General features: G+C 69.7%; 39 protein-coding genes, 2 rRNA genes and 1 other RNA gene (2 of these 42 only partly in view). 18 read left to right on the forward strand and 24 right to left on the reverse strand.

The features are described from left to right. On the forward strand, positions 1 to 171 hold the end of the coding sequence (locus ACTWOL_RS14570) for an MFS transporter (protein WP_474297119.1). It extends 1,047 nt beyond the left edge of the window; 171 of the gene's 1,218 nt are visible here — the last part of the coding sequence; its start codon lies off the left edge, out of view; its stop codon occupies positions 169 to 171. Between the two features lie 62 nt (positions 172 to 233). Here the strand turns inward: ACTWOL_RS14570 and ssrA are convergent. The 5 genes from ssrA to ftsE form a co-directional block, all read right to left on the reverse strand. Further along, positions 234 to 603, reverse strand: a transfer-messenger RNA (tmRNA) gene (gene ssrA / locus ACTWOL_RS14575). 132 nt (positions 604 to 735) lie between these two features. Further along, on the reverse strand, positions 736 to 1,215 hold the full coding sequence (gene smpB / locus ACTWOL_RS14580) for an SsrA-binding protein SmpB (RefSeq protein ID WP_474297120.1): 480 nt from the start codon (positions 1,213 to 1,215) through the stop codon (positions 736 to 738). Positions 1,216 to 1,233: 18 nt separating this feature from the next. Beyond that, positions 1,234 to 2,409 (reverse strand): S41 family peptidase, encoded by a 1,176-nt coding sequence (locus ACTWOL_RS14585; protein WP_474297121.1) that lies wholly within the window; start codon positions 2,407 to 2,409, stop codon positions 1,234 to 1,236. A 67-nt stretch (positions 2,410 to 2,476) separates the two neighbouring features. Continuing rightward, a complete protein-coding gene (gene ftsX / locus ACTWOL_RS14590; protein WP_474297122.1) occupies positions 2,477 to 3,394 on the reverse strand; it encodes a permease-like cell division protein FtsX in 918 nt (305 codons plus the stop codon). Positions 3,395 to 3,412: 18 nt separating this feature from the next. Continuing rightward, positions 3,413 to 4,102, reverse strand: coding sequence for a cell division ATP-binding protein FtsE (ftsE, locus tag ACTWOL_RS14595; protein WP_474297123.1), 690 nt, complete (start codon positions 4,100 to 4,102; stop codon positions 3,413 to 3,415). A gap of 293 nt (positions 4,103 to 4,395) precedes the next feature. Between ftsE and ACTWOL_RS14600 the strand changes: the two genes are divergently transcribed. Beyond that, positions 4,396 to 4,587 carry a hypothetical protein gene (locus tag ACTWOL_RS14600; protein WP_474297124.1) on the forward strand — a complete coding sequence of 64 codons (192 nt, stop codon included), beginning with the start codon at positions 4,396 to 4,398 and terminating at the stop codon, positions 4,585 to 4,587. A gap of 146 nt (positions 4,588 to 4,733) precedes the next feature. On the opposite strand, the gene ACTWOL_RS14605 is transcribed toward ACTWOL_RS14600, so the two are convergent. The 4 genes from ACTWOL_RS14605 to ACTWOL_RS14620 all read right to left on the reverse strand — a co-directional run bounded on the left by ACTWOL_RS14605 (position 4,734) and on the right by ACTWOL_RS14620 (position 10,343). Then, on the reverse strand, positions 4,734 to 5,603 hold the full coding sequence (locus ACTWOL_RS14605; protein WP_474297125.1) for a hypothetical protein: 870 nt from the start codon (positions 5,601 to 5,603) through the stop codon (positions 4,734 to 4,736). Between the two features lie 443 nt (positions 5,604 to 6,046). Further along, the gene (gene prfB, locus ACTWOL_RS14610; protein ID WP_474297126.1) at positions 6,047 to 7,153 is read right to left on the reverse strand and encodes a peptide chain release factor 2; all 1,107 of its coding nucleotides are present in this window, start codon (positions 7,151 to 7,153) and stop codon (positions 6,047 to 6,049) included. A 134-nt stretch (positions 7,154 to 7,287) separates the two neighbouring features. Then, a complete protein-coding gene (locus tag ACTWOL_RS14615) occupies positions 7,288 to 8,523 on the reverse strand; it encodes a serine/threonine-protein kinase (protein ID WP_474297127.1) in 1,236 nt (411 codons plus the stop codon). A gap of 179 nt (positions 8,524 to 8,702) precedes the next feature. Next, on the reverse strand, positions 8,703 to 10,343 hold the full coding sequence (locus ACTWOL_RS14620; protein ID WP_474297128.1) for a serine/threonine-protein kinase: 1,641 nt from the start codon (positions 10,341 to 10,343) through the stop codon (positions 8,703 to 8,705). A 527-nt stretch (positions 10,344 to 10,870) separates the two neighbouring features. Between ACTWOL_RS14620 and ACTWOL_RS14625 the strand changes: the two genes are divergently transcribed. The 4 genes from ACTWOL_RS14625 to ACTWOL_RS14640 all read left to right on the forward strand — a co-directional run bounded on the left by ACTWOL_RS14625 (position 10,871) and on the right by ACTWOL_RS14640 (position 18,354). Then, entirely contained in the window at positions 10,871 to 14,278 is a 3,408-nt protein-coding gene (locus ACTWOL_RS14625) for an FHA domain-containing protein (protein WP_474297129.1), read from the forward strand. 473 nt (positions 14,279 to 14,751) lie between these two features. Then, the gene (locus ACTWOL_RS14630; protein ID WP_474297130.1) at positions 14,752 to 16,053 is read left to right on the forward strand and encodes an ABC transporter substrate-binding protein; all 1,302 of its coding nucleotides are present in this window, start codon (positions 14,752 to 14,754) and stop codon (positions 16,051 to 16,053) included. A 103-nt stretch (positions 16,054 to 16,156) separates the two neighbouring features. Beyond that, positions 16,157 to 17,440 (forward strand): carbohydrate ABC transporter permease, encoded by a 1,284-nt coding sequence (locus ACTWOL_RS14635; RefSeq protein ID WP_474297131.1) that lies wholly within the window; start codon positions 16,157 to 16,159, stop codon positions 17,438 to 17,440. Next, positions 17,437 to 18,354 (forward strand): carbohydrate ABC transporter permease, encoded by a 918-nt coding sequence (locus ACTWOL_RS14640; protein ID WP_474297132.1) that lies wholly within the window; start codon positions 17,437 to 17,439, stop codon positions 18,352 to 18,354. The genes ACTWOL_RS14635 and ACTWOL_RS14640 overlap by 4 nt, the downstream gene beginning before the upstream one ends. 47 nt (positions 18,355 to 18,401) lie before the next feature. Here ACTWOL_RS14640 and ACTWOL_RS14645 read toward each other — a convergent pair whose 3' ends face one another. Both ACTWOL_RS14645 and ACTWOL_RS14650 read right to left on the reverse strand, forming a co-directional pair. Continuing rightward, the gene (locus ACTWOL_RS14645) at positions 18,402 to 20,042 is read right to left on the reverse strand and encodes a glycosyltransferase family 2 protein (RefSeq protein WP_474297133.1); all 1,641 of its coding nucleotides are present in this window, start codon (positions 20,040 to 20,042) and stop codon (positions 18,402 to 18,404) included. A 165-nt stretch (positions 20,043 to 20,207) separates the two neighbouring features. Continuing rightward, positions 20,208 to 20,816 carry a TetR/AcrR family transcriptional regulator gene (locus ACTWOL_RS14650; protein WP_474297134.1) on the reverse strand — a complete coding sequence of 203 codons (609 nt, stop codon included), beginning with the start codon at positions 20,814 to 20,816 and terminating at the stop codon, positions 20,208 to 20,210. 157 nt (positions 20,817 to 20,973) lie between these two features. Between ACTWOL_RS14650 and ACTWOL_RS14655 the strand changes: the two genes are divergently transcribed. The 3 genes from ACTWOL_RS14655 to ACTWOL_RS14665 all read left to right on the forward strand — a co-directional run bounded on the left by ACTWOL_RS14655 (position 20,974) and on the right by ACTWOL_RS14665 (position 25,708). Further along, a complete protein-coding gene (locus ACTWOL_RS14655; RefSeq protein ID WP_474301162.1) occupies positions 20,974 to 21,873 on the forward strand; it encodes an ABC transporter permease in 900 nt (299 codons plus the stop codon). Between the two features lie 19 nt (positions 21,874 to 21,892). Further along, on the forward strand, positions 21,893 to 22,660 hold the full coding sequence (locus ACTWOL_RS14660; RefSeq protein WP_474301163.1) for an ABC transporter ATP-binding protein: 768 nt from the start codon (positions 21,893 to 21,895) through the stop codon (positions 22,658 to 22,660). 363 nt (positions 22,661 to 23,023) lie between these two features. Next, positions 23,024 to 25,708, forward strand: coding sequence for a GH92 family glycosyl hydrolase (locus tag ACTWOL_RS14665; RefSeq protein ID WP_474297135.1), 2,685 nt, complete (start codon positions 23,024 to 23,026; stop codon positions 25,706 to 25,708). 185 nt (positions 25,709 to 25,893) lie between these two features. Here the strand turns inward: ACTWOL_RS14665 and ACTWOL_RS14670 are convergent, their stop codons facing one another. Continuing rightward, positions 25,894 to 30,837, reverse strand: a complete 4,944-nt coding sequence (locus ACTWOL_RS14670; protein WP_474297136.1) for an NAD-glutamate dehydrogenase — start codon at positions 30,835 to 30,837, stop codon at positions 25,894 to 25,896. A 503-nt stretch (positions 30,838 to 31,340) separates the two neighbouring features. Between ACTWOL_RS14670 and ACTWOL_RS14675 the strand changes: the two genes are divergently transcribed. Continuing rightward, on the forward strand, positions 31,341 to 31,907 hold the full coding sequence (locus ACTWOL_RS14675) for a DJ-1/PfpI family protein (RefSeq protein WP_474297137.1): 567 nt from the start codon (positions 31,341 to 31,343) through the stop codon (positions 31,905 to 31,907). Positions 31,908 to 32,049: 142 nt separating this feature from the next. On the opposite strand, the gene ACTWOL_RS14680 is transcribed toward ACTWOL_RS14675, so the two are convergent. Together ACTWOL_RS14680 and ACTWOL_RS14685 are read right to left on the reverse strand one after the other, a co-directional pair. After that, the gene (locus ACTWOL_RS14680) at positions 32,050 to 32,712 is read right to left on the reverse strand and encodes an HAD family hydrolase (protein ID WP_474297138.1); all 663 of its coding nucleotides are present in this window, start codon (positions 32,710 to 32,712) and stop codon (positions 32,050 to 32,052) included. Positions 32,713 to 32,770: 58 nt separating this feature from the next. Next, on the reverse strand, positions 32,771 to 33,277 hold the full coding sequence (locus ACTWOL_RS14685) for a DUF6912 family protein (RefSeq protein ID WP_474297139.1): 507 nt from the start codon (positions 33,275 to 33,277) through the stop codon (positions 32,771 to 32,773). Positions 33,278 to 33,539: 262 nt separating this feature from the next. Here ACTWOL_RS14685 and ACTWOL_RS14690 point away from each other — a divergent pair, with 262 nt between their 5' ends. Next, positions 33,540 to 33,983: an Rv3235 family protein gene (locus ACTWOL_RS14690; RefSeq protein WP_474297140.1), complete on the forward strand. Its 444-nt coding sequence runs from the start codon at positions 33,540 to 33,542 to the stop codon at positions 33,981 to 33,983. A 224-nt stretch (positions 33,984 to 34,207) separates the two neighbouring features. Here the strand turns inward: ACTWOL_RS14690 and secA are convergent, their stop codons facing one another. Further along, complete coding sequence (secA, locus tag ACTWOL_RS14695; protein WP_474297141.1) at positions 34,208 to 37,030, reverse strand: preprotein translocase subunit SecA; 2,823 nt, start codon at positions 37,028 to 37,030, stop codon at positions 34,208 to 34,210. Between the two features lie 264 nt (positions 37,031 to 37,294). Here secA and ACTWOL_RS14700 point away from each other — a divergent pair, with 264 nt between their 5' ends. Together ACTWOL_RS14700 and ACTWOL_RS14705 are read left to right on the forward strand one after the other, a co-directional pair. Beyond that, complete coding sequence (locus ACTWOL_RS14700) at positions 37,295 to 37,948, forward strand: GNAT family N-acetyltransferase (RefSeq protein WP_474297142.1); 654 nt, start codon at positions 37,295 to 37,297, stop codon at positions 37,946 to 37,948. Between the two features lie 129 nt (positions 37,949 to 38,077). After that, positions 38,078 to 39,241, forward strand: coding sequence for a winged helix-turn-helix domain-containing protein (locus tag ACTWOL_RS14705; protein ID WP_474297143.1), 1,164 nt, complete (start codon positions 38,078 to 38,080; stop codon positions 39,239 to 39,241). Between the two features lie 90 nt (positions 39,242 to 39,331). Here the strand turns inward: ACTWOL_RS14705 and ACTWOL_RS14710 are convergent, their stop codons facing one another. From ACTWOL_RS14710 to mtnA, 7 genes are all read right to left on the reverse strand, one after another. Then, positions 39,332 to 40,072, reverse strand: a complete 741-nt coding sequence (locus ACTWOL_RS14710) for a response regulator (RefSeq protein ID WP_474297144.1) — start codon at positions 40,070 to 40,072, stop codon at positions 39,332 to 39,334. 183 nt (positions 40,073 to 40,255) lie between these two features. Further along, entirely contained in the window at positions 40,256 to 40,945 is a 690-nt protein-coding gene (gene hpf / locus ACTWOL_RS14715) for a ribosome hibernation-promoting factor, HPF/YfiA family (protein ID WP_474301164.1), read from the reverse strand. Positions 40,946 to 41,229: 284 nt separating this feature from the next. Beyond that, positions 41,230 to 42,006 carry a ComF family protein gene (locus ACTWOL_RS14720; protein WP_474297145.1) on the reverse strand — a complete coding sequence of 259 codons (777 nt, stop codon included), beginning with the start codon at positions 42,004 to 42,006 and terminating at the stop codon, positions 41,230 to 41,232. 129 nt (positions 42,007 to 42,135) lie between these two features. Next, positions 42,136 to 43,974: an LpqB family beta-propeller domain-containing protein gene (locus tag ACTWOL_RS14725; protein WP_474297146.1), complete on the reverse strand. Its 1,839-nt coding sequence runs from the start codon at positions 43,972 to 43,974 to the stop codon at positions 42,136 to 42,138. Beyond that, positions 43,964 to 45,874 carry an MtrAB system histidine kinase MtrB gene (gene mtrB / locus ACTWOL_RS14730; protein WP_474297147.1) on the reverse strand — a complete coding sequence of 637 codons (1,911 nt, stop codon included), beginning with the start codon at positions 45,872 to 45,874 and terminating at the stop codon, positions 43,964 to 43,966. Before mtrB ends, ACTWOL_RS14725 begins: the two co-directional genes overlap by 11 nt. Before the next feature lie 97 nt (positions 45,875 to 45,971). Further along, positions 45,972 to 46,661 carry a two-component system response regulator MtrA gene (gene mtrA, locus ACTWOL_RS14735; protein ID WP_219852863.1) on the reverse strand — a complete coding sequence of 230 codons (690 nt, stop codon included), beginning with the start codon at positions 46,659 to 46,661 and terminating at the stop codon, positions 45,972 to 45,974. Between the two features lie 4 nt (positions 46,662 to 46,665). Next, complete coding sequence (gene mtnA, locus ACTWOL_RS14740; RefSeq protein ID WP_474297148.1) at positions 46,666 to 47,820, reverse strand: S-methyl-5-thioribose-1-phosphate isomerase; 1,155 nt, start codon at positions 47,818 to 47,820, stop codon at positions 46,666 to 46,668. Positions 47,821 to 48,002: 182 nt separating this feature from the next. Here mtnA and ACTWOL_RS14745 point away from each other — a divergent pair, with 182 nt between their 5' ends. From ACTWOL_RS14745 to ACTWOL_RS14765, 5 genes are all read left to right on the forward strand, one after another. Then, complete coding sequence (locus tag ACTWOL_RS14745) at positions 48,003 to 49,202, forward strand: DUF7847 domain-containing protein (protein WP_474297149.1); 1,200 nt, start codon at positions 48,003 to 48,005, stop codon at positions 49,200 to 49,202. Positions 49,203 to 49,206: 4 nt separating this feature from the next. Beyond that, complete coding sequence (locus ACTWOL_RS14750) at positions 49,207 to 49,902, forward strand: DUF4129 domain-containing protein (protein ID WP_474297151.1); 696 nt, start codon at positions 49,207 to 49,209, stop codon at positions 49,900 to 49,902. Beyond that, positions 49,899 to 51,110: a DUF4350 domain-containing protein gene (locus ACTWOL_RS14755; RefSeq protein WP_474297152.1), complete on the forward strand. Its 1,212-nt coding sequence runs from the start codon at positions 49,899 to 49,901 to the stop codon at positions 51,108 to 51,110. The genes ACTWOL_RS14750 and ACTWOL_RS14755 overlap by 4 nt, the downstream gene beginning before the upstream one ends. Then, positions 51,107 to 52,090: an AAA family ATPase gene (locus tag ACTWOL_RS14760; RefSeq protein WP_474297153.1), complete on the forward strand. Its 984-nt coding sequence runs from the start codon at positions 51,107 to 51,109 to the stop codon at positions 52,088 to 52,090. Before ACTWOL_RS14755 ends, ACTWOL_RS14760 begins: the two co-directional genes overlap by 4 nt. Before the next feature lie 470 nt (positions 52,091 to 52,560). Next, the gene (locus ACTWOL_RS14765; protein WP_474297154.1) at positions 52,561 to 53,412 is read left to right on the forward strand and encodes a DUF58 domain-containing protein; all 852 of its coding nucleotides are present in this window, start codon (positions 52,561 to 52,563) and stop codon (positions 53,410 to 53,412) included. Between the two features lie 166 nt (positions 53,413 to 53,578). Here ACTWOL_RS14765 and rrf read toward each other — a convergent pair. Then, positions 53,579 to 53,695: ribosomal RNA gene (gene rrf, locus ACTWOL_RS14770) — 5S ribosomal RNA — on the reverse strand. Positions 53,696 to 53,778: 83 nt separating this feature from the next. Continuing rightward, positions 53,779 to 56,647, reverse strand: a 23S ribosomal RNA gene (locus ACTWOL_RS14775) (it continues 253 nt past the right edge of the window).

Here is a 56,647-nt window from a genome sequence, read left to right on the forward strand (position 1 = left end):
AACGAGGGCATGACCATCGCCGTGACCGCGCTGCTCGGCGGTATCGCGGTGGGCTCGGCGGCGGGCGGCTGGGCGGTGGAGCACGCGAGTGCCGCGTACGGCTACGCCGTACCGCTCGCCGCGGCGGGCCTGGCTCTGGCGCTGGCGCACATGACGAAGGCCCGGCTGTGACAGCCGGGCCTTCGCCCACATGGGGCACGGGGAGCCGGGGGGTGTCCCCCGGATTCCCTCGGTGGTGGAGATGGCGGGAATCGAACCCGCGTCCAACGGTGCGGAATCAGGGCTTCTCCGTGTGCAGTCCGCTGCGCTTTTCTCAGCCCCGGAGATCACGCGGACAAGTCTCCGACGGGCTCAGTCACTGTGTGGTTTCCCTCTACACCCCGTGACCGGGCCTAGAGGTTGAGTTCCCTAGCTGATGCCAGGATCCGGGTCGGGAACAGCCCCGGGCTGACACTTCGCAAGTCGCTACTTAGGCAGCGAGGGCGAAGGAATCGCGCTTGGTGTTGGCGATTATTGGTTTCGGCGCGTGGTTTACGAGATCATTGCCGCTTCCTCGACACGCTTCCCCTGCTTCGACATCCGCTGTCGAAACCGATCATCCCCATGTTCATTTTTCAAGAGCTGCCCCCGCGGGGAGGGCAGGTGCCATCGTACGTGACCAACGCACGAGGGTGCCAGCGTATTCCGCCGTACGGGCGGAGCCGGGCCGGTGACGGCTCGGGCCGTGCGCTCGGGTCAGGCCCGCTGGCGGCGCCGCGCCGCCGACACCGCACGGTCAGTCTCACGGCGGTCCTGCTTCTCCCGCAGGGTCTGCCGCTTGTCGTACTCCTTCTTGCCCTTGGCGAGCGCGATCTCGACCTTGGCCCGCCCGTCCTTGAAGTACAGGGCGAGGGGCACGATGGTGTGACCCGTCTCCTGGGACTTGGCCTCCAGCTTGTCGATCTCGGCCCGGTGCATCAGCAGCTTCCGCTTGCGCCGGGCGCTGTGGTTGGTCCAGGTTCCCTGGCTGTACTCCGGCACATGGACGTTGTGCAGCCACGCCTCGTGGCCGTCGATCTGGATGAACCCGTCCGCCAGCGAGGCCCGCCCCTGGCGCAGCGACTTCACCTCGGTACCCATCAGCACGAGACCGCACTCGTAGGTATCGAGGATGTGGTAGTCGTGCCGCGCCTTCTTGTTCTGCGCGATCAGCTTGCGCCCTTTTTCCTTTGCCATAGTGCGGTCATTTTCGCACTACGAGCCGGTACCGAGGCCACTCAATACCGTGCGGGCCCGCCGAAGTGCGCCGTCTCCGGCGTCGGTGAGGTCCGGGGTGATCCCCTTGCCGTCGAGATCGCGTCCGGCGGGGGTGCGGTAGTGGCCGACGGTGAGCTCGGCGACCGAGCCGTCCGGCAGCGTCTCCGGCATCTGCACCGAGCCCTTCCCGAAGGTGCGCGTACCCACCGTGATCGCCCGGCCACGGTCCTGGAGGGCTCCCGCGACCAGCTCGGCGGCGCTCATCGTCCCTCCGTCGACCAGAGCGACGACGGGTCTGTCCGTGTCACCGCCGGGACGGGCGTACATCGCCTTCTGCTCTCCGTGCACGTCGTACGTGGCGACCAGTCCGCCGTCCAGGAAGGCCGAGGCGGCCGTGACGGCCTCGGCCACCAGACCGCCGCCGTTGCCCCGTAGGTCGAGCAACACACCGGCATGGGCCGGGGCCCGTCTGACAGCTTCGCGCACCCGCTCGCCCGAGCCCCTGGTGAAGGCCGCCACCTTGATCATCACGGTATTGCCGTCGAGCTTGTGGACCGTGACCGCCTGGGTGGCCAGTCGGGCCCTGCGCAAGGTCTCGCTCCACAGACGCTCGCCGCGCTGGAGACCGAGGACGACGGCCGAGCCGGCCGCCGCTCCCTTGCCGTCGCCGCGCAGCAGGGCGACGACCTCGCTGACGGGACGGCCGTCTATCGATGCTCCGTCGATGGTGCGCAGCTGGTCGCCGGTCCGGATCCCGGACCGTTCGGCCGGGCCGCCGCGCTGCACCCGGGCCACTTCGACCCGGCCGTCGGGGCCGCGTCTGGCCCAGAGCCCGACGCCCGTGTACGCACCGTCCAGGGCCTGCGCGAACTCCTCGTACTCGATCTTGTCGTACACCGCACCCCAGCGGTCGCCGCTGCGGCTGACGACCTCCTCGGCCGCCTCCGCCCCGGACTTGCCGTCCGCCATGGCCTCGGCGGCGGCGCGGGCCACCTCGTCGCGGTCGACCGTGGCGGCGGCGGCGCGGGCGACGGGCAGCGGGGCCGTCTTCACCTCTCCCCGGGGCAGCAGGTCCGTGGCCGACGCGGTGGCGAGGACCCCTGCGAACACCAAGGTCAGGGCCGCCCCGCGGCGTAGCCCACGGGGCATCGAGGAGGAATCAGGGCCCAACATGGCGCCCACTCTAGGACAAGCGAACGGCGCCGTACGGTGGTTGACCGTACGGCGCCGGGGGCGCTTGTCACACCTTGAGGTACTTGCGCAATGCGATGAAAGCGGCAAGAGCGGGCATCAGCAGACCGATCGCGAGCACCAGTGGGAGCTTGGTGATCACGGCGTCCCAGCCGATGAAGTTGACCAGTTGCATCTTCTCGGAGAGCGCCAGGCCGTTGTCGATCAGGAAGTACCGGCCGACCAGCAGCAGCGCACAAGCGACCAGGCCACCGAGCAGCCCCGCGAAGGCCGCTTCCATGATGAACGGCATCTGGATGTAGAAGCTGGACGCACCCACGAGCCGCATGATCCCGGTCTCACGCCGACGGCTGAACGCCGAGACACGCACCGTGTTGACGATCAGCATCAGCGCAATGATCAGCATCAGTCCCATGACGAACAGTGCGGCGATGTTCATGCCGTTCATCAGGTCGAACAGGTTCTGCAGGATGTTGCGCTGGTCCTGGACCGACTGAACGCCGTCCCGTCCGGCGAAGGCGGTGGCCACCACCTGGTACTTCTCCGGGTCCTTCAGCTTGACCCGGAAGGACTCCTGCATCTGGTCCGGGGTGATCGTCGCGGCGATCGGGGTGTCGCCGTACTGCTCCCGATAGTGCTTGTACGCGTCGTCGGCCGACTCCCGGTGGATGGTCTCGACGACGTCCATCTTCTTGAGGTCGGCCTCGATCTGCTCCTTCTGCTCGGCGGTCACCGCGCCCTTGGAGCACTTCTCGTCACTCTCCGCGTCGTTCTTGTTGCAGAGGAAGATGGAGACGTTGACCTTGTCGTACCAGAAGTCCTTCATGGTGCTGACCTGCTCACGCATGAGCAGCGCACCACCGAAGAGCGCGAGCGACAGGGCGACGGAGACGATGACCGCGAAGGTCATCGTGAGATTGCGGCGGAGACCGACGCCGATCTCCGACAGTACGAACTGGGCGCGCATGGCGAGTCGTTCAGCCTTTCAGTGCTGGTAGCCGTAGACGCCGCGCGCCTGGTCACGTACGAGCCGGCCCTGTTCGAGCTCGATGACGCGCTTGCGCATCTGGTCGACGATGTTCTGGTCGTGGGTCGCCATCACCACTGTGGTGCCGGTCCTGTTGATCCGGTCCAGCAGCTTCATGATGCCGACGGAGGTCTGCGGGTCCAGGTTGCCGGTCGGCTCGTCCGCGATCAGCAGCATGGGACGGTTGACGAAGGCCCGGGCGATGGCGACGCGCTGCTGCTCACCGCCGGAGAGTTCACCGGGCATCCGGTCTTCCTTGCCGCCGAGCCCGACGAGGTCGAGGACCTGGGGCACGGACTTGCGGATCTCGCCGCGGGACTTGCCGATGACCTCCTGCGCGAACGCCACGTTCTCCGCGACGGTCTTGTTGGGCAGCAGGCGGAAGTCCTGGAAGACCGTGCCGAGCTGGCGGCGCATGTGCGGCACCTTCCAGTTCGACAGGCGCGCGAGGTCCTTGCCCAGGACGTGCACCTGGCCGTGACTGGTTCTCTCTTCGCGCAGGATGAGCCGCAGGAAAGTCGACTTGCCGGAACCGGACGAGCCCACGAGGAAGACGAACTCCCCCTTCTCGATCTCGAGGGAGACGTCACGCAGGGCGGGGCGGTTCTGCTTGGGGTAGCTCTTGGAGACGTTGTCGAATCGGATCACGGGTGCACCACGGTAGGCCGGGGGTAGGTGTGCGTGACCTTACGCGAATGGCGAAGGCCCGTGCAGTCGCCGCCCGGCGTTGCGGCATTTGTCCCGTTATGGCAACGGGAAGAGGACCCCGCTCGTCCGACGGGGCGCGCCGAAACGCGCGCGAGCTGGCACAGTGGGAGGGGGAACGGACGCGTTTCCGTGAACGTTGTGCGGAGAAGAACGCTGAGAAACGCTGAGAAGTGCCGGGAAACCCCGGGAGAACGGCTCGGCCGGCGACTCCGCCGCGCGGGAGAGGAGAGCGCATGACCTACGACCGACTGGTGTGCGCGAACTGCGCGGCACCTGTCAGCGAGGGCCGCTGCCCCGTTTGCCGTGCGAGCCGTGAGCGGCTGCAGCAGGACGGCCCGCTGGCAGGCCTGAGCCCGGCGGCTCTGCTCGCGCTTCTGGCGGTCCTGGTGGCCGCTGTGGCGCTGCTGGCCCACCAGACCGCGTAAGGGGTCCCACAGGGGCTCCACAGGCCCCAGAGGCCCCGGAGACAAACCAAGGGCCCGGATGCCTTACGGCGTCCGGGCCCTTGTTACGTGCGGTTACGTCCCGTCACTACGGGTCGTTACGTCCGCTCGCGTTCCGCTGTGGACACTCAGGCAGCGGTGCGACCGCCGCCGACGAGGCGCGGCAGCATACGGAAGCCGATACCGCCGGCGATCATCGTCGCGGCGCCGACCAGCAGGAACGTGGTCTCGGGGGCACCGGTCTCGGCCAGCTCCTCCTTGGCCTTGCCCTGCTCGACCGGCCGTGAGCCCGCGTTGTCGGTGTCCGTGTTGTCGGCGCACTCGGCACCGTCGAGGTCGACGGTGCAGGTGCCGGCGCCACCATCGTTGCCGTTGCCGTTACCACCAGTGGTGGCGGAGCCGCCCTGGTCACCGCCGCTGTTTCCGTTACCACCGGCGTTGTTGCCGTTACCGCCGCTGTTGGCGTTACCGCCGGCGTTGTTGCCATTGCCGCCGCTGTTGGCGTTACCGCCGGCGTTGTTGCCGTTACCGCCGGCGTTGTTGCCATTGCCGCCGCTGTTGCCGTTACCGCCGGCATTGTTGCCGTTACCGCCGTTGTTCCCGTTACCGCCGTTGGTGGGGTCACCGGCCGCAGCGCCACCGTTGGTCGGGTCACCGGCCGCAGCGCCACCGTTGGTCGGGTCACCGGCCGCAGCGCCACCGTTGGTCGGGTCACCGGCCGCAGCGCCACCGTTGCTGGGGTCGCCGTTCTCGCCGCCCTCGTCAACGCCGCCGGGGTCGCCGTTGCCGCCGCCGTTCTCGTTGCCCTCGTCTTCGCCGCCGATGCCGAGGCCGACCTCGACACCTTCCTTGGAGACCCCGGCCTCGGCCTTGATCCCTGCAGCGTCCACACCGATACCGACGGCCTGAGCGGCGCCCGCGGCGGTCAGGGACGCGCCGGCCGCGATCACCGCACCGGCGGCTATCCGTGCCACTCGGACCCGCGTCTTCTTGGTCATCTGTGCGCTACCCCCAGTAGCTGTTCGTTTGTAATGCAGCGCCAGGGGCATCGGACACCGGGGCCCGCCTTCGCGTTCCCCGCACACGCGCCCCAGAAACACGCATGCCGCGCGTCAGCCTTCCCAGTTTTCACGAACACGTCAAGGTCGTTGCGCGTGCGATGCCCGGATTAAGGGGAGTTGACCAAGGTACGAGCCTGCAACTGTGACGTAAACCGGTAACTGCCGCCCCGCAGGCTCTGGTTCCCTTGTCGACAAAGCGAGCCAATACCTCCCGATCCGCTTGCGCCAGCGAACACCGGAGCGCGCCCGTGCTCGCTCTACGCCCGTATACCGGTCACCGGGCGGGCCGTATGCATGAGAAACGGGTCCCCTGAAGACGCGAAAACGGCGCCGGGCCCTGTCGAGGGCCCGGCGCCGTTCGCTCGGTCAGCCGGATGCGGCTACTTCTCCTGCTGCTTGCGCCAGCGGATGCCCGCCTCGAGGAAGCCGTCGATCTCGCCGTCGAGCACCGACTGCGGGTTGCCCACCTCGAACTCCGTACGCAGGTCCTTGACCATCTGGTAGGGGTGGAGGACGTAGGAACGCATCTGATTGCCCCAGGAGTTGCCGCCGTCGCCCTTGAGGGCGTCCATCTTGGCCTGCTCCTCCTGGCGGCGGCGCTCGAGGAGCTTCGCCTGCAGGACGTTCATCGCGCTCGCCTTGTTCTGGATCTGGGAGCGCTCGTTCTGGCAGGAGACCACGATGCCGGTCGGGATGTGCGTGATACGGACCGCCGAGTCCGTGGTGTTGACTCCCTGGCCGCCGGGGCCGGACGCGCGGTAGACGTCCACGCGCAGCTCGGACTCGTCGATCTCGACGTGGTCGGACTGCTCGACGACGGGGAGGATCTCGACGCCCGCGAAGGAGGTCTGGCGACGTCCCTGGTTGTCGAACGGGGAGATACGGACCAGTCGGTGGGTGCCCTGCTCGACCGAGAGCGTGCCGTAGGCGTACGGCGCCTTGACCACGAAGGTGGTCGACTTGATGCCGGCCTCCTCCGCGTAAGACGTCTCGTAGACCTCGGTGCCGTAGTTGTGCCGCTCCGCCCAGCGCAGGTACATGCGCTGGAGCTGCTCCGCGAAGTCGGCGGCGTCGACGCCGCCGGCCTCGGCGCGGATGTTGACCAGCGCCTCACGCTCGTCGTACTCACCGGACAGGAGGGTGCGGACCTCCATCTCGTCCAGCGCCTTGCGGACGACCCCCAGCTCGGCCTCGGCCTCGGCCCGGGTGTCCGCGTCGTCCTCGGCCTCGGCGAGCTCGAAGAGCACTTCGAGGTCGTCGATCCGCCCGCGCAGGGCCTCCGCTTTGCGGACCTCGGCCTGCAGGTGCGAGAGCTTGCTGGTGATCTTCTGCGCCGCCGCGGGGTCGTCCCACAGGGACGGCGCCGCCGCCTGCTCCTCGAGCACGGCGATGTCTGCCCTCATCTGATCGAGGTCCAGAACGGCCTCGATCGACCCCATGGTCGACGAGAGGGACTTCAGCTCTTCGGATACATCGACGACTGCCACGGGTCCAGCGTAACGGCTGGGCGGGGCGTATCGTCCCGCCCGTCCGCATACCGGAGCTCCCCGGACCGCGTCCGACAGCCCCTCGGGGCGTCGTCCACCGCTGCGGCGACGCTGCCACGGCCGTGGCGAAGCATCTACGGCTGTGACGGGGCGGACTGCCTGGAGTCCTGGGGCGGGGCGCCCTCGTCGTCGCCGCCCGCCGCCAGCCAGCCGCCGACGCCGATCGCGGCCGCCAGCGCCAGTCCCGCGACACCGAACGTGATACGGCGCCTGCGGACCGCTTCCGCCTTGTGGCGGGCGGAGCCGGGTCGGCGCTGGCCCGGTGTGCGGGGCGCGCGGGCCGTGCCCCTGGCGCCGCCCGCGAGCTCGTCCGGTCCGGGGACGCGCATGGAGGTGTGGGTGTCCCGGTTGGAGTCGGTGGCGGAGCCGGGGACCAGCGGGACGGCGGCCCTCCGGGGCGCGCTGGGGAAGGTGGCGTAGCCCGGGTCCTCGTGGGCGTCGGGCGACGGTTCCGCGTCCGGCTCGTCCACGTCGAGCGGGGGCATGCCCGTGAGCAGCGGCTGCAGGTCGTGCAGCCGTGCGGCGAGCTCGGAGGCGCGCAGCCGGGACGCGGGTGCCTTGGCCAGGCACTGGACGATCAGCTGCCACAGCTCGTCGGGGATGCCGGGCAGGGGCACCACGGTCTCGGTGACGTGACGGCGAAGGACCGCTCCCGGGTGGCCGCCGCCGAAGGGGGTGAAGCCCGCGAGCAGCTCGTAGAGGACGGTGGCGAGGGCGTAGATGTCGACGGCCGCGCGGGGCGGCAGACCCTCGACGATCTCCGGTGCCAGATAGTCGGGCGTGCCGATGATCCGGGTGGCCCTGGTGCGACGGGGGGTGTCGATCAGCTTGGCCACGCCGAAGTCGGTGAGCAGGGCCGGGTGGGCGCCGCCGGGGCCGAGCGGGCCCTCCATGTCGAGCAGGATGTTCTCCGGCTTGACGTCGCGGTGGACGACCCCGGCGGCGTGGGCCGCGGCGAGCCCTTCGGCGACGTCGGCGGCGATCGCGACCGCCGCCGCGGGTGCGAGTCGTCGCTCCCGGTCCAGACGGGTGCGCAGGTCGGTGCCCCGTACGAGCTCCATCACCAGGGCGAGGTCGTTGCCGTCCACGACCAGGTCGCGGACGCCGACGACACGGGGGTGGTCGAGACCGAGCAGGGCCGTGCGCTCCTGGACGAAGCGTCCGACGAGCTCCTCGTCGGACGCGAGGTCCTCGCGCAACAGCTTGATGGCGACGGGACCTTCGGGCCCCTCGCCGAGCCACACCGTGCCGGCGCTGCCCCGGCCAAGGATCTGGTGGGCGGTGTACCGGCTGCCGATATTCCGTGCCAAAACTGCTCCCTCAGCGGCTGGCGTTGCCCACAAACTACGCGGGTGTCGGGGGGTTCGGTGCCCCGGATGGCGCCAACCGTCACTTCTGCGGGGCTATTTCCCCCGCAGAAGTCGACAAAGCGACAGCATGAGCACCGGCCGCGGGTGCTCACGCCGCAGATGCCCGGACAGGACAGGACCTAGTTGCCGTTACCGCTGGTGCTGCCCGTGCTCGGGTCCGAGGCGACGAGTTCGTCGAAGAAGGTGGTCACCTTGTCGATCCCGTCACCGATGGCGCTCCAGTAGCTCTTGCCCTGGCCGATCCAGTCCTGGAGCGGAGTGAGCTCCCAGATCAACCAGCCCGCCACGAAGAGCAGGACCAGCGTGAACAGACAGCCCTTGAGGCAGCCCAGCCCGGGGATCCGCATCGGGTTGGCGCCGCGCTGCCTGGGCTGGCGCGGAGCAGGCTGCTGGGGCGGCGGCTGCGGCGGCGCGTACTGCTGCCGCTGCGGGGCGGGAGCGTACTGCTGCGGAGGCGGCGCGGGGGCGTACTGCTGCGGCTGGGGCGCGTACTGCTGACCGCGCTGCGGCTGCGCGTGGGGGTGCCGCGGAGGCTGCTGAGGGGGCTGCTGCGGCGCCTGGCGCTGGGGACGGCGGCGCAGCGGGTCCTGGGCCGGGTCCAGGTACTGGACCTGGGTCTGCTCGTTGCGGTCCCGCGCCGCCTGCAGCTGGGACTGCCAGGGGTGCGGGTCTTCCGGCCGTGACCCCTGGGGTACGGGCGGCATGACCGCGGTCGGGTCGGCGTCGCCGCCGGGCGTTCCGGTGTGCGGCAGCACGCTGGTGGCCGCCCCCGGGTCGTACCGCGACGCGTTGCTGGGCAGCACCTGGGTGGGATCGGCGGCGCCGGGCGTCTGCGGGACGGCCGCAGGGTCGGGATCGGGCGCGAGCAGCACCCCGACTCCCTCCGCGGCCTCGATCTGCGCGGGTGTGGAGTGCACGCCGATGCCGGCGGCCACGGTACGCAGCCCGCGGGCGAGGTTCTCGGCACTCGGCCGCTCGCCCGGCTCCTTGCGCAGACAGCGCTCTATGACCGTCCACAGCGGACCGGGAACGGTGGAGGGGCGGCGCGGCTCCTCGCTGAGGTGCCGTTGCAGCACTTCGAGGGCAGTGCCGCCGGCGAACGGCGGACGGCCGGTGACCAGCTCGTACAGCAGGATCCCGGCGCCGTAGATGTCGACGGCCGAGGTCTGCGGACGCCCCTCGGCGGATTCCGGTGCGACATAGGCGGGCGTGCCCACGAACTCGTGCGTACGGGTCAGGCCCGGGGAGTCCGCGAGGCGCGCGATGCCGAAGTCGGTGAGCATCGGGTGCATCTCGCCGCCGCGCTCGGCCAGGAGCACGTTCGCGGGCTTGAGGTCGCGGTGGACGACGCCGTCGGTGTGGCTGGCGGCGAGCGCGTCCGCGATCTGCGCGGTGAGCAGGGACGCCGCCACGGGGGTGAACGGACCGTTGTCCCGGAGATAGCGGTGCAGGTCGGGACCCTCGACCAGGTCCATCACCAGGGCGAGCAGATCGCCTTCGACGACCAGGTCGCGGGTGCGGACGATGTTCGGGTGGGTGAGGCGGAGCAGGACGGAGCGCTCGCGCAGGAAGCGCATCACGACGTCCGCGTCGTTCGCCAGCTCTTCTTTGAGGACCTTGATCGCCACGGTCTCGCCCGGCTGGCCCGCAACGGCCGCCTCGGCTCCGGCGGTCTCCCGCTGGCGGGCCCGCCAGACGGTGCCCGTGGCCCCGCGTCCGAGCGGTTCCTCGAGCAGGTACTTGCTGCCTACCGGCCGCACGTGCGCTCCCTGCTGATCGTGGTTCTGGTCGTACGCGCCCTACGGTCGCACTCGTCCGTGCGTGTCCGCACGCGCGCACTGGCCGTACCCGTCGTACTCGTCCTACTGGTCCTGCTGGGCAGGGTCCGGCTGGATCCGGAATGGGTTCCCCGTTCATTTTCGGACCCCGGCCGCGTGTCCGACCCACTGTAGTGCCGCTGATCGGGTCAACGGCGTGCTCACCGGATACGACCGGTGGACCGGTAAGACGCGCCCCGCGGACCGATGGTTGCCGGATGGTTCACCGAACGGACGTGCGCAGGGCGGCAGAGGCGATCCCAACCAGGCATTTTTGCGCCCAGAGCCGGCCAATCAAGATCACCTGGGGGTGGGTGGCGGGCAGGTTGTCAGCGGCAGGTGCGAGGATGCCTCCAGCACACCGTTGTGGGGTGGGGAGAGCCCCGCGGCCGTGCCGACCTGCCGGGTGGGGGGAATCACAGGGCCGCTCCCCTGCCGGGCACCCCGCGCAGAAGGGACCGCTGACGGCGATGCAGATCCGGCTGACCGTCCTCGCGCCGCGCAGCGGCCAGTCCGCACCGTCCGCACCCGCGCCGGCTGTCGCATCCGCGACCGAGCCGGGCGCCGTGAGACGTGCCTGTGACGTGCTCGTCACCGCCCCCGCCGGTACGGCGCTGGCGGCGGTCGCCTCCGGGCTGGCGGCCGCCGTGTCGGGGCCGGAGACCGGCGGGCAGGTGGTGCTGTACGCGGGCGAGCGGCGGCTGGATCCCCAGCGGTGCGCTCTGGGCGAGCCCCCGCTGGTCGACGGCGCCGTGCTGGCCCTCCAGATCCCCGCCGACGGCGAACCGCACGGCGACGCCGAGGTGCCGGCCCGGCTCCATGTGGTCGCCGGGCCGGACGCGGGCGGCGTCCATCTGCTGCACGGCGGCCGGATAGTGATCGGGCGTGCGGCCGAGGCGGACGTCCCGCTCGACGACCCGGACGTCTCACGGCTCCACTGCTCGGTGACGGTCGCGGACGACGGCCGTGTCACGATCGCCGACCTCGGCTCCACGAACGGGACCAGCCTGGACGGCTTTTCCGTGGGCCCCGATCCGGTCCGGCTCGCCCCGGGGGCGCTGCTGCGGCTCGGTGAGTCCACTCTGCGGCTGGCCCCGCGGACCGAGCCGGAGACCCTGACGACCACGCCGGACGGCGAAGGACATCTTCGGGTGCGCGGGGGCCGGCCCGGCGGTGCGGCGGACACGGCGGGTGCGGCAGCTGCCGTGAGCCCGGACGCCCCTGCTCACGGCGGTCCTCACGGCGTCGCAGCGCGGACCCATGACTCGGGCCCGTACGGCCGTGCACGGGAACACACGGCCCCCGGGCGGCGGCCGGGCCCGTCCTGGGTCAGGGACGAGGTGACGATCCCCGGTCAGGCCCGGGGCGAGATCCGCGGCGCGGCGCCCGGCGTCCCCGGCGGCGCGGGCGCGGGCTCACCGGGCGCCGCAGAGCACCCGGCCGGGCACGGCAGCTCGCACAGGTCGGCGGCGGGCCCGGACCTGCCCAGCGGCGACACCACCCACGGCAGCGGCCGCTGGGCGGTCATGGAGGGGCCCGCAGCCGAGGCCGGGGCTTCACACGAGACCGCGCACCGCACCGGGGCCTCACCTCCCGGTGCGCGGGGGCCGGCGGACGGTGGTGCGGACGATACGGGCGAAGACGGCGGCGCCGACGGGAAGAAGGGCCGCGGTGACGGCGCGGGGCGCAGGCGCGGCATAGGAGCCTGGGCGCGCAGGCTCACCGGGGGGCGCGGCGACACGGCGCCCGGGGGCGCGATCGCCCTCGGGGAGCCCGTGGCCGCCGTCACCACCCCCCTCGTGGAGACCTGGCCCGACCCGGCCGCCGTGCTGCTCACCGCGCTGGGGCCCGGACCACGGCTGTGGGAGCGGACTCCGGGGCACCCCGAGGAACTCGTCGTACGGCTCGGAACGGCGGACCGCGCGGACACTCCGGCGGTGCCGGTCACCGTATGTCTGCGCGAGGCGGGCTCGCTCGGGCTGGCCGGGCCCCGGTCGCGGCTCACCGGGCTCGCCCGTTCCGTTCTCGCCCAGCTCGCCGCGCTGCACGCGCCGGCCGGGGTGGAGATCGTACTGATCAGCGCGGACCGCGCCAGGTCGCCGGAAGAGCGCAGACGGGACTGGAGCTGGCTCGGCTGGCTGCCGCATCTGCGGCCCGCACACGGGCAGGACTGCAGGCTCCTCGTCGCGTTCGACCGCGACCAGGCCACGGCCCGGACCGCCGAGCTCACCCGGCGGCTGGACGAGGGCCCGCTCGGCCCGGGCTGGCCGAGTGCCGACCGGCGCACCGTGGAGGAAGCGGCGGCCCGCCACACCGGGCCGCGGACCGTACTGCTCCTGGACGGCGACCCGGGCTCCGCGGATCTGCGCGAGGCCACCGCACGACTGGCGGGGGCGGGGACGGCAGCGGGTATCCATGTCGTCTGCCTCGCCGAGACCCCCGCCGCCTCCCCGCTGTCGCCCGTCGCCGCGACGTACGAGGAGGCGTGCGCGGCTTCCCTCGCCTTCCGCGAGTGCGGGGCGGTCGCGCTGCTGAGCGGCGATGTCGCCACGGCTCTGCGGCTGATGCGCACGGCTGCGGGGCAGCCCGCCGGCCATGGCACGGTCGGCGCCGTGGACGCGGTCTCCCTGGCCTGGGCCGAGCGTTTCGCCCGGGCGCTGGCACCGCTGCGGGCCGCTGAGGGGTTCGGGGCCGGTGGGGACCGGACGCCCGGCCGGCCGGTGGCGTATCCGCTGCCGCAGTCGGCGCGGCTCCTGGACGAGCTGGGCCTGGCCCGTGCCACGCCCGCGTCGCTGATGGCCCGCTGGGCGTCGTCCGCCTCGCCCGGCACGGCGGTGCTGGGCGCGGGGCCGCACGGTCCGCTGTCGGTCGACCTCACCGCCGACGGCCCGCATCTGCTGATCGAGGGTCCGCCCGGCAGCGGCCGTACGGAGCTGCTCCGTGCGCTCGCCGCGTCGCTGGCCGCCGCGGGGCGCCCCGACCAGCTCGGTCTGCTACTCGTGGACGGCGCGGGCGGTGAGCGGGGCGAGGGCCTCGCCGCCTGTACGGACCTGCCTCACGCCACCGAACACCTGGTCGCGTCGGATCCGGTCCGGATGCGAGCTTTCGCCCAGGCGCTCGGAGCGGAGCTGAAGCGACGGGCCGAGCTGCTGGGCGACCTCGGGAGCTTCGCCGAATGGCATGCGCGCCGTGAGGTCTCGGGGCGGCTGGTCGGCCCCCGGCCGGCGAGCGCGTCCGAGCACCGGGACCCCCGGGGCGACACGGGCGCGGAGACCGGTGCGGGTGCCGGCACGAAGGTGAACGGACCCGCGAACCGACCGTTGGACGGGCCGGTGGACGGGCCGCCCCCGCTGCCCCGGCTCGTCGTGCTCGCCGACGACTACGACGCGCTGGTCGCCCCCGCGCTCGGCAGCCCCGGCCGGCCGGCGGCCGGCTCCGTCGTCCGGGCGCTGGAGGCCGTGGCCAGGGACGGTGAGCGGCTCGGTGTCCACCTGGTCGTGACGTCCGCACGGCCCGAGCGCACGGCGGACACCCTGCCGGCGCGCGGCGCCCGGCTGCGGGTGGAGCTCGACGCCCCGGCGGTGTCTCCCGGACCGGAGGACCCGGCTCCAGGGCGTGGCCGCCTCCTGCACCCCGGCGGTGGGGTGACACCGTTCCAGACGGGCCGGGTGACGGGCCGCATCCCGCGGACGGCGACCCTGAGGCCCACCGTCGTGGAGCTTGACTGGGAGCGAATGGGTGATCCGCCCACCCGCCGCCCGGTCCGCGAGCTGGGCAACGGGCCCACGGATCTGGCTCTGCTGGCCAGTGCCCTCGACCGGGCGGCCCGCTCGGTCGATGCCGTCCGGCCGCCCCGGCTCACGTCGTCCCACGCCTGAGGGCGCACGCCTCGGGCTGTGACGGTCCCCTGGGCCGCCGCACGCCTCGGGCCGTGGTGGTCCCGGGCCCATCGCGGCGCCGCCGGCCCGTCGCGTGACGGCCGCCCCATCCCGGGTGTCACCGTTTCGCCTGGGTACGGGCCCGACCCGCCGTGGGACACATGGGTACGGGCGGCCCCGGCCCGCCGGACGGACGCGCCCATCTGACTCCACGTCACGAGCCCATCACGATCGTGGGCTTGACAGCGAAGGCGCCCTTGCTTACCTCCAGCACCGGGCGTAGACCTGACGACACGGGACGGAAGCGGTGCTGCCTGCGTCACGGCCGGCCGCGCCCTCCGGAAGCGCACGGCAGAGACGGGGCAGTGATGCGCACAACTCGGACAATCTCACGTGGTCGTACGCACGGCGTCGCCAGGTCCGCCCGGGCCTCCGGAGTCTCCAGGGCCGCCGTCGCGCTCGTCGTCCTGAGCATGCTCTCGCTCACCGGTTGCGGTGACGGCGACAGCGGTGGCGCACCGGAGAAGACCGGCGGCAGCACTTCGGCGTCCACGGTCCGGCTCCCCAGGCTGGACGGCGAGAAGATCGAGGTCGCGGCGGTCTGGACGGGTCCCGAGCAGGAGAACTTCACCAAGGTCCTCAAGGAGTTCGAGAAGCGCACGGGCGCCACGGTCACCTTCGTCCCCGCTCAGGATCCGATCGTCAACTTCCTCGGCACGAAGATCGCCGGCGGCAGCCCGCCCGATGTCGCGATGCTGCCGCAGGTCGGTGCGATCCAGCAGGCCGTGGCCCAGAAGTGGGCCAAGCCCCTCGGCCCCGAGGCCAAGGCCCAGCTCTCCAAGAACTACGCCAAGGGCTGGCAGGACCTCGGCTCCGTCGACGGCACCCCGTACGGCGTGTACTTCAAGGCCGCCAACAAGTCACTCATCTGGTACAACAACGCGGTCTTCGAGAGCGCCGGCGCTTCCGTGCCCAAGACCTGGAAGGACTTCCTGACGACAGCCGAGACGATCTCCGCGTCCGGCGTCACCCCGGTGTCGATCGGCGGCGCGGACGGCTGGACGCTCACCGACTGGTTCGAGAACGTCTATCTGTCCCAGGCGGGCCCCGAGAAGTACGACCAGCTGGCGAAGCACCAGATCAAGTGGACCGACCCCTCCGTCAAGCAGGCGCTGACGACGCTCGGCGAGCTCTTCGGCAAGCCGTCCCTGATCGCGGGCGGTGCGGACGGGGCCCTGCAGACGGAGTTCCCCAAGTCGGTCACCCAGACCTTCACCGGAGGCGACCAGCCCAAGGCCGCGATGGTCTTCGAGGGCGACTTCGCCACGATCAACATCGCGGAGACCGGAGCCAAGATCGGGACGGAGGCCAAGGTGTTCCCGTTCCCGGCGGTCGGTGCCGAGCCACCGGTGGTGACCGGCGGGGACGCGGCCGTCGCGCTCAAGGACTCCAAGGGCGCCCAGGCGCTGCTGACCTTCCTGGCCTCGCCCGACGCCGCGAGGATCTGGGCCGCGGCCGGCGGTTTCCTCTCCCCCAACAAGTCCCTGGACATGGCCGCGTACCCGAACGATGTGCAGCGGGAGATCGCCAAGGCCCTGATCGCCGCGGGTGACGACTTCCGCTTCGACATGTCGGACCAGATGCCGCAGTCGTTCGGCGGCACTCCCGGCAAGGGCGAGTGGAAGGCCCTCCAGGACTTCCTGAAGAACCCCAAGGACATCGCGGGCACCCAGGCGCGGCTGGAGGCCGACGCCGCCAAGGCCTACAAGAGCTGACGCCGTCATGACCGTGCCAGAACGCAAGGGGCCGGCGGAACGCGGAGGACCGCCGCAGAGCAAGGGGCCGGCAGAGCGCGGAGGACCCAAGGAACGCAGGAAGGTGACCGGCACCCGGGGACTGGTCGCCGCGGGTTTTCTGCTGCCCGCGCTCGTCCTGCTGGGTGCGCTCGTGGTCTATCCGATCGGGTATTCGGTCTACCGCTCGTTCTTCGACAAGTCCGGCAGCGGCTTCGCCGGGCTCGGCAACTACGTCGAGATCTTCACCGACGACACCATCCTCACCGCCGTCAAGAACAACGCGATCTGGGTCGTCGTCGCCCCGGCGGCCGCCACCGCACTCGGTCTGATCTTCGCCGTACTCACCGAGCGGGTCCGCTGGGGCACGGCGTTCACCCTCGTCGTTTTCATGCCCATGGCGATCTCGATGCTGGCCGCGGGCATCATCTTCCGGCTGGTGTACGAGCAGGATCCGGACCGCGGCGTCGCGAACGCGGTCTGGGTCGGGGTGCACGACACCTTCGCCGAGTCGGCCGGTTTTCCGCACGCCCACCCGCTCCCCGTCCATCCGCTCGAAGCGGCGGGCGGCGGCGCCTTCATCACCAAGGGCACGGTTTCGGCGGGCCGTGCGGTGCAACTGCCGCTGGTCGGGGTGGCACCCGCGAAGATGCCGGACGACGCCGAGCCCGCGCGGCCGCCCGTGCCGGAGCCCGGCAAGATCACCGGCACGGCCTGGCTGGACTTCACCCGGGGCGGGGGCGGCAAGCCCAACACCATCGACCCCACGGAGCTCGGCCTCAAGGGCATCAAGGTCGAGGCGGTGAAGGACGGCAAGGTCGTCGCCACGGCCACGGCGGGCGCCGACGGTACGTTCACGCTCCCCGCGCAGGCGGACGGCGCCCGGCTGCGGCTGACCGAGAGCAACTTCCGTGAGCCGTACAACGGGGTCGACTGGCTCGGCCCGTCGCTGGTGACCCCGGCCATCATCGGCTCGTACATCTGGATGTGGGCGGGCTTCGCGATGGTGCTGATCGCCGCGGGACTCGCCGCCGTACCGCGCGAGCTGCTCGAGGCCGCCCGGGTGGACGGCGCCAATGAGTGGCAGGTCTTCCGGAAGGTGACCGTGCCGCTGCTGGCACCGGTCCTCGCCGTGGTCCTGGTCACGTTGATGATCAACGTCCTGAAGATCTTCGACCTGGTCTACATCATCGCGCCCGGCTCGTCGCAGGACGACGCTAACGTGCTGGCCCTCCAGCTCTACCGGTCGTCCTTCGGCACCGACGCCGATCTGGGCGTGGGCAGCGCCATCGCCGTGCTCCTGCTGCTGCTCGTGATCCCGGTGATGCTGTTCAACATCCGCAGGATGCGAAGGGAGACGCGCCGATGACCCCGACGCACGACGACGGCGTCGTCGACGGCGCGGCCGAAAGCACCCGCGTCGGGAAGGCGAGGCCGTCGCTCGCCTCACGGATCGCCGCCCGCACCGGTGGTGGCGCCCTGCGGGTCTTCCTCGTCCTCGTCGGACTGTTCTGGCTGATGCCGACCATCGGGCTGCTGCTCTCCTCGCTGCGTTCACCCGCGGACATCAGTGCGAGCGGCTGGTGGGAGATCTTCACCCAGCCCGCGCAGCTCACCGCGGAGAACTACTCCAGGCTGCTGCAGAACGACACCATCACCGGCTCTCTGCTCTCCACGATCCTGATCACCGTCCCGTCGACCGTGCTGGTCGTGGTGATCGGCTCGCTCGCCGGATACGCCTTCGCCTGGATGGACTTCCCAGGGCGCGACTGGTGGTTCCTGGCCGTCGTCGGCCTGCTCGTCGTCCCGGTCCAGGTCGCGCTGATCCCGGTGTCGAAGCTGTTCGGCGAGATCGGGATCTTCGAGACGACGGTCGGGGTCGTGGTCTTCCACGTCGCCTTCGGCCTCCCCTTCGCGATCTTCCTGCTCCGGAACTTCTTCGCCGAGATCCCGCGGGAGCTGCTGGAGGCGGCCCGGCTCGACGGGGCGGGCGAGATCCGGCTGTTCACCCGGGTCGTGCTGCCGCTGGGCGGTCCGGCGATCGCCTCGCTCGGCATCTTCCAGTTCCTGTGGGTGTGGAACGACATGCTGGTCGCGCTGATCTTCGCCGACTCCGAGTCCCCTCCGATCACGGTCGCCCTGCAGCAGCAGGTCCGGCAGTTCGGCAACAACATCGACGTCCTGGCACCCGGGGCGTTCGTCTCGATGGTGATTCCGCTCGTCGTGTTCTTCGCGTTCCAGCGGCAGTTCGTGTCCGGGGTGATGGCGGGCGCGGTCAAGTAGGCACCGTCCGGCCTGACCCGGCCCGGCTGCGCCCTGCCCTGCCCCGCTCAGCGCTCGCGCTCGCCCGGCCCGCGCCGCCCTGGACCACCCAGCCGGACGGGGGCCACGGCGACGAGCAGGCCCCGGGCGCCGTCCGCGGCCGCGTCGAGCCGGTACGGGCGCAGTCCGCGCAACGCGTGGGCGCGCCGGGGCGGGACCTCGGCGGGCATGGTGACCAGGTGTTCCATGCCGAGGAACGCGGTGCGCAGGCCGACTTGGGTACGGCCCGGCGGGAAGGCGTCGGCCGGGATCCGCGCCTCGATCTCCGTACCGCCGCCGACAGGCGCCGTCCGCAGCAGGATCCTGCCCGCCTCCGGACCACCGGCCAGGCGTACGGGGGCAGCGTCGAGGGCCGCGAGACCGGGGAGCGGGCTGCGGGCGGTGATGACGAGGGCGTGGCGTGCGACTCCCGCGCGCTGCCAGCTCGCACCCACCAGGTCGGTACGCAGGGGCGGCGCTCCGTGGGCCGTCTCGTAGCGGACGACCGAGACGAGACCGGGCAGGTCCCCGATGCGTACGTACGCCAGACGCAGCCGCAGTGCGGGGTCGAGCCGTGCGAGCAGGGCGTCGTCCAGGTGGTCCGCGACCAGTGCGCGCAGTCCCGCGAAGACCCGCCGCCGTACCGGTTCCGCCGCGTACAGGAAGCAGCGGCCGGTCAGCCGGTCCACCTCTTCGGCGAAGTGGCGGTGGAGAAAGCCGTCGCGGAGCGGACCGGGCCGGGTGAAGCGGGTGGTCACGGACATCGCCGCGCACGTCCCGCGCAGCAGTTCCTCGATACCGAGTGCACCGGCGCCACCCATGACCGCGGTGGTGCGTGCGGGGGCCGTGCCCATGGCCGCGCCGCTGTCGGCGCCAGGTCTCCCGGGCGCCGGGAAGCTGTAGTCGTAGTCCGCGAGTACACAGACGCGGCGGGCCCGGAAGAGGGCTTCGAGTACGAAGGCCTGCTCGGCGGCCGCGGTGGCGAGGTCCTCACCGAACCGCAGCCCGTAGCGGCCGAGGACGGGCTCCCTGCGGAACAGCTTGGCGCACGACAGCTCCCCGGGCAGCCCGGGCTGGTCGAGGTAGACGCCGTGCCGGGTGCGGGTGAAGGGTTCGCCGATCGCTCCGGCGGCCCTGGCGTACAGGACGTCGCCGGCGTGGAGGTCCGCGGCGTCGACGAGACGTGCCAGTGCTTCCCGGCCGAGGAAGCGGCCCGCGTCGAGGAAGAACAGGTAGCGGCCGCGGGCACGGTCGAGTGCGTCGTTCGGGGTGGCGGCACAGCCCGTGAAGAACCGTTCCTCCTCGACCGCGGCACCGACCCTGGGCCCGCAGCCGACCGCGAGGATCTCGATGTGCTCGCGCCCGATGGTCTGCCCGGCGAGCGAGTCGAGACATCTGCGGAGCTGGGGCGGTGAGGCGTCGCGGATCGCGACGATGACGGTGACATCGGGGACCTTGGGAACGCCCCGGGCGTCAGGGACGCCCGCGCCGGATCCCCTGCGCTCGGAGGTGTCCCCGGCGGACGCCGTACCGCCGGTGAAGTCCGCGGCGGACCGGGCATTCCTGGTGGGGTCCGCGTCGGACGCCGTACTGCTGATGGCGTTCGCGTCCCCTGCGGCCCCGGCGCCGCCCATGGTGTGCGCGCCGATCGCGCCGACCGGTGAGCTCATGGAGTGCCTCCACTCCCCCTCGGGCGCGCCGTCCGCCCGCTCTCCAGGAGAACGAGACCCGTTCGGCGGGGGCTACGCACCGGACGTCGCCCTCACCCACCCGGCCCAGCGCACGCCGCTTCCGCACGCGCCCACGAGCGCCTGGACAAGCGGCGCTCCGCGCCCTCAGACCCGGGTGAGCGCCGCCACCGCCGATGCCGCCAAGTCGTCCAGGTACCCCTTGGGCAGGTCGCTCCGTACCACCACCAGCCGCCAGTACAGCGGCCCGATGATCAGGTCCAGCGCGCGGTCGGCATCCGCCGACTCGGTCAGCTCACCGCGCGCCACGGCATCGCGTACGACGATCGCGGCGACCCCCTGCTGGCTGTCGAGCAGGGCCGCCTTGATGGCCTGGGAGATCTCCGGATGACGGGCCGCCTCGACCAGCAGATCGGGGATGACCTGGGACGCGATCGGGTGCCGCAGGGCGTGCGAGGCGACTTCGAGCAGCGCACGGACGTCCCCGTACAGCGAGCCGGTCGCCGGGGCGGGCAGGCCCTTTGCAGCGAAGGCCGAGACCAGGTCCAGGACGAGGGAGAGCTTGGACTTCCAGCGCCGGTACACCGCCGTCTTGCCGACCCCGGCCCGTCGCGCGATGCCCTCGATCGACATCCGGGCGAAGCCGACCGCCGCCAGCTCCTCGAAGACCGCGGCGCGGATGGCTTCGGTGACATCCTCCCGGAGCACGGCGGCTCCCGCGGGGGCGCGGCGTGGGGTTCCCCGGTCCGTGGTCATGTCCACGAGCATACCCGTGACGACGAGACGGTTGCGTTGCGACGTAAATCGGCCCTACTCTCGCCGTAGCGACGATACGGGTCCGTTCCGGCGTCGTAAGCGATCCTCTGCCCCGGCGAACCCGACGAGTGTGAGTGTGAGCGTGAGCAGCCAGACGATCATCAGGCCGGTCCCACCGCCGACGGCGGCGGAGAGCCTCAGTGCGCTCGCCGTCCGGCACGGCCTGAGCGTCAGCGGGGCCCGCCCGTCCCTGGGCGCCTATATCCGCGAGCTCTGGTCCCGCCGGGACTTCATCACCGCGTTCGCGACCGCTCGCCTCACCGCGCAGTACAGCCAGGCGAAGCTCGGCCAGGTCTGGCAGCTGATGACCCCGCTGCTCAACGCGGCCGTGTACTACGTCATCTTCGGAGTGCTGCTCAAGACCAGCCATCATGTGGCGGACTTCGTGCCGTTCCTGGTCACCGGCGTCTTCGTGTGGACCTTCACGGCCAACTCGATTCTTGCCGGGACCAGGGCGATCTCCGGCAACATCGGTCTGGTCCGGGCCCTGCACTTCCCGCGCGCCGCACTGCCCGTCGCACTCGCCCTGCAACAGCTCCAGCAGCTGCTGTTCTCCATGGGCGCCCTGGTCGTGATCGTCATGGGCTTCGGGCAGTTCCCCCGGGCCTCCTGGCTGCTGGCGATCCCCGCGCTGCTGCTCCAGGCACTCTTCAGCACGGGCCTGTCGATGGCCATGGCCCGGCTCGCCTCCCGCACCCCGGACATCGCCCAGCTGATGCCGTTCGTGCTGCGTACCTGGATGTACGGGTCGGGGGTGATGTGGAGCCTCCACGCGGTGCTCAAGGACTCCCATCTGCCGCACGCGCTCGTGCTCGCCCTGCAGTACAACCCGGCGGCCGTCTACATCGACCTCATGCGCTTCGCGCTCATCGACAGCTTCACCTCCGCCCAGCTCCCGCCGCATGTCTGGGCGGCCGCACTCGCGTGGGCCGTGCTCGCCGGGGCGGGCGGATTCGTGTACTTCTGGAAGGCGGAGGAGCAGTACGGCCGTGGCTGACCACATCGCAACACAGGACATGATCCCCACCATCGTCGTCGACGGTGTCCACATCACCTACAAGGTCAACGGCGCGAAGAGCGGCCGGGGCGCCGCTACCGCCGCCCTGAGCCGGATCCTCTCCCGCAGGCCGGACAGCAGCGGCAGGGGCGGCCGTGAGGTCCACGCGGTCAAGGGGGTCAGCTTCGTTGCCTACAAGGGCGAGGCCGTCGGCCTGATCGGCTCCAACGGCTCGGGCAAGTCCACCCTGCTGAAGGCGATCGCCGGTCTCCTGCCCACCGCCAAGGGCAAGATCTACACCCAGGGCCAGCCGTCGCTCCTCGGCGTCAACGCCGCCCTCATGGGCGATCTGACCGGCGAGCGCAATGTGATGCTCGGTGGTCTGGCGATGGGCATGACCCGGGAGCAGATCCGCGACCGCTACCAGGAGATCGTCGACTTCTCCGGCATCAACGACAAGGGCGACTTCATCTCGCTGCCGATGCGGACGTACTCCTCCGGTATGGGAGCCCGGCTGCGCTTCTCCATCGCCGCGGCCAAGAGTCATGACGTCCTGCTCATCGACGAGGCCCTGGCGACGGGCGACGCGAAGTTCCAGCGCCGCAGCCAGGAGCGGATCGCCGAGCTGCGCCGCGAAGCCGGGACGGTCTTCCTCGTCAGCCACAGCAATTCGACGATCACACAGACCTGTGACCGGGCGCTGTGGCTGGAGTCGGGGACGCTGCGGATGGACGGGCCGGCCAAGGAAGTCGTCGCCGCGTACGAGGCCTTCACCCGCAAGAAGTAGCGGGAGCGCGCGCCCGAGGAATGGGCGCGGGAGTGCCGCAGCGCCGGCATCCGGGGGTCGACCGATCCCGGATGCCGGCGAACTCGTATGCGCCGTAATCCGGTTGGCGATCCGGGCCAAGAAAAAGTTCGTCCGTCCGGCATCTTCACCAGGCGTTCCCAACCACGCAATAATGTCGCCCATCGCCGCGAGTGACAACGTTGTCATCACAGTCACCGCGCCACATCCGATCCGCTTCCTTCCTCTTTGCGTGGAGACATGATGCGTATACGAGTGGGCCCTGCCCGTGTTGGACGGGCAGCCCCCGCCTCGCAGGCAGTACCGCCGCGACGGACCCCCTTGTGGCGGGCAGCCCTGATCCTCATGGGGCTGCTGGTGGCACTGGTTCCCCCGGGTGGCGCAGGAGATCTGGCGGTCGCGCAACCCTCGGGTGCCCCGCGCGGTTCCAACGTGGACAGGGTCGACCCGCTCATCGGGACGGCGGGCGGCAGCGAGACCGAGTACGGCGGCATGATCCCGAGTACGGCACCGCCCTTCGCGATGACGCGGTGGTCGCCGATGACCCGCGAGAACTACGTCAGCCGCCTGCCCTATCACCACGATGACTCGAAGATCGTCGGGTTCATCGGTACACACCAGCCCGCGATCTGGATGGGCGACTCCGGGTACGCGGTCGGCATGCCGGGAGTCGGTGCCGTCAAGACGGCCCAGGCGGATCGCGGCCTGCCGTTCAGTCACAGCGAGGAAAAGGCAACGCCCGAGAAGTACACGGTGAACATGCACCCGGCGCCCGGGCAGACCTTGCGCGCCGAGCTCACCGCGACCTCCCGGGTCGGCGTTCTCCGGATGACCTATCCCCGCGGGGCGGCGGCCAACTTCGTGATGCAGGCGACGAGGTCCGGTAAGACCGGCAACGTGCACATCGACCCCGCCAGGCGGGAGATCACCGGCTACAACCCGGACCGTCAGGACAGCAAGCTCGGCCCGTTCAAGGCATCGGGTTTCAAGGGCTACTTCGTCGCACGCTTCTGCACGGAGTTCGACAGCTACGGCACGGCGACCGGTGCCACACAGCACGAGGGGCAGGCCGACCGCACGGGTGAGAACGTCTCGGGGTATGTGCGGTTCCCCTCCGGCACGGCGACCGTGACCGTGCGCATCGCCACCTCGTTCATCTCCGTGGACCAGGCGCGGGCCAACCTCGACAAGGAGGCCCCCAACCGCCGGAGTTTCGACGCGACCGTGGCGAAGACCCGGGCGGCGTGGGCGGAGAAGCTCGACCGGGTCCGCATCAGCGGCGCCACGGACGACCAGCTCACGACGTTCTACACCGGCATGTACCACGCGCTGCAGTACCCGTCGGAGATGTCCGAGCACGGTCGCTACTACAGCGCCTACGACGACAAGGTCCACAAGGGAGTGAGCTACACCGGGTACTCGCTGTGGGACACCTACCGGGCGCAGAGCGCGTTCCTGATGATGTTCGCGCCTGAGCGCGTCGACGGCATGATCACCTCGATGCTCCAGGACTACAGACAGGGCGGCTGGCTCCCGATATGGAAGAACCTCAACGAGACCAACATCATGGTGGGCACGAACGCGGACTCGCTGATCGCGGAGGCCATCGCCAAGGGGTTCCGCGGCTTCGACCGGGACCTCGCCTACGAGGCGGTCCGCAAGAACGCGATGACTCCTCCCGACAAGGACACCGAGCTGCGGTACTCAGACCGCCAGGAGGGCACTCCGGTCGAGGCCCGGGCCGGCCTGACCTGGTACAAGAAGAACGGCTGGGTCGCGGCGGACCGCACCGCGGAAGCGGCGAGCCGGACCCTGGACTACGCCTACGAGGACTACGCCGTCGCGCAGGTCGCCAAGGCGGTGGGCGAGAACGCTGACGCGAAGTACTTCCTGGAGCGCAGCGGCACCTACAAGAAGCTGTACAACGGCAAGACCGGCTTCATGCAGGCGCGGAATCTGGACGGGTCCTGGGCCAAGGGGGGTTGGACCGAGGGCGACGAGTGGGTGTACACCAACGACGTCCTCCACGACGTCCCCGGTCTGATCGACCTCAAGGGGGGCAAGGCCAAGTTCGGCTCATGGCTGGACAACTACTTCGCCGGCGGCCACAACAACCACACCAACGAACCCAGCCACCACGTCCCCTACCTCTACGACTACTCGGGGCAGCCGTGGCGTACCCAGGAACTGGTCCGGCAGATCGCCGACGCCAACTACAAGCACGCCCCTGACGGCCTGTCCGGCAACGACGACTGCGGCCAGATGTCGGCCTGGTACCTGTTCTCCGCGATGGGTATCTACCCGGTCAACCCGGCCTCCGGCCAGTACGCGGTGGGCAGCCCCTTCTTCGACAAGGTCAGCGTGGATCTCCCGGGAGCACACCGCCCCCTGGTCATCACGGCTCCCCACGCGGCGTCCCGCCCCTACGTCAAGGCGCTCGGACTGAACGGCAGGAGCATCACCAAGCCGTTCCTGAGCCATCGAGACCTCATGGGTGGCGGACGCCTCGACTTCACCATGAACGAGGCGCCGCAAGCCTGGGGAGCGTCGACGCCCCCGCCGGCGCCGGACCCGAACCTCGCTCGCTCCAAGCCGGTCAAGATGATCGGCGGAACGCCGGCGGTCGAGTGGGGCAAGCCCACTGAGAACGCTGTCGACGGCAACCCCGGGACCATGGCGCAGTCGAACACGGGTGCTCCGTGGAGCCTGCAGGTCGACCTCGGCCGCACCGCCACTGTGGGGCGGATGGTCGTCGACCCGGACAAGGAGAACTACCCGGTGAGCTATGACATCAAGGTGTCCGAGGACGGTACCCACTGGACCACCGTGGCCAGTGAAACCGACGCGGGCGGTACGACCGGCTGCGCCGACGGCATGAAGCGCTGCGGACAGCTGCGCACCCACACCGTCCCGCCTGCCAAGGCCCGTTACGTCCAGCTCAGTGTCAGGAGCTGGGTGTCGGCCGTGACCGGCAAGCCGGCCACCGACTACGGCTGGGCCCTCAGGGAGTTCGGGGTCTTTGCCGAGTGACGGCCGGCCCGCGGCAGGGCCACTCTCCGGTGAGGGTGGCCCTGCCGCGGGCATAGCCAGGGGCACAGCCGGGACGCCACGCCCACCGGTTCACGACCGGAGGGGCAGAACGAGGGGCGCCCGACCACCATGCGGTGGTCGGGCGCCCCTCGTTCACAGCCCGGCCGGCCCCGGGCTCACCGCCGTCAGGTGTGCGCCCGCAGCAGCTGCCGCATCGTGCGCATCGCCACCGAGAGGTTCGCCAGGTCGAAGGTGTCCGAGCCCTGGATCTCCTCGAGCGTCGTACGCGCCCGGCCCAGGATCGCGGCGTTCTTCTCCTCCCAGGCGTGGAAGCGTTCCTCCGGCGTGGATGTGCCGTTGCCGACCGCGAGCACATCCGCGGTGAGCATGGCGTGCGCGGCGTACAGGTCCTCGCGGATCGACGCACGGGCCATGGACTGCCAGCGGTCGGCCCGCGGCAGTTCGATGATCCGGTCCATCAGCTCGGTGATCCGCAGCCGGTCGGCCAGGTCGTAGTAGATCTCGGCCACGGCCAGCGGGTCCTTGCCGGTGCGGTCGGCGATCGCGACGATGTCGAGCGTCGGGAACGCGGAGGAGAACCCGGCGACGCGCATCGCCAGTCCGTCCGGAACGCCCGCGGCCGTGAACTCCTCGAGCAGCCCCTGGTACCACTCCAGATCGAGGCCGCGCAGCATCTTGGGCAGCTCGGCCCAGACCTGCTCGACACCCGTCGCGAAGAAGTCGATCGTCTCCGTGAGCTCCAGCGGCTGCGGCCGGTTGCCCAGCAGCCAGCGCGTACCGCGCTCGACGAGCCGGCGCGAGTGGAGCCGGATACGGGTCTGGACGTCCGCCGCGACCTCGTTGTCGAGGGCCTCGACGGCGTCCCACACCTCGCCGAGCCCGAAGATGGCGCGGGCGGCGGTCTGCGCCCGGACGATCTCCTCGATCGACGCCCCGGTCTCCTCGCGCAGCCGGTGCAGGAAGGTCGAGCCACCGGTGTTGACGGTGTCGTTGACCAGCACGGTGGTGACGATCTCGCGGCGCAGCGCGTGCCCGTCGACCGCGTCGGTGAACTTCTCCCGCAGCGCCTTCGGGAAGTACGCGTGCAGCAGGCTCCGCAGGTACGGGTCGTCGGGCAGCGAGGTGCCGATCAGCTCGTCCGCCACCGTGATCTTGGTGTAGGCGAGCAGCACGGCGAGCTCGGGCTGCGACAGGCCCTGCCTGTTGTTCAGCAGTTCCCGGACCTGCCGGTCGTTCGGCAGGAACTCCAGCGCCCGGTCCAGCGCGCCCTCCCGGCCCAGCCTGCGCATGAAGCGCTGGTGGGCGTGGAGCAGGCTCGGCGACTGCGCCACGGCGTTGGTCAGGGCGACGTTCTGCGCGTAGTTGTTGCGCAGCACCAGCCTGCCGACCTCGTCGGTCATCTCGGCGAGCAGCTTGTTGCGCTGCTTGACGGTCATGTCGCCGTCCGCGACCAGGCCGTTCAGCAGGATCTTGATGTTCACCTCGTGGTCGGAGGTGTCCACGCCCGCGCTGTTGTCGATGGCGTCGGTGTTGACGCGTCCGCCGCCCCGGGCGAACTCGATACGGCCGAGCTGGGTCAGGCCCAGGTTCCCGCCCTCGCCGACGACCTTGGTCCGCAGCTCCTCGCCGCTGACGCGGATGGCGTCGTTGGCCTTGTCGCCGACGTCGGCGTTGGACTCGGAGGAGGCCTTGACGTACGTACCGATGCCGCCGTTCCACAGCAGGTCCACCGGCGCCTGCAGGATCGCCTTCATCAGCTCGGCGGGGGTCAGCTTGGTGACCCCTTCGTCGATGCCGAGGGCCTCGCGGACATGGGAGTTGACGGGGATCGACTTGGCCGTGCGCGGGTGGATGCCACCGCCGGGCGACAGCAGTTCCTTGTTGTAGTCGGCCCAGGAGGAGCGGGGCAGTTCGAACAGCCGGCGGCGCTCGGCGTACGAGACGGCCGCGTCGGGCTCCGGGTCGATGAAGATGTGACGGTGGTCGAAGGCCGCGACCAGCCGGATGTGCTCGGAGAGCAGCATGCCGTTGCCGAACACGTCACCGGACATGTCGCCGACGCCGACGACGGTGAAGTCCTCGGTCTGGGTGTCGTGGCCGAGCTCGCGGAAGTGCCGCTTGACCGACTCCCAGGCACCGCGTGCGGTGATGCCCATGCCCTTGTGGTCGTAGCCCGCCGAACCACCGGAGGCGAAGGCGTCGCCGAGCCAGAAGTTGTACGCGACCGCGACCTCGTTGGCGATGTCGGAGAAGGTGGCGGTGCCCTTGTCGGCGGCGACGACCAGGTAGGTGTCGTCCTCGTCGTGGCGCACCACGTCGTGCGGCGGCACGATCTCGCCCGCCACCATGTTGTCGGTGATGTCGAGCAGCGCGGAGATGAAGGTCTTGTAGCAGGCGATGCCCTCGGCGAGCCAGGCGTCGCGGTCCACCGCCGGGTCCGGCAGCTGCTTGGCGACGAAGCCGCCCTTGGCGCCGACGGGCACGATCACGGTGTTCTTCACCATCTGCGCCTTGACCAGGCCGAGGATCTCCGTACGGAAGTCCTCACGCCGGTCGGACCAGCGCAGACCACCGCGGGCGACCTTGCCGAAGCGCAGGTGCACACCCTCGACGCGCGGCGAGTACACCCAGATCTCGTACGCCGGGCGGGGCGCCGGCAGATCGGGGATGGCCTGCGGGTCGAACTTCATCGACACATAGCCGTGCCGCGTGCCGCCCCCCGCCTCCTGGAAGAAGTTGGTGCGCAGGGTGGCCTTGATGACGGTGAGGAAGGAGCGCAGGATCCGGTCCTCGTCCAGCGAGGCGACCTGGTCGAGCGCGAAGTCCAGTTCCTCGAGCAGTCCGTCGATCAGCTCGGTGCCGGCGTGCTGGCGGTCCGGCGACATCCGGGCCTCGAACAGGTTGATCAGCAGCCGGGTGGTGTGGACGTTGTTGAGGAGGGTGTCCTCCATGTAGTCCTGGCTGAACGTCGAACCGGCCTGGCGCATGTACTTGGCGTAGGCGCGCAGCACCACGGCCTCGCGCCAGTTGAGTCCGGCGCGCAGCACGAGCGAGTTGAAGGAGTCGTTCTCCGCGGCGCCGGTCCACACGGCGGCGAAGGCGTCCTGGAAGCGCTCACGGGCGTCGTCGCCGAGGAAGTCGCCGCCGTTCCCGGAGAGGAGCGGCATCCGCAGGCCGAAGTCGTAGATCCAGGCGTGCGTACGGTCCGCGCAGCGCAGCTCGTACGGGCGCTCGTCGATGACCTCGACGCCGAGGCGGTTGAGCACCGGCAGCACGGAGGACAGCGACACCTGTTCGCCGAGCCGGTAGATCTTGAAGCGACGCTCGCCGGGAGCGGCGCCGACGGGCTCGTAGAGGGAGAGCGAGAAGTCCTTGCCGGAGCTGGTGAGCTGGTCCAGGTGGGACAGGTCGGAGACGGCCGCGCGCGGCGAGTGGTCGGCCTTGTAGCCCTCGGGGAAGGCGTTGCCGTACTTGCGCAGCAGCTCGGCGGCTCGCTCCTCGCCGACCTCGGCGTTCAGCGCCTCGGCGAATCCGTCGGCCCAGGAGCGGGCCGCCTCGACGAGCCGGGCCTCGATGCGGTCCTTGTCGGCGTCGGTGAGGTGGGCGAGCTCGTTCCCGGGCGTGACGCGCACGACGAAGTGCAGCCTGGTGAGCACCGACTCCGTGCTCATCAGGGTGAAGTCGACGCTGCTGCCGTCGAGCTCTTCCTTGAGGATGCCGGTCAGTCGCTCGCGGACGGTGGTGTTGAAGCGGTCACGCGGCAGATAGACGAGCGCCGAGTAGTAGCGCCCGTACTCCTCCTGGCGCAGGTACAGCCGCAGCCTGCGGCGCTCCTGCAGATAGAGGACGCTGGTCACGATCTCGCGGAGCTTGTCCGGCGGCGTCTGGAACAGCTCGTCGCGCGGGTAGGTCTCGAGGATCTGCAGCAGGTCGCGGCCGTCGTGGCTGTTCGGCGAGAAGCCCGCCCCCTCGAGGACCTCGGCGACCTTGCGGCGGATGACCGGCACACGGCGCACGGACTCGGTGTACGCGGCCGAGGAGAACAGGCCGAGGAAGCGCCGCTCGCCGATGACGTTGCCCTTGTCGTCGAACTTCTTGACGCCGACGTAGTCGAGGTAGGACGGGCGGTGCACGGTGGCGCGGCTGTTGGCCTTGGTGAGGATCAGCAGCTTGTGCTCGCGGGCCTTGGCGCGGGCGTCGGCGGGCAGCCGGTTGAAGGAGGGGCTCACGGGGTGGCCGTGGGCGTCGTCGCCGCCGTGGTGCGGGTCGGAGCGGAGGATGCCGAGCCCGGTGCCCGGTACGGCGGACAGGGCGTCGCCGTCCACGAGGGTGTACTCGCGGTAGCCGAGGAACGTGAAGTGGTCGCCGGAGAGCCAGCGCAGCAGCTCGCGGGCCTCGGCTACCTCCTCGTCGCGGATGTCGTCGGCGGTGGGCTCGCCGGGCAGCTCGTCGGCGATACGCAGCGCGGCGTCACGCATCTTCTCCCAGTCCTCGACGGCCTCGCGGACGTCGGACAGGACTCGGAGCAGGTCCGCGGTGATCTGCTTGAGATCGGCGCGATCGGTCTCACGGTCGATCTCGACGTGGATCCAGGACTCGACGACGGCGTCGTGGGGGAGCCCCGCACCGTTCTGCTCGCCGCGGAGCACCTCGATCAGCTTGCCGGTGACATCGCGGCGCACGGTGATCTGCGGGTGGATCACCACATGGATCCCGCGTCCCTGGCGGGTGAGCTCGTTGGTGACCGAGTCGACCAGGAACGGCATGTCGTCGGTGACGACCTCGACGACGGAGTGGCTGGAGGTCCAGCCGTTCTCCTCGACGGTCGGGGTGTGCACCCGGACGTTGGCCGTGCCCTGCGGGCGGTTCTCCGCGAGCCGGAGGTGCGAGACAGCGGCACCGTAGACGTCGACCGGGTCACGGTCGGTGAGGTCCTCGGGGGCGGTGTGCCGGTAGTAGCGCTGGAGATAGGCAAGGAGTTTGCCCTGGTCAGGCACCTCCCCGCCGTCGGACCCAGTCGGAAGTTGCCCCCCGCCCGGGCTGTGCTCAGCTACCCGGGCGGCCCTTTCGAGCAACTCGGCCTTGGCTTCGTCCAGCTTGGTCTGCATGTCCTCTGGCTCCTGTCGCGCGCCGTTGCGTGACGTAGGTGGAAACGTTGGCGCATCGCCACGACGCGGGGTGTCCGGTCAAGGTCGACGCTATGCCGCAATGAGAGATGTCCGAGCCATGTTCGGCGAATTCCGGCGGCGGGCCCGGCACGAGATGCGGGCCGCGACTCCGCGGGCCGCAGGGAAGATCAGCTCGCACCCGGCCGCTGTGGCGTCCCGGGCGCGGTCCGGGGGCGGCGCTGCCCCCGCGGCGTATCGCGCTGATCACGGCACCAAGGCTATCGCTCCCTACCCGGGCGCCGTCATGAGCCGTATGTGTACAAAAGCGGGGCCGGAAGTTTGACACTCTGGACAGCGACACAGAGGCCTTTGGCGGACAGGGCCCGGGCACGGCAGGTTGAACCGTGGACTGAAGGCGACAATCAACCATAAGAGACAACTGACAGCGACAAGCACGAGCGCATGCTGACAAATCAATACATCGATTCCGGAGAGCAGTAGCCATGACTGTGCAGATCCTGATCGTCACCGGCGACGCGGCCGAGTCACTCGAGGTGCTGTATCCGTACCAGCGGCTGCGCGAGGAGGGGTACGAGGTCCACATCGCCGCTCCGGCCCGCAAGAAGCTCCAGTTCGTGGTCCATGACTTCGAGCCGGGCTTCGACACGTACACGGAGAAGCCGGGCTACACCTGGCCCGCCGACCTGGCCTTCTCGGAGGTCGATCCGGGTGAGTACGCCGCGGTCGTGATTCCGGGCGGCCGGGCGCCCGAGTACCTCCGCAACGACCCCGAGCTCCGCAAGATCCTCAAGTCCTTCTTCGACGCGGACAAGCCCGTGGCGCAGATCTGCCACGGGCCGCTGCTCACGGCGGCCGTCGGCAGCCTCACCGGCCGCGGGGTCACGGCGTACCCGGCGCTCGAACTCGACATGCAGGCTGCCGGCGCCTCCTTCAGGGACGCGGAGGCGGTGGTGGACGGCAGTCTGGTGTCGTCCCGGGCATGGCCGGACCACCCGGCGTGGATGCGCGAGTTCGTGAAGGTGCTGCGGGAGAAGGCTCCGCTGAGCTGACGGGAAGCTCGCGGCGGCCTCCGCACGGCCCTCCGGCCTCCGTGGGAGCTCCATCACGCCGTGCGGGGCGTTTGCGAGCGTCGGACAGCCTCCGCTTCCCCGGCTCCGGGGCCGGGGAAGTACGTCCGGCCCCGGGCGCTTCCTAGGCCACCAGCTCCTCCGCGAGCGCCACGGCCTCGGCGAGGCTGTCGACCACCGGAACACCCGCCGACTCCAGGCTGGTCCTGCTGTGGGATCCGCCGGTGTACAGCACGGCGTTCGCGCCCACGTGCGTCGCCGCGACCGCGTCGTCCACCGCGTCGCCGATGACCACGATCCGCTCCGCCGCGACCCCCTCGAGGGCCGCGAGGTGGCGCACCATCTGCTCCGCCTTGCCCGTGTGCGACCCGCCGGTGCGGCCGTCGACCCGCACGAAGCGGTCCTCGATGCCGTGGCGCCGGACTATCGGTATCAGATGCTCGTGCGGGGCCAGGGAAAGCAGCGACTGCGTGCGGCCCGTGGACTGCAGCTCGGCGAGCAGCTCCGCCGCGCCCGCGGTGAGCCCGCACGCCTCGGCGAGCAGCCAGTAGTGCCGGTGGAAGGCGGCGTCCATGACCGCCCACTCCTCGTCCGAGGGCAGCCGGCCGATCAGCCGCTCGTAGAAACGGGGCACCGGCACGCAATACAGGTCCCGGTAGCGCTCCAGGGTGATCGGCTCCATTCCGATCTCCGCGAAAGACGCGTTCGTCGCCTCGATGACCGCGTGGATGTCGTCGAGCAGTGTGCCGTTCCAGTCCCAGACCAGATGTGCGCGGTGCTTCCCCATGCCGAGCAACGGTACCGGCAGGGTGTGACAGCCGGAGCCGTGGACCGGGACCGCCGGGTCAGCCGACGAGTCCGGGGATCTCCTGGACCCCGTACCACAGAAGCTCATGGTCCTCGGCACCGTCCACCACGAACTGGGCGTCGTCGTCGCCGTGATCCGCCGCGCCCAGCGCGTCCGCCGCCGCCGACACATCGGCGTCCGCCTCGTCGGAGTCCACATGCACCGCCGCCGCCTTCCTCAGCGGCACGGGCGAGGCGATCCGCACCTCACCGAGCGAGGCGGAGCCGAGCCCCTGACCGGGGTCGGCGACGGCGTCACCGTCGGCTACGTCCACGGCGACGACGACGCGCCGCCGCGCCGCACCGGGGTCCCCGGCGAGCAGCCGCAGCGAAGCCGCCGCCGCCCTGCTGAGCGCGGCGTACTCGAGCTCCTCGATGTCGTCGGAGACGTACCACTCGCGCAGCGCGGGCGTCACGGCGTAGGCCGTCAGCGGTCCGGGGCCCACTTCGCCCGCCTTGTACGCCTCTGCGAGACCGGGGATGGTCAGGGGTACGTAGACGCGCATGGCAGGCCGCTTTCGTCGTCGGGTGAGCACTTAAGGATACGTGCGCGATCCCCCATCAGGGTGCCCCCGAGCGCCCTCACCGAGGTCGCTTTCGAAGCTCCCGGAGCGCCTCTCATCAGGCGCCATGCACCGCCCATCACCCTGATAGGTGATTCTCGGGCCCGCTTCCTCGCGGGACGACGGCACTTGCGACCACCCCGTCACTCCCCGTACAAGATCCGCGACGATAAGTTACTTGTGGGTATCGGAAGGGGCGACAGCCATGGACCACTCATCGGCCCGGACACGCACCACGCCCGGCGGGCGCCACGACAGCCGGGCTCCCGGCCGACTCGCACCACGACGCACCGTGCCGCACGCCGACGCCAGATCCCGCCTCCCCCGCTACTGGTTCGCGGAGCGCCTGCTCGCGGTTCTCAGCGGCAATCGCCCGGTCCACTGGATGCTCGGCCACACCGTGGGGAACGCGTACGAGAGCCTGATCCGCCTCGCCCCCGGTGCCCCGCTGGCGGCGAACGGTCTGCGGCCCGTGCTGCGCCACTGCGACGAGTGCGTCCCGAGGCCCGGCGTCATCGAGGCCTTCGCCCGGATCGGCACGGGCGACCAGGTCCGCGCGATGGCCTTCCGCCTCGAGCAGGGCGGCGACCTCCGCTGGCGCTGCGCTGCGGTGGAGCTGGGCGGCGAACGGCTCACGGTCGGGGTGTGAGGCCCTCCCTGCGCGCACGACGGCCCGCGGGGACCGTCAGGGCGCGCCGATCAGTCGACAGGACCGGTCGTTCGCCCGGCCGCCTGCGGCACCGGACGGCACCGGCTGCGCCGCGCAGCACGGCCGTGGGCCGGACACCCGAATGGCTGGTGTCCGGCCCACGGCCGTTGACGCCCCGATGCGCGTGGACCGGGGACTGCGGTGACTACTGCCGGCTACAGGGACTACTTCTTACGACGGCGTCCGCCCGTGCTCTTCTGCGCCTTACGACGCTCCGCGCGCGTCATCCCGTCCGACTCGGACCGCGCCGGCCCTTCGCCGTTGCTGAAGTCGCCCTCGACGACCCCGCCCTCGCCGTCGACCGTCGGAGCGGAGAAGTGCAGCCGGTCCGGACGCTGCGGCGCGTCAAGACCCTTGGCGCGGATCTCGGGACGGCCGGCGCCTGCGGGCACCGCGTCCTCCTTCTTGAGGGAGGCCTTCTCGGCCGCGTCCTGCACCGGGACCTCCTCGACCTGCTGCTCGACCTGGACCTCCAGGTTGAACAGGTAGCCGACGGACTCCTCCTTGATGCCCTCCATCATCGCGGTGAACATGTCGAAGCCCTCGCGCTGGTACTCGACCAGCGGGTCCTTCTGGGCCATCGCCCGGAGGCCGATGCCCTCCTGGAGGTAGTCCATCTCGTACAGGTGCTCGCGCCACTTGCGGTCGAGGACGGACAGCACCACACGCCGCTCGAGCTCGCGCATGATGTCCGAGCCGAGCTGCTTCTCGCGCTCGTCGTACTGCTCGTAGATGTCGTCCTTGATGGTCTCGGAGATGAACTCAGCGGTGATCCCGGCCCGGTCGCCCGCCGCGTCCTCGAGCTCCTCGACCGTGGTCTTCACCGGGTACAGCTGCTTGAACGCGCCCCACAGCCGGTCCAGGTCCCAGTCCTCGGCGAAGCCCTCGACGGTCTCCGCCTGGATGTAGGCGTCGATGGTGTCGTCCATGAAGTGGCGGATCTGCTCGTGCAGGTCCTCGCCCTCCAGCACACGGCGGCGCTCGGCGTAGATGACCTGGCGCTGGCGGTTGAGCACGTCGTCGTACTTCAGGACGTTCTTACGCGTCTCGAAGTTCTGCTGCTCGACCTGCGACTGGGCGGACGCGATCGCGCGGGTCACCATCTTGTTCTCGATCGGCACATCGTCCGGGACGTTGGCCATGGACATGACCCGCTCGACCATCTGCGCCTTGAACAGACGCATCAGGTCGTCACCGAGCGACAGATAGAAGCGGGACTCGCCCGGGTCGCCCTGACGGCCGGAACGACCGCGCAGCTGGTTGTCGATACGCCGCGACTCATGCCGCTCGGTGCCCAGCACATAGAGCCCGCCGAGCGCCTTGACCTCCTCGAACTCCGCCTTGACGGCCTGCTCGGCCTTCTCCAGGGCGGTGGGGAGGGCCGCGGCCCACTCCTCGACGTGCTCGACCGGGTCCAGGCCCCGCTGGCGCAGCTCCGCCTCGGCGAGGTCGTCCGGGTTGCCGCCGAGCTTGATGTCCGTACCACGGCCGGCCATGTTCGTGGCGACCGTGACCGCGCCCTTGCGGCCGGCCTGGGCGACGATGATCGCCTCGCGGTCGTGCTGCTTGGCGTTGAGCACCTCGTGCTGGATACCCCGCTTGTTCAGCTGCTGGGAGAGGTACTCGGACTTCTCGACCGACGTCGTGCCGACGAGGATCGGCTGACCCTTCTCGTGCTTCTCCGCGATGTCGTCGACGACGGCCTCGAACTTGGCCACCTCGGTCCGGTAGATCAGGTCCGACTGGTCCTTGCGGACCATCGGCCGGTTCGTCGGGATGGGCACGACGCCGAGCTTGTAGATCTGGTGGAACTCGGCGGCCTCGGTCATGGCCGTACCGGTCATTCCGGAGAGCTTGTCGTACAGGAGGAAGAAGTTCTGGAGGGTGATCGTGGCGAGGGTCTGGTTCTCGTCCTTGATGTCCACCCCTTCCTTCGCCTCGATCGCCTGGTGCATGCCCTCGTTGTAGCGGCGGCCGGCGAGGATACGGCCGGTGTGCTCGTCGACGATCATGACTTCGCCGTCGATGACGACGTAGTCCTTGTCCTTCTTGAAGAGCTCCTTGGCCTTGATGGCGTTGTTCAGGTAGCCCACCAGCGGGGTGTTCACCGACTCGTAGAGGTTGTCGATGCCCAGCCAGTCCTCGACCTTCGAGACACCGGGCTCGTGGATGGCGACGGTGCGCTTCTTCTCGTCGACCTCGTAGTCGCCGGTCTCCTCGATGCCCTTCAGCGGGTTGCCCGGCTCACCCTTGGTGAGGCGGGTGACCAGCTTCGCGAAGTCGCCGTACCACTTGGTCGCCTGGTCGGCCGGGCCGGAGATGATCAGCGGCGTACGGGCCTCGTCGACGAGGATCGAGTCGACCTCGTCCACGATGGCGAAGTTGTGGCCGCGCTGGACGAGCTCCTCTTGGGACCACGCCATGTTGTCGCGCAGGTAGTCGAAGCCGAACTCGTTGTTCGTGCCGTACGTGATGTCGTAGCCGTACTGCTCACGGCGCTGCGCCGGGGACATGTTGGCCAGGATGCAGCCGACGGACAGGCCGAGGAACTTGTGTACCCGGCCCATCATCTCGGAGTCGCGCTCGGCCAGGTAGTCGTTGACCGTGATCAGGTGGACGCCCTTGCCCGAGAGCGCGTTGAGGTAGGCCGGGAGCGTGCCGACGAGGGTCTTGCCCTCACCGGTCTTCATCTCGGCCACGTAGCCGAGGTGCAGCGCGGCACCGCCCATCAGCTGGACGTCGTAGTGACGCTGGCCGAGGACGCGCTTGGCGGCCTCACGCACCGTCGCGAAGGCTTCGGGCAGCAGGTCGTCCAGACTCTCGCCGTCTGCGAAGCGCTCCTTGTACTCATCGGTGAGCGCCCGCAGCTCGGCGTCCGAGAGGCTGACGAAGTCCTCTTCGATGGAGTTGACCTGGTCCGCGATGCGGTGCAGTTTGCGCAGGATCTTGCCTTCGCCTGCACGCATGAGCTTGTTGAAGACGGACACTGAGGCGGGTCTCCTTGCCGGTCGGGCCTGGCACTGGGTCGTGTGATGGACTCTGGCGCGGGCACGGCAGGTGGGCCCCACCGCAACGGCCATCGTAAGCGAGGACCCCACCACCCCGGGAGGTCCTCCCCCCGGGGCACGCCCGGCGGTGTCCCGGAGCGGGCCGAGTTCCCCGTACCAAGGAGAACGTCCGACGGGCGCGGAAGGTGCCGCAGGTCCCGAAAAGTGTTCGCATGACAGACGGACAGTGACGAGAATCCCGTCATGGATCCCATCAGTCTCACCACAGAGCGGCTGGAGCTGCGCACGTTCACGGCGGACGACGCCGGGGAGGTGCGTGCGGCATGCCAGGATCCCGCCATCCAGCGGTGGATCTCCGCGATACCCGTCCCTTACGGGCAGGAGGACGCGGAGGAGTTCGTCGGGCTGGTCGTGCCGAGCGGCTGGCGCAACGACACGGCATACACCTTCTGCGCACGTCCGCGCGGCGGCGGCCCGCTCATCGCCTCGGCCGGCCTGCACAACCCGCGTGCGGGCGGGTGGGAGATCGGCTACTGGACGGCCGCCGAGCAGCGGGGCCGCGGTTACGCGGCGGAGATCGTGTCGGCACTGGCGCGCTGGGCCTTCACCGAGCTCGGCTGCATCCGCCTGGAGTGGCTCGCCGAAGTGGGCAACGCAGGTTCCCGCGCGGTGGCCGAGAAGGCGGGTTTCACCGTCGAGGGCGTCCGGCGCGCGGGCCTCCAGCACCGTGGGACGCTGCGCGACAGCTGGGTCGGCTCACTGCTCCCCTCCGATCTCGGGCTGGTGTCGGCCGTCCCGTATCTGCCGGCCAAGGGCGAGCTTCGGACCACCGGGGGCGAGTGTCCGGCGCCCGAGGGCCGGCAGGGTGTGCCGCAGCAGTTGCGCCGGGGCGTCTGAGGAAGCGGGGGTCGCAGCCACTGCGGGCGGCGCTGCCGTCGGCCTCGGCTGGCGGCGCTGCCGACTGAGGCAGCTCCGTCATCCCTGGTCAGGGGCCTGTTGTCAGAGGCGCCCTCTAGGGTGCGGTGCATGACGACTGTGCCGCCCGCAGCTGCCGAACTGTCCGCCGACGAGGCCCGCCGAATCGCCCTGCGTGCCCAGGGGTTCCTCGGCGCCCCCGACCGCAGGGCCGGCGTGCGCGGTGTGCTGCGTCATCTCGGCGCGGTCCAGCTGGACACGATCTCGGTGCTGGCTCGCTCGCACGAGCTGATCCCCTATGCACGGCTGGGGGCCGTGGGCCGCAAGACGGTCGAGGACGCCTACTGGACCGAGACGCACGCCTTCGAGTACTGGTCGCACGCGGCCTGCATCCTCCCCGTCGAGGAATGGCCGCACTTCGCCTTCCGCCGCCGTGCCTACCGCGACCGCCCGCAGTGGTACCACGACCTTCCGGACGGCGCCTACGACACGGTGATCAAGCAGCTGCGCACCGAAGGCCCGCTCACCTCGACCGAGCTGGGCGGCGCGAAGAACGGCGGAGAGTGGTGGGACTGGTCCGCCTCGAAGGTGGCCGTCGAGCGGGCTCTGATGTACGGCGAAGTGGTGTGCACCGAGCGGCGCGGCTGGAAGCGGGTGTACGACCTCGCAGAGCGCGCGATCCCGGACGCGCTGCTCCATGACGATCTGGACGACCGGGAGTGCCTGCGCCGCCTGGTGCGGCTCGCCGGTGAGGCCGTGGGGGTGGGCACACGCGCGGACATCGCGGACTACCACCGTCTCAAGGGCGAGCAGTTCGACGCGGTGGTCGCCGACTCCGGTCTCGTCCCGGTGCGTGTCGAGGGCTGGGACAAGCCCGCCTGGGCGGACCCCGAGGCGCTGGCGAGCGAGCCCCGCGGGCGTCACCGTACGACGCTGCTGTCGCCGTTCGACTCGCTGATCTGGGAGCGCGCCCGCACCGAGCGGATCTTCGGGTTCACGCACCGGCTCGAGGCGTACGTCCCCAAGGCCAAGCGTGTGCACGGCTATTTCGCGATGCCGCTGCTCTCGGGCGGCAGGCTGCTGGGTCGGGTCGACCCGGCCCGTGAGGGCACGACACTGGTCGCCCGCCAGGTTTCGCTGGCGGGCCCCAAGGCGGTCGGCCCCATGGCATCGGCGCTGCTGGAGGCGGCGGAGTGGGTGGGCTGCGACGCCATACGCGTCGAGCGCGTCGACCGTTCCGAACTGACCGCGCCGTTGGTGGCGGCCCTGGGCTGATCACACGATCACGGACAAACGGACAACGCGAGCGCGGATCCCAGGAGTGCGGATCACACGAGTGCGGTCGCGCTGTCCCGTGCCGCCGGGTCAGCGGATCTCGAGGATCTTCTCGCGCATGGCGTAAACGACCGCTTCCATCCGGGAGTGGAGCTGGAGCTTCTCCAGGATGTTGCGCACGTGGTTCTTCACCGTGTTCTCGGAGATGAACAACTCCTTGGCGATGTCGCGGTTGTTCATCCCTGTGGCCACCAGCTTGAGGACCTCCAGCTCCCGTTCGGTGAGCCGGGGCGCGGGCACCAGCCGGCGCTCGTCCGTGCGCTGGATCATCGACTTGAACTCGGTGAGCAACTTGGACGCCATGGAGGGGCTGATCTGCGACTGGCCGTCGGCAACGGCCCGGATGGCCGTCGAGACCTCGTCCGTGGAGATCTCCTTGAGGAGGTAGCCCGTGGCACCGGCCTTGATCGCGTCGTAGAGGTCGGCCTCCTCGTCGCTGATCGTCAACATGATGATTTTCGCGCTGGGGGCGACCTCCTTGATGGAGGTGCAGGCCTCGATGCCGCCCCGCTTCGGCATGCGCACATCCATCAGCACGATGTCCGGCAGCAGGTCGGCCGCCTTGTCGACGGCTTCCGCGCCGTCGCCGGCCTCACCGACGACCTGGATGTCCTCCTCGTGGGCGAGCACGATCTCGAGCCCGCGGCGGAAGAGGGCGTGGTCGTCCACCACGAGCACCCGGATCGGTTCCTTCCGGGAATCACCCGTCTGCGTACCGTCCGCGCGCTCGGTGTCGTCCCTGCCCTGCACCGGCCCGAAGCTGTCCGCCATCGTTCCTCCCCCTGAGGCCGTGGCCCTGGTCTCTGCGGTCTGCCAACCGCAGTCGACAGCGCACTGGTTGGCTCGGGTCGCCATGATTTCATGCCCGCACCCCCGCGCGGTGGCCCCGTGGTGGCACACAGGTGCCCCTGGGGGCGCACAGGGCGCTCCAGGGGCACCATCGGGAGGACGGGATCAGCCGCCGAGCGCACCACCGGCGCCACTCGACTCGCTCCCGGCGAACGGGTCGGTACGCAGGTGGATAACGCCGTAGTCGTACGCGTGCCGCCGGTAGACGACACTGGGCTCCTTCGTCTCGGAGTCGACGAACAGGTAGAAGTCGTGCCCGACCAACTCCATTTCGTAGAGCGCCTGGTCGAGCGTCATCGGGGCTGCCACATGGTTCTTCTCGCGGACCACCAGCGGTCCTTCGCCCTGTACTTCGAGCGAGCCGATCCTGGTGGTGGGCACGGTCTCGGGTGTCTCCTGGGAGACGGGCTCACCGCTTCCGTTCAACTGGGCCACGTTGGGCACGACATCCGCGACCTCGGCAGCCGACAGCCGGCCGTTGCCCCGGCGCGTGTGCCGCTTGTCGTGCTGCTTGCGCAGCCGCCCCTCGAGCTTGGCAGTGGCCAGGTCGAGCGCCGCGTACGGGTCGGCAGCAGCGGCCTCCGCCCGGATCACGGGGCCACGCGAGTGAAGGGTGATCTCCACGCGGTCGGAACGGTCTGCCTGCCGCGGGTTGTGCTCCTTGGACACCTCGACGTCGAGGCTGATCACCTTGCCGTCGAACTTCTGGATCTTGTCCAGCTTCAGCTTCTCGGTCACGTGCTTGCGGAACCGCTCCGGCACCTCGGTCTTGCGGCCCTTGACGACGATGTCCACGCAGAACTCCGTTCCCGGATTGCTCCGCATGCGCTGCGGAGCGTCTCCCTCTTGCACCAAGCTCCGGTCAGTGCCGGAGCCTCGGACTTGGCGACTTTCACCTCCTCCTCCCCCATCGGCAAGATCTCCACCCCACCAATTTTCGAGGTTCGGGGATTACGTCACGAACACCTGGCCTTAACTCGGCCATGTATTCGACGAAGACCAGAGTTCACCATTCCTCACCACCCGAACATAGCTCTCCCCGACCGTTGTCGGCACCCGCTACCAGCGCGTACGTCCATTCAGGTCCCCTCCCCCTCACCAGCTGCAACGTCCCGGCCACCGGGTCGGTTCCGGACGGACGTGAAGGACAGCGCCGGCGCGGCCACCACGGCCGCACTCATCCGGGCGATCGCCGACCGCGGTCCCGCACCGGAGGCCCGCAAAGCCCTCGCCGCCTCGGCCAGGGTGGCGCCCGTCGTCACCAGATCGTCCACCAGGACCGCTCTGCGGCCCTCCAGCAGCCGCTCGGCACCCGGGACCACCTCCAGAGCCCCGGCCATGTTCGCCAGCCTCAGGCGGGCCGTGAGGCCCGACTGGTCGGCCACCGGACGGCACTGCCGCAGGACCGGGAGCGCCGTGGCACGGACCCCGGACCGGCGCAGCGCTCCGGCGGCCGCCATCGCGATACGCCGTGCCGCGTCGTGCCCCCGGGCCCGCACCGCGTGCCGTGCCGACGGCACGGGAACGAGCAACAGCGGCTCCGGTCCACCCTCCGTGGTCGCCACGGCTTCCACCGCCCTCACGGCCCCGGCCAACGCACCGCCCAGTGCCCCGGCCAGCAACAGCGCACCCCGCTCCTTGTGTGCCAGCAGTACGGCCCGCACCGCGCCCTCGTAGCGGCCCGCAGCGAAGACCACGGGCAGTCCCGACGGCTCGGGACACGGTCGCACCCGCTGGGGCTCCCGGCCCGCCAGCTGCCAGGCACACTCCTCGCACAGACCGGTGCGAGGGCACCCGCAGCCCGCGCAGACGACCGGCAGCACCAGCCCTGCGATCTCGTGCCACCAGCCCCGCATGGTGTCCACTGTGCCGTTGCCGGAAGAGCCCCGCCACCCCTGTGGAAAACCCCGCGGGCATGCTCACGGGCACTGCCGAACGCGCTGTGACCAGCCGGTCCCCGCACGCGTGGCGGCGCCGGGCGGGCGCTATCCCGGATAGACGGGCGACGAGCCCTTGTCGATCATCGTCTGCCAGTTGGCGGAGGGCGCCAGCCGCACCAGTCCGTCGTCGGAGACGGCCACCAGCGGCTGCTCCTCGTCCTCGGTGGCGGCGACGGCGGACACCTTGTTCAGGCCCGGCACCCCGCCCGCGGGTGAGAGGGAGCCGTCGGTGGCGATGTAGCGCACCTGCTGCACGCCGCCCGCCTCCTTGCCGACCACCACGAGCCGGCTCGGCCCCGCCCAGGACACCGCGTTCACCGACTCCAGCCGGGGCGCGGCGGACTGCAGCTCGACCACGGAGACCGCGGTCGTCCCATCAGCGTTGACCCGGCGCTCCAACCGGCCGATCTTCAGCGAGCTCCGGCCCTCCTTCGACAGCAGCAGGGCTATCCGCACCCCGTCGGCCGACACCCTCAGCGACTCGATCCGGGCACCGTCGAGGCCGGCGACGCTCACTTCCTGGGGCGTACCCCGGCCACCCGCGAGGCGCAGCAGCTTCGGCGCCGCAGGGTTGCGGTCGGCCACCCACAGATCGCTCCGGTCCCAGCTGGGGGCCGACAACCCGTCCTGGGGCTTTCTGGCGGTGCTGTTCACCAAGGGGGTGCCGAGCTTCTCGTCGGAGATGATCGAGGCGGCGTACAGGTGCTGGCCGTCCGGCGACACGGCCGCGGCCCGCTGTTCGTTGCGGGCGACCGCGAGCGTCCCCAGATGCAGCTCACCGGTGCCGAACGGTCCGCGCACCGTGGTCTTGTCAGGCGTCCCCGAAGGGGACACGACGGCCATCCGTCCATCGGAGTCGACGAAGTACACGTTGTGCGCCCGCACCGACGGCCGCACCGGTGCGGAAGCCTCCGCCTGGTCGGCGCTGAGCACGCACAGCGTGGTGCCGTCCGAACGCTGCAGTTGCACCTGCTCGACGCGGGGCGACGTCAGACCACGCAGGGTCAGCAGCACCAGCGTCGCCATCTTCTGGCAGACGGTCCGCCCCGCATGGGCGGCCTTGTCGTTGAGCGGCACCTTCAGGACGTTCTGGTCGTCCGGGGTCAGGGACGTGGTGCCCTTGCGCAGCGCGGTGCCCTTGGGGAAGGGAGAGGTGACCACCGGCCCCAGCCACTTCGTCGGGCCCTCGAACAGGGCCGACACGGTCTGAGCGACCGGGTCCATCCGGGTCACCGGGTCCTGGCGCTGCCGGACGTAGACCGGTTCGGCGACCACCGACTGCTGACCGGCGGCGAAGTAGTACTTGTTGACCGAGCCGTAGTTGCGCTGGAAGTCGCTTTCCCCGAGCACCAGGCCCGGGGGGGCGTAGTCGATGCGCCACTCCTTGCCCTTGCCGTCCGGCCCGCTCTGCCGGACCAAGCTCAGCGATCCGCTGTACTGGGTGGGCGGCACCGCCTGATAGGCGTGCTGGGACACTGTCGCGATCTGCTCCCCCGAGAGCAGATAGCTGCGGCTGTCCTCGCCCGCCCCCGCCGCGGGCTGGGCCGGGTTCGGCGCCTCGGTCAGCACCGTCGTCAGCTCCTGCGGCCTCCATTCCTGGGCCGCCCGCTTGGTCAGGTACTTGCGTGCCGTCGCGAAGCTCGGATCGTCACTCGTCATGGCTTCCAGGAACCCGACGACGATCTCCTCTGGCGAGGCGTCCTCACGGGGCGCCACCGCGAGGACCCGCACCTGCGAATCCGCCCCCTTGGTGGCCTTCACCTGTTCGACGTCCCCGCTGTCCGGCATCGACGCACACCCGCCCAGCAGCAGTGCCGCACAGGTGGGCAGCGCGGCCGACCGCATCACGCGCCAACGGCCGTGACCACGACGATCAGCGCCCACGAGTCGAGTCCTCCCCCTTCGAGATCCGTCCGGCGCTGTCGCCGTCACTCGTCCGTTCGCCCGCCTGACGCGCCACGACCCGCGCACCGCTGCCCGGCAGGGCCGCCGGGTCCACAGGCGTCGACGGCTGTGCGTGGGCCGATGCCCGGGCGGGCATCGCTATCGGCGCGCGCTCCGCACCGGGCTGGGACGGCACAGTCGCCAGCCGCAGCGCGTTCTCGCCTGCCGTGTGGTCGGAGGAACGCTGCCGGGCCCGCCGGGAGTCCTCCGGTTCCAGGGGTATCGGCGAACCGCGCAGCGGCTCGTCCGCGGTGCGCGGCAGCGTCAGCCGGAACTGCGAGCCACCGCCCGGGTCGCCCCAGGCCTGCAGCCAGCCGCCGTGCAGCCGCGCGTCCTCGACGGCGATGGACAGGCCGAGGCCCGTGCCACCGGTGGTGCGCGCACGCGCCGGGTCGGCCCGCCAGAAGCGGTTGAACACGCGCGTCGCCTCGCCCGGCTTCAGCCCGACGCCGTAGTCCCGCACGGCCACGGCCACGGCACCGCCGGCGGCTGCCAGCCGTACGACCACATCGCGCCCCTCGCCGTGCTCGACGGCGTTGACCACGAGATTGCGCAGGACGCGCTCGATTCGCCGGGCGTCGGCCTCGGCGACCACCGGCTGCTCGTCACCGAGGACACGGATGCGGGTGCCCTTGCGCTCCGCCAGCGGCTCGGCGCCGCCGATCACCCGGCGCACGACGTCCCTGAGGTCTATCGGCTCGGCTTCCAGCGCCGCCGCTCCCGCGTCGAAACGGCTGATCTCCAGCAGATCGGAGAGCAGCGACTCGAAGCGGTCCAGCTGGTCCCCGAGCAGTTCCGCGGAGCGTGCCGTCACCGGATCGAAGTCGGCCCGGGCCTCGTGGATGACGTCCGCCGCCATCCGCACGGTCGTCAGCGGTGTACGCAGCTCGTGCGAAACGTCGGAGACGAACCGGCGCTGCATCCGGGAGAGGTCTTCCAGCTGCTGGATCTTGTGGTGGAGGTTCTGCGCCATCTTGTTGAAGGCCTCACCCAGCCTGGCGATGTCGTCCTCGCCGGTGACCTTCATCCGTTCCTGGAGGCGCCCGGCCGAGAGCCGCTCGGCGATCCCGGCGGCCATCCGCACAGGCGTGACGACCTGCCGCACCACCAGCCAGGCGATCGCGCCGAGCAGGACGACCACGAACAGGCCCGCAGTCGCCAGCGTCCCCTTGACCAGGCTCAGGGACTCGTCTTCCTGCGTCAGCGGGAAGAGGTAGTACAGCTCGTAGGCGTTGCCCGCGACGTCGTTGAGGCGCTTGCCCACGACCAGACCCGCCTCCGGATCCTTCGAGGGCGAGTACTTGATGCTGACGTACGTCTGGAACGTGCCCGTGCCCTGCGCGACCGAGTCGCGCAGGTCCTGGGGAATGCTCGTCACATCCACGTTGCCGGACGCCCTGGGGCCCCGGCTGGTGCCCGCGTCGCTGGAGTCCGGGCTGAGCGCCACCACGTGGTACGCGCCCTGGCCGCCACTGGCCAGCTGCTTCACGAGCTCGGACCGCCAGTTCACGGCGCCACGGCCGGGCCTGCCGTCGGTCGCGTCACCGTCCGGCCCGCCGAGCGCGACCGGCCCGCTCGCCTTGTCCTGGGCCGCGGCGAAACCACCGGCGGCCTGGCTCTGCGCCGCCTGCTCCTTGGCGTCCAGCAGCCCGTTGCGGACCTGGCCGATGACGACCAGCCCGAGCAGCAGCACCACGCCCAGCGACATCAGCAGCGTGCTCACCACGACGCGCAGCTGGATGTTCCGCCGCCACAGCCGCACCGCGGGCAGCAGCGGGCGGCGGATCAGGCGCATGGCGAGCCGGAGCACCGGTCCACCCGGCGCCCCGGTCTGGAACACCCTGCCTACGCGTGAAGGCCCACGACCCGCTTCGGCAGCCCGCCCCGTACGGACTCCCGGCCCCCCGGGTTTCGGAGCAGCACTGCCCACGGTCATGTCAGCTCGGCCCTGCCTTGTAACCGACACCACGGACGGTCACCACGATCTCCGGCCGCTCCGGGTCCTTCTCGACCTTGGAGCGCAGCCGCTGCACATGGACGTTCACCAGCCGGGTGTCGGCGGCATGGCGGTAGCCCCACACCTGCTCGAGCAGCACCTCGCGGGTGAACACCTGCCACGGCTTACGTGCCAGCGCGACGAGCAGATCGAACTCGAGCGGAGTGAGCGCGATCGACTGCCCGTCCCGCTTCACGGAGTGACCGGCCACATCGATGACCAGGTCGCCGATGGTGAGCTGCTCGGGAGCGGGCTCCTCCGACCTCCGCAGCCGCGCCCTGATGCGGGCGACGAGCTCCTTCGGCTTGAACGGCTTCACGATGTAGTCGTCCGCGCCGGACTCCAGCCCGACGACCACGTCTACGGTGTCGCTCTTGGCGGTGAGCATGACGATGGGCACACCCGACTCGGCCCTGATCAGCCGGCACACCTCGATACCGTCCCTGCCGGGCAGCATGAGGTCCAGCAGCACCAAGTCCGGCTTGGCCTCCCGGAAAGCGGCAAGAGCCTTGTCGCCGTCCGCTACGAACGACGGCTCGAACCCTTCACCACGCAGCACAATCCCGAGCATCTCGGCCAGTGCGGTGTCGTCATCGACGACAAGGACGCGTCCCTTCATATTCGACATCATCCCATTAGCTCATCGTTACCTGGCGTGACCTGGCACACAGCTCCGCGATTCCGGCCCCTGTGACCGGGGACGAAACGCCTTCCTCAGTGACGAGAGCCGTCACGAGCTCGGGCGGTGTGACATCGAACGCAGGGTTGTACACCGACGTGCCCCTCGGCGCCAGCCTCAATGCCTCCACCCGGCCGCCCGGGCTTTCCCCGGCCGCCGGAACGTGTGGCGCGTACATGTCCGTCACCTCCTGCCCCGCCCTCTGCTCCACCTCTATCGACGCCCCGTCCGGGGTCCGCAGGTCCACCGTGGTGGTCGGCGCCACCACGATGAACGGCACATGGTGGTACTTGGCCAGCACCGCCAGTGGATAGCTCCCCACCTTGTTGGCCACGGAGCCGTCCGCGGCGATCCGGTCGGCGCCGATCAGCACGGCGTCCACCTGTCCCGCCGCGAACAGGGAACCGGCCGCGTCATCCGTGAGCAGCGTGTACGCCATTCCGTTCACGGCCGCCTCGTAGGCGGTGAGCCGCGCGCCCTGCAGCAGCGGACGAGTTTCGTCCACCCACAGTGTGCGCAGTCGGCCCGCGCGATGCGCGGCGAGCGCCACCGCGAACGCCGTCCCCTCACCGCCCGAGACCAGGCGTCCCGTATTGCAGTGGGTCAGTATGCGGTGGTCGCCGGCCGGCAGCAGCTCACCGAGCAGCGCGAGACCGTGGCGCGCCATCCGGGCGCTGGCTTCGGCGTCCTCCCGGTGCAGTGCCTTCGCGGAGGCAAGCACGGCCGCCGCCGCCTCCCGGGCACCGGCGCCTCCACCGACCGCCTCCCGGTGGGCCGCGGCAGCCCGCCGCACCCCGTAGCCGAGATTCACCGCGGTGGGCCGCGCCCCTTCCAGTGCGGCCGCGGCATCGTCGACGTCGTCCCCGCGCACCGCAGCGAGGGCAACCCCGTACGCACCGGCGATCCCGAGCAACGGCGCCCCACGCACAGCCAGCGCCCGGATGGCCCGGACCAGCGCCGGAACGTCGCCACAGACGAGCTCGACCTCCTCGGCCGGCAGCCGGGTCTGGTCGAGAAGGACCAATACGGGTCCTTTGGGACGATCGTCCCAACGCAGTGACGGCAATGGGTGCTCCACTCCGTGAGGCACCTGATTCTGCTGATCAGCCATTCGCCCAGTCTGCCCGCTGTGGCACGCACAATGAAGGTGAAAGCGATGATCCAGGGCCCGGTCCACCTGCGAGCGGCGCGTGGCACGATGGCTGCCGGCTTCCCGTCACACGGGCGGAGAGGCATCAGGACGGAGTCGGCTCGCCAGGCCGGCCCCATGAGCACTCCACGAGGTGGACGACTGTGAACGACACTCCGGGCTGGGCCTCGCCCGGCTCCGTGCCCCCCGACGGCCAGGACTCCGGAGTTCAGCAGCCCGCCGACGCGGCCGTGCCCGCCTCGAAGTGGTCCCAGCAGCAGCCGCCCGCCGGTCAGTGGACCCCGCCCACGCCGCCCGGCGGCGGGCCCGTGCCTCCGGTCCAGCCCGGCTGGGGCGGCGGACAGCCGCCCGGTGGCTGGGGTGCTCCGCACGCCGCCAAGCCCGGAGTCATCCCCCTGCGCCCGCTCGGCGTGGGCGAGATCCTCGACGGCGCGGTGTCGACGCTCCGTGCGCACTGGCGGACCGTGCTGGGCATCACGATCACGATGTCCGTACTCGCGCAGACGGCGAGCATCCTCGCCCAGCGCTACCTGGTCCCGCGGGCCCCCGCCCCTGACCCGGACGCGACTCCCGCGGAAGCCCTCAACCAGCTCGTCGACAGCACGCAGACCAACCTGATCGCCACCATCCCGTCCCTGGTCATCGCGCTGATCGCCACCCTCGTCATCACCGCGCTGCTCACCATCGTGATCAGCCGCTCCGTCCTGGGGCGCCAGGTCAGCCTCGCCGACGCCTGGAGCGAGGCCCGGCCGCGGATGATCCCGCTCCTCGGGCTGACCCTGTTCATGGTGCTGATCTGCACGGGCGTCATCGCCGTGGGGTTCCTCCCCGGCGTACTGATCGACTCCGCGCTTCTCGGTGCGCTGGGCGCCCTCGCCGGAGTACTCGTCGCCGTCTGGCTCTGGGTCCGCTACGCCCTCGCCTCGCCGGCTCTGATGCTGGAGCGGCAGGGCATCATCCCGTCCATGCGCCGCTCCGCCAAGCTGGTCCGCGGCGCCTGGTGGCGTACGTTCGGCATCCTGCTGCTGGTACTGGTGCTGACGTTCATCGTCTCGATGATCATCGAGATTCCGTTCACCCTGATCGCCTTCATAGCTGACGGCAACGGGTTGAGCGGAATGCTCGACGGCACCGGACCCGAGTTCGGCTGGCCCTTCCTGATCATCACGGGCATCGGCGCCGTCATCGCCTCGTCCATCAGCTACCCGATCTCCGCCGGAGTGACGGTGCTCCTCTATGTGGACCAGCGCATCCGCCGCGAGGCCCTCGACCTCGAACTGGCCCGGGCCGCCGGCGTCCCCGGCTACAGTGCGCCGAGCGGCGACGAGACGACCAGGGGCTGAGGCCGTGTCGGTCACGGGGGGCACCAGTGCCGCGCGCCTGCTGCCGCGCGCCGACGACGTACCCGGCCTACCGGTGGACATCCCACGCGTGCCTGCCCGGGAGGCTGCCGAGCGCGAACTGTCCAGGCCGATGTACCACGAGAACGACCCGAACCTCATCCAGCGTGCCCTCGACCGCTTCTGGGAGTGGATCGACGGCATCTTCGACAGCGCGTCGGGGGTGGCTCCGGGAGGGGCGCTCGGGCTCGTCGTCATCATCATGATCGTCGTCGCCCTTGCCGCCGCGCTGTGGTGGCGGCTGGGCACTCCGCGGCGCGCACTCGCCTCCCGTGACGCTCTTTTCGACGAGGGCCCCCGCAGCGCCGCCCAGCACCGCGCCGCCGCTGACGAACAGGCCGCCGCCGGCCTCTTCAACCAGGCAGTCCAGGAACGGATGCGTGCCATCGTCCGTGCGCTGGAGGAGCGGACCCTGCTCGAGCCACGCCCTGGCCGCACCGCCGACGAGGCCGCGGCGGAAGCCGGCCGATCCCTGCCCGACAACGCAGCCGCATTGCACGAGGCGGCACGGTCCTTCGACGCCGTCACATACGGCGGCCGCACGGCCGACCAGGAGACATATCTGCGCCTCAAGGACCTCGACGAGCGGCTGGAGGCCACCAAGCCGCATCTCAGCGCCGTGTCCCGAGGAGCAGCCGAGTGAGCGCGCCCACGACCGGCACCCCGTCCGCCCCGACCGCGATGTCCCTCAACGCCCGCCAGATCTGGACCCGTACACGGGGTGTACTGCTCGCTCTCGTCATCCTCACCGCCGCCGGGATCGCCTTCGCCGCCATGCGCTCCGGGGAGCAGCACGGCCGGCTCGATCCCCGGTCCGCGGACCGTCCGGGCAGCCGGGCCGTGGCTGAACTGCTCAGGAGCCGAGGGGTCGACACCCGCGTGGTCACCACCCTCGACGAGGCGACCGCGGCCACGGGGCCCGACTCCACGCTGCTGGTGGTCACACCGGATCTGCTGACGGAACACCAGCAGCAGGCTCTGCGCGCCGCCATGGCGCCGTCGGGCGGCCGCACGGTCCTCGTGGCTGCCGGATCGCCGTCGGTGGAGATCCTCGCCCCCGGCGTACGGGCTGCCGCGCACACGTCCGTCACCGCCCGCGCACCCCAGTGCACCTATCCAGCCGCCATGCGTGCCGGGAAGGCCGACGTCGGCGGCGAGCGGTACACGGCGGACGACCTGCTCGACACCGACGCGTGTTACCTCAGCCGCGGGCTGCCCAGCCTGCTCAGGATCGAAAACCCGAAGGGCGGTGACACCGTCCTGCTCGGCTCTCCCGACGTCCTCTACAACGAGCGCCTCGACAGGGAGGGCAACGCCTCGCTCGCCCTCCAACTCCTCGGTTCGCGGCCTCATCTGGTCTGGTACCTCCCCTCACTGAGTGATGCATCCGCCCCCGATGACGATGACGAATCGGGTGCGAGCACCCTCGCCGATCTGATCCCCGGCGGCTGGCTGTGGGGCGCGCTGCAACTTCTCATCGCCGCGCTGCTCGCCGCCGTCTGGCGCGCCCGACGACTCGGACCCTTGGTGACGGAGCGTCTGCCCGTCGCCATCCGCGCTTCGGAGTCCACCGAGGGACGGGCCCGCCTCTACCGCAAGGTCAACGCCCGCGACCGGGCTGCTTCCACGCTCCGTTCCGCCACCCGCTCCCGTCTCGCCCCTCTGCTCGGCATCGCGTCGGCAGACGCGCACTTCCCCGATGTCCTGCTCCCTGCCGTGTCCGCGCATCTCGCGGACGGGGACCGGGATCTGAGGGCCCTGCTCTTCGGCCCGGCTCCCTCCGGCGACGCCGAACTGATCCGCCTGTCCGACCAACTCGACGCCCTCGAAAGAGAGGTACGCACCTCATGAGCGCCCCGACCCCCGAGACCGCAGAGGACTCGGACAGCGCACGCGCCTCCCTGGAGGCCCTGCGAACCGAGATCGCGAAGGCCGTGGTCGGCCAGGACTCCGCAGTGACGGGACTCGTCGTCGCCCTGCTGTGCCGGGGTCATGTGCTCCTCGAAGGAGTCCCCGGTGTCGCCAAGACACTGCTCGTCCGCGCTCTGGCCGCGTCTCTCGAACTGGGCACCAAGCGCGTCCAGTTCACCCCTGACCTGATGCCCAGCGACGTGACCGGGTCTCTGGTCTATGACGCGCGGACCGCGGAGTTCTCCTTCCAGCCGGGTCCCGTGTTCACCCATCTGCTGCTGGCCGACGAGATCAACCGGACGCCTCCGAAGACCCAGTCCTCGCTGCTCGAGGCCATGGAGGAGCGTCAGGTCACGGTCGACGGCACTCCGCGCCCGCTGCCCGACCCGTTCCTGGTGGCCGCGACCCAGAATCCGGTCGAGTACGAAGGCACGTACCCCCTCCCCGAGGCCCAGCTGGACCGCTTCCTCCTCAAGCTGACGGTGCCGCTGCCTTCACGCCAGGAGGAGATCAACGTCCTCGCCCGTCATGCTGAGGGCTTCAACCCACGGGACCTGCAGGCCGCGGGAATTCGCCCGGTCGCCGGACCGGCCGACCTCGCCGCCGCCCGCGCAGCAGTCGCGAAGACCTCGGTGTCCCCCGAAATCGCCGGCTACGTCGTCGATATCTGTCGCGCCACCCGTGAATCCCCCTCGCTCACCCTCGGCGTCTCTCCTCGCGGAGCCACCGCGCTGCTTTCCACCGCCCGAGCCTGGGCCTGGCTCACAGGCCGCGACTACGTCATTCCGGACGATGTGAAGGCACTCGCCCTACCCACCCTCCGGCACCGCATCCAACTGCGCCCCGAGGCGGAGATGGAGGGTGTCACCGCAGATTCCGTCATCTCCGCGATCCTCACCCACGTCCCCGTCCCCCGCTGAGGCAGTGCATCGTGGCCCTCACCGGACGAACCGCTCTCCTTGCCGCTCTCGCCTCCGTCCCCATCGGTGTGTTCGCACCCAGCTGGGCGGGACTCCTGGCCGTCAACGCACCACTCTCCGTAGCAATTCTGTGCGACTACGCACTGGCCGCACCAGTGCGCAGGCTCCAGTTCACCCGATCTGGTGATACATCAGTTCGACTCGGTGGCAGCGCTGCAGTCCAGCTCACCGTCACCAACCCGTCCGGCCGCCGTCTGCACGCAGACCTCCGCGACGCCTGGCCGCCCAGTAGTTGGGTGCCTGGCACGGAACAGGCCGCGTCCCGACACAAGGTGACGGTCCCAGCAGGTGAGCGGCGCCGCGTCTCGACGACCCTGCGTCCTACACGCCGCGGCGACCGGCAAGCGGACCGCGTCACCGTCCGCTCCTATGGACCTCTCGGCCTGGCGGCGCGCCAGGGAAGTCACCAAGTGCCGTGGACCGTTCGCGTGCTGCCTCCGTTCACCAGCCGCAAGCATCTGCCTTCACGGCTCGCCCGGCTGCGCGAGCTCGACGGCCGCACCAGTGTGCTCACCCGGGGTGAAGGAACCGAGTTCGACAGCCTGCGCGACTATGTCCCCGGCGATGACACCCGCTCGATCGACTGGCGCGCCACGGCCCGCCAAAACACCGTCGCCGTACGAACCTGGCGTCCCGAACGTGACCGCCACATCCTCATCGTGCTGGACACCGGGCGGACATCCGCGGGCCGCGTCGGCGACGTGCCCCGTCTGGATGCGGCCATGGACGCCACACTTCTCATGGCGGCACTCGCGACCAGGGCCGGGGATCGCGTGGACCTCCTCGCCTACGACCGCCGCATCCGGGCACAGGTCCAGGGCAGAACGGCAGGCGAGGTGCTCCCCTCGATGGTGAACGCCCTCGCACCGCTCGAACCCGAGCTCGTGGAGACCGACGCCCGCGGCCTGAGCGCCGCCACGCTGAAGCATGCCCCGAGGGGCTCCCTGGTCGTCCTGCTGACGAGCCTCGACGCCGCTCCGATCGAGGAGGGCCTGCTGCCTGTCCTTCCTCAGCTCACTCAGCGCCATACGGTGCTCCTCGCGTCGGTCGCCGATCCTCACATCAAGGAGATGGCGACCGGTCGGGGCACCTTGGAGGCGGTGTACGACGCTGCTGCAGCCGCCCAGGCCCAGGCCCAACGCCGTCGCACCGCAGAGCAGCTGCAACGGCACGGAGTGACTGTCGTGGACGCCACCCCGGACGATCTCGCTCCCGCCGTCGCGGACGCCTATCTGGCGCTGAAGGCAGCTGGCCGGCTGTAAGAAGCGGAGGCTGGTCTGATGGGGCCCTGGTCCCCCTGCGGATCGGCAAAGACCTCATCGGACCAGAACACGGATGAAGTGGGTGCTCTGGGGGTCGTGCCCCTAAGGACCGGAAACGCAGAAAAGCCCCGTACCATCAATGGTACGGGGCTTTCCCGGAAAAATTGTTCGGCGGCGTCCTACTCTCCCACAGGGTCCCCCCTGCAGTACCATCGGCGCTGAAAGGCTTAGCTTCCGGGTTCGAAATGTAACCGGGCGTTTCCCTAACGCTATGACCACCGAAACACTATGAAGAAATCAAACACCACCGGCATAAACGGGGGCGTGTTCGTTACTTCAGAACTAACACAGTGGACGCGAGCAACTGAGGACAAGCCCTCGGCCTATTAGTACCGGTCAACTCCACACGTTACCGTGCTTCCATATCCGGCCTATCAACCCAGTCGTCTACTGGGAGCCTTACCCCATCAAGTGGGTGGGAGTCCTCATCTCGAAGCAGGCTTCCCGCTTAGATGCTTTCAGCGGTTATCCCTCCCGAACGTAGCCAACCAGCCATGCCCTTGGCAGAACAACTGGCACACCAGAGGTTCGTCCGTCCCGGTCCTCTCGTACTAGGGACAGCCCTTCTCAAGACTCCTGCGCGCGCAGCGGATAGGGACCGAACTGTCTCACGACGTTCTAAACCCAGCTCGCGTACCGCTTTAATGGGCGAACAGCCCAACCCTTGGGACCGACTCCAGCCCCAGGATGCGACGAGCCGACATCGAGGTGCCAAACCATCCCGTCGATATGGACTCTTGGGGAAGATCAGCCTGTTATCCCCGGGGTACCTTTTATCCGTTGAGCGACGGCGCTTCCACAAGCCACCGCCGGATCACTAGTCCCGACTTTCGTCCCTGCTCGACCCGTCGGTCTCACAGTCAAGCTCCCTTGTGCACTTACACTCAACACCTGATTGCCAACCAGGCTGAGGGAACCTTTGGGCGCCTCCGTTACTCTTTAGGAGGCAACCGCCCCAGTTAAACTACCCATCAGACACTGTCCCTGATCCGGATCACGGACCCAGGTTAGACATCCAGCACGACCAGAGTGGTATTTCAACGACGACTCCACAACCACTGGCGTGGCCGCTTCAAAGTCTCCCACCTATCCTACACAAGCCGAACCGAACACCAATATCAAACTGTAGTAAAGGTCCCGGGGTCTTTCCGTCCTGCTGCGCGAAACGAGCATCTTTACTCGTAGTGCAATTTCACCGGGCCTATGGTTGAGACAGTCGAGAAGTCGTTACGCCATTCGTGCAGGTCGGAACTTACCCGACAAGGAATTTCGCTACCTTAGGATGGTTATAGTTACCACCGCCGTTTACTGGCGCTTAAGTTCTCAGCTTCGCCCCACCGAAATGGAGCTAACCGGTCCCCTTAACGTTCCAGCACCGGGCAGGCGTCAGTCCGTATACATCGCCTTACGGCTTCGCACGGACCTGTGTTTTTAGTAAACAGTCGCTTCTCGCTGGTCTCTGCGGCCACCCCCAGCTCACCGAGTAAATCGGATCACCAGACGTGGCCCCCCTTCTCCCGAAGTTACGGGGGCATTTTGCCGAGTTCCTTAACCATAGTTCACCCGAACGCCTCGGTATTCTCTACCTGACCACCTGAGTCGGTTTAGGGTACGGGCCGCCATGAAACTCGCTAGAGGCTTTTCTCGACAGCATAGGATCATCCACTTCACCACAATCGGCTCGGCATCAGGTCTCACCCTGTATGAGAGACGGATTTACCTATCTCTCGGGCTACACCCTTACCCCGGGACAACCACCGCCCGGGCTGGACTACCTTCCTGCGTCACCCCATCACTTACCTACTACCACCTTGGATCAGCGGCTCCACCACTCCCCCTCACTCCGAAGAGATCAAGGGCGGCTTCACGGCCTTAGCATTAATGGATTCGATATTGGGCGCTTCAAAGCGGGTACCGGAATATCAACCGGTTGTCCATCGACTACGCCTGTCGGCCTCGCCTTAGGTCCCGACTTACCCTGGGCAGATCAGCTTGACCCAGGAACCCTTAGTCAATCGGCGCACACGTTTCCCACGTGTGTATCGCTACTCATGCCTGCATTCTCACTCGTGAACCGTCCACAACTCGCTTCCGCGGCTGCTTCACCCGGCACACGACGCTCCCCTACCCATCACAGTCCCCGTTGGGGGTACATACTGCAATGACACGACTTCGGCGGTACGCTTGAGCCCCGCTACATTGTCGGCGCGGAATCACTTGACCAGTGAGCTATTACGCACTCTTTCAAGGGTGGCTGCTTCTAAGCCAACCTCCTGGTTGTCTCTGCGACTCCACATCCTTTCCCACTTAGCGTACGCTTAGGGGCCTTAGTCGATGCTCTGGGCTGTTTCCCTCTCGACCATGGAGCTTATCCCCCACAGTCTCACTGCCGCGCTCTCACTTACCGGCATTCGGAGTTTGGCTAAGGTCAGTAACCCGGTAGGGCCCATCGCCTATCCAGTGCTCTACCTCCGGCAAGAAACACACGACGCTGCACCTAAATGCATTTCGGGGAGAACCAGCTATCACGGAGTTTGATTGGCCTTTCACCCCTAACCACAGGTCATCCCCCAGGTTTTCAACCCTGGTGGGTTCGGTCCTCCACGAAGTCTTACCTCCGCTTCAACCTGCCCATGGCTAGATCACTCCGCTTCGGGTCTAGAGCGTGCAACTCAATCGCCCTATTCGGACTCGCTTTCGCTACGGCTTCCCCACACGGGTTAACCTCGCTACACACCGCTAACTCGCAGGCTCATTCTTCAAAAGGCACGCAGTCACGAGAACCTCCGAAAAGGTTCCGACGCTCCCACGGCTTGTAGGCACACGGTTTCAGGTACTATTTCACTCCGCTCCCGCGGTACTTTTCACCATTCCCTCACGGTACTATCCGCTATCGGTCACCAGGGAATATTTAGGCTTAGCGGGTGGTCCCGCCAGATTCACACGGGATTTCTCGGGCCCCGTGCTACTTGGGAATAACTCAAACGAGCCGCTGATGTTTCAGCTACGGGGGTCTTACCCTCTACGCCGGGCCTTTCGCATGCCCTTCGCCTACATCAACGGTTTCTGACTCGTCTCATCGCCGGCAGACGATGAAAGAGAAATCCCACAACCCCCACGACGCAACCCCTGCCGGGTCTCACACGTCATAGGTTTAGCCTCATCCAGTTTCGCT

It is taken from the genome of Micromonospora sp. IBHARD003 (genome assembly GCF_056106285.1).

Coding starts and splice junctions, on each gene's coding strand:
- ACTWOL_RS14675 (WP_474297137.1), top strand. CDS start 31,341: ATGACTGTGCAGATCCTGATCGTCACCGGCGACGCGGCCGAGTCACTC.
- ACTWOL_RS14720 (WP_474297145.1), bottom strand. CDS start 42,006: ATGCGGGGCTGGTGGCACGAGATCGCAGGGCTGGTGCTGCCGGTCGTC.
- mtnA (WP_474297148.1), bottom strand. CDS start 47,820: ATGGCTGATCAGCAGAATCAGGTGCCTCACGGAGTGGAGCACCCATTG.
- ftsX (WP_474297122.1), bottom strand. CDS start 3,394: ATGCGCGCCCAGTTCGTACTGTCGGAGATCGGCGTCGGTCTCCGCCGC.
- ACTWOL_RS14685 (WP_474297139.1), bottom strand. CDS start 33,277: ATGCGCGTCTACGTACCCCTGACCATCCCCGGTCTCGCAGAGGCGTAC.
- ACTWOL_RS14700 (WP_474297142.1), top strand. CDS start 37,295: ATGGATCCCATCAGTCTCACCACAGAGCGGCTGGAGCTGCGCACGTTC.
- ACTWOL_RS14705 (WP_474297143.1), top strand. CDS start 38,078: ATGACGACTGTGCCGCCCGCAGCTGCCGAACTGTCCGCCGACGAGGCC.
- ACTWOL_RS14605 (WP_474297125.1), bottom strand. CDS start 5,603: ATGACCAAGAAGACGCGGGTCCGAGTGGCACGGATAGCCGCCGGTGCG.
- ACTWOL_RS14690 (WP_474297140.1), top strand. CDS start 33,540: ATGGACCACTCATCGGCCCGGACACGCACCACGCCCGGCGGGCGCCAC.
- mtrA (WP_219852863.1), bottom strand. CDS start 46,661: ATGATGTCGAATATGAAGGGACGCGTCCTTGTCGTCGATGACGACACC.
- ACTWOL_RS14640 (WP_474297132.1), top strand. CDS start 17,437: ATGACCCCGACGCACGACGACGGCGTCGTCGACGGCGCGGCCGAAAGC.
- ACTWOL_RS14680 (WP_474297138.1), bottom strand. CDS start 32,712: ATGGGGAAGCACCGCGCACATCTGGTCTGGGACTGGAACGGCACACTG.
- ACTWOL_RS14660 (WP_474301163.1), top strand. CDS start 21,893: ATGATCCCCACCATCGTCGTCGACGGTGTCCACATCACCTACAAGGTC.
- ACTWOL_RS14650 (WP_474297134.1), bottom strand. CDS start 20,816: ATGACCACGGACCGGGGAACCCCACGCCGCGCCCCCGCGGGAGCCGCC.
- ACTWOL_RS14645 (WP_474297133.1), bottom strand. CDS start 20,042: ATGAGCTCACCGGTCGGCGCGATCGGCGCGCACACCATGGGCGGCGCC.
- ACTWOL_RS14760 (WP_474297153.1), top strand. CDS start 51,107: ATGAGCGCCCCGACCCCCGAGACCGCAGAGGACTCGGACAGCGCACGC.
- smpB (WP_474297120.1), bottom strand. CDS start 1,215: ATGGCAAAGGAAAAAGGGCGCAAGCTGATCGCGCAGAACAAGAAGGCG.
- ACTWOL_RS14670 (WP_474297136.1), bottom strand. CDS start 30,837: ATGCAGACCAAGCTGGACGAAGCCAAGGCCGAGTTGCTCGAAAGGGCC.
- ACTWOL_RS14585 (WP_474297121.1), bottom strand. CDS start 2,409: ATGTTGGGCCCTGATTCCTCCTCGATGCCCCGTGGGCTACGCCGCGGG.
- ACTWOL_RS14600 (WP_474297124.1), top strand. CDS start 4,396: ATGACCTACGACCGACTGGTGTGCGCGAACTGCGCGGCACCTGTCAGC.
- ACTWOL_RS14630 (WP_474297130.1), top strand. CDS start 14,752: ATGCTCTCGCTCACCGGTTGCGGTGACGGCGACAGCGGTGGCGCACCG.
- ACTWOL_RS14625 (WP_474297129.1), top strand. CDS start 10,871: ATGCAGATCCGGCTGACCGTCCTCGCGCCGCGCAGCGGCCAGTCCGCA.
- ACTWOL_RS14665 (WP_474297135.1), top strand. CDS start 23,024: ATGGGGCTGCTGGTGGCACTGGTTCCCCCGGGTGGCGCAGGAGATCTG.
- ACTWOL_RS14710 (WP_474297144.1), bottom strand. CDS start 40,072: ATGGCGGACAGCTTCGGGCCGGTGCAGGGCAGGGACGACACCGAGCGC.